At 67.5% G+C, this 57671-nt stretch carries 50 protein-coding genes and 1 pseudogene; 20 read left to right on the forward strand and 31 right to left on the reverse strand.

Features of this window, described 5'->3' with window-relative positions; all coding sequences use genetic code 11:
• Positions 1-272: hypothetical protein (locus tag OG584_RS00005; RefSeq protein ID WP_405773617.1), on the forward strand; the 272-nt coding region annotated here is incomplete at its 5' end.
• Positions 273-677: 405 nt separating this feature from the next.
• Here OG584_RS00005 and OG584_RS00010 read toward each other — a convergent pair.
• A complete protein-coding gene (locus tag OG584_RS00010; protein WP_405773619.1) occupies positions 678-1796 on the reverse strand; it encodes a GNAT family N-acetyltransferase in 1119 nt (372 codons plus the stop codon).
• A complete protein-coding gene (locus OG584_RS00015; protein ID WP_405773621.1) occupies positions 1789-3090 on the reverse strand; it encodes an acetyl-CoA carboxylase biotin carboxylase subunit family protein in 1302 nt (433 codons plus the stop codon). Before OG584_RS00015 ends, OG584_RS00010 begins: the two co-directional genes overlap by 8 nt.
• 273 nt (positions 3091-3363) lie before the next feature.
• On the opposite strand from OG584_RS00015, the gene OG584_RS00020 reads away from it, so the two are divergent.
• The 9 genes from OG584_RS00020 (at position 3364) to OG584_RS00060 (ending at position 14446) form a co-directional block, all read left to right on the forward strand.
• Positions 3364-4620: an MFS transporter gene (locus OG584_RS00020; RefSeq protein ID WP_405773623.1), complete on the forward strand. Its 1257-nt coding sequence runs from the start codon at positions 3364-3366 to the stop codon at positions 4618-4620.
• The gene (locus tag OG584_RS00025) at positions 4621-5481 is read left to right on the forward strand and encodes an alpha/beta fold hydrolase (RefSeq protein WP_405773625.1); all 861 of its coding nucleotides are present in this window, start codon (positions 4621-4623) and stop codon (positions 5479-5481) included.
• Between the two features lie 259 nt (positions 5482-5740).
• Positions 5741-6469, forward strand: a complete 729-nt coding sequence (locus OG584_RS00030) for a class I SAM-dependent methyltransferase (RefSeq protein WP_405773627.1) — start codon at positions 5741-5743, stop codon at positions 6467-6469.
• Between the two features lie 11 nt (positions 6470-6480).
• Positions 6481-7767, forward strand: coding sequence for a peptide ligase PGM1-related protein (locus tag OG584_RS00035; RefSeq protein ID WP_405773628.1), 1287 nt, complete (start codon positions 6481-6483; stop codon positions 7765-7767).
• 4 nt (positions 7768-7771) lie between these two features.
• Positions 7772-8386, forward strand: coding sequence for an SET domain-containing protein (locus OG584_RS00040; protein WP_405773629.1), 615 nt, complete (start codon positions 7772-7774; stop codon positions 8384-8386).
• An 82-nt stretch (positions 8387-8468) separates the two neighbouring features.
• Positions 8469-9872 (forward strand): KamA family radical SAM protein, encoded by a 1404-nt coding sequence (locus OG584_RS00045; RefSeq protein WP_405773631.1) that lies wholly within the window; start codon positions 8469-8471, stop codon positions 9870-9872.
• A 157-nt stretch (positions 9873-10029) separates the two neighbouring features.
• Positions 10030-11352: a lysine N(6)-hydroxylase/L-ornithine N(5)-oxygenase family protein gene (locus tag OG584_RS00050; protein WP_405783802.1), complete on the forward strand. Its 1323-nt coding sequence runs from the start codon at positions 10030-10032 to the stop codon at positions 11350-11352.
• A gap of 5 nt (positions 11353-11357) precedes the next feature.
• Positions 11358-12437: an NAD(P)/FAD-dependent oxidoreductase gene (locus OG584_RS00055; RefSeq protein ID WP_405773632.1), complete on the forward strand. Its 1080-nt coding sequence runs from the start codon at positions 11358-11360 to the stop codon at positions 12435-12437.
• Positions 12434-14446, forward strand: a complete 2013-nt coding sequence (locus OG584_RS00060; RefSeq protein WP_405773634.1) for a class I tRNA ligase family protein — start codon at positions 12434-12436, stop codon at positions 14444-14446. The genes OG584_RS00055 and OG584_RS00060 overlap by 4 nt, the downstream gene beginning before the upstream one ends.
• 521 nt (positions 14447-14967) lie before the next feature.
• Here OG584_RS00060 and OG584_RS00065 read toward each other — a convergent pair.
• Together OG584_RS00065 and OG584_RS00070 are read right to left on the reverse strand one after the other, a co-directional pair.
• Positions 14968-15345 (reverse strand): hypothetical protein, encoded by a 378-nt coding sequence (locus OG584_RS00065; RefSeq protein WP_405773636.1) that lies wholly within the window; start codon positions 15343-15345, stop codon positions 14968-14970.
• A gap of 162 nt (positions 15346-15507) precedes the next feature.
• Positions 15508-15768 (reverse strand): hypothetical protein, encoded by a 261-nt coding sequence (locus tag OG584_RS00070; RefSeq protein WP_405773638.1) that lies wholly within the window; start codon positions 15766-15768, stop codon positions 15508-15510.
• A gap of 77 nt (positions 15769-15845) precedes the next feature.
• Here OG584_RS00070 and OG584_RS00075 point away from each other — a divergent pair, with 77 nt between their 5' ends.
• Positions 15846-15977, forward strand: a complete 132-nt coding sequence (locus OG584_RS00075) for a hypothetical protein (protein ID WP_405773640.1) — start codon at positions 15846-15848, stop codon at positions 15975-15977.
• A 317-nt stretch (positions 15978-16294) separates the two neighbouring features.
• Here the strand turns inward: OG584_RS00075 and OG584_RS00080 are convergent, their stop codons facing one another.
• The 11 genes from OG584_RS00080 to OG584_RS00130 form a co-directional block, all read right to left on the reverse strand.
• The gene (locus tag OG584_RS00080; protein ID WP_405773642.1) at positions 16295-16678 is read right to left on the reverse strand and encodes a hypothetical protein; all 384 of its coding nucleotides are present in this window, start codon (positions 16676-16678) and stop codon (positions 16295-16297) included.
• A 2-nt stretch (positions 16679-16680) separates the two neighbouring features.
• On the reverse strand, positions 16681-17238 hold the full coding sequence (locus tag OG584_RS00085) for a hypothetical protein (RefSeq protein ID WP_405773644.1): 558 nt from the start codon (positions 17236-17238) through the stop codon (positions 16681-16683).
• Positions 17238-18527, reverse strand: a complete 1290-nt coding sequence (locus tag OG584_RS00090; RefSeq protein ID WP_405773646.1) for a hypothetical protein — start codon at positions 18525-18527, stop codon at positions 17238-17240. Before OG584_RS00090 ends, OG584_RS00085 begins: the two co-directional genes overlap by 1 nt.
• Before the next feature lie 23 nt (positions 18528-18550).
• Positions 18551-19516 (reverse strand): type II toxin-antitoxin system prevent-host-death family antitoxin, encoded by a 966-nt coding sequence (locus OG584_RS00095; RefSeq protein ID WP_405773648.1) that lies wholly within the window; start codon positions 19514-19516, stop codon positions 18551-18553.
• A gap of 322 nt (positions 19517-19838) precedes the next feature.
• Positions 19839-20606, reverse strand: coding sequence for a hypothetical protein (locus tag OG584_RS00100; RefSeq protein ID WP_405773650.1), 768 nt, complete (start codon positions 20604-20606; stop codon positions 19839-19841).
• Positions 20590-22632 (reverse strand): hypothetical protein, encoded by a 2043-nt coding sequence (locus OG584_RS00105; RefSeq protein ID WP_405773652.1) that lies wholly within the window; start codon positions 22630-22632, stop codon positions 20590-20592. Before OG584_RS00105 ends, OG584_RS00100 begins: the two co-directional genes overlap by 17 nt.
• A gap of 213 nt (positions 22633-22845) precedes the next feature.
• A complete protein-coding gene (locus tag OG584_RS00110; RefSeq protein WP_405773654.1) occupies positions 22846-23388 on the reverse strand; it encodes a hypothetical protein in 543 nt (180 codons plus the stop codon).
• 163 nt (positions 23389-23551) lie between these two features.
• A complete protein-coding gene (locus tag OG584_RS00115) occupies positions 23552-23803 on the reverse strand; it encodes a hypothetical protein (protein WP_405773656.1) in 252 nt (83 codons plus the stop codon).
• A 402-nt stretch (positions 23804-24205) separates the two neighbouring features.
• The gene (locus tag OG584_RS00120; protein WP_405773658.1) at positions 24206-25702 is read right to left on the reverse strand and encodes a UvrD-helicase domain-containing protein; all 1497 of its coding nucleotides are present in this window, start codon (positions 25700-25702) and stop codon (positions 24206-24208) included.
• Between the two features lie 313 nt (positions 25703-26015).
• Positions 26016-26876, reverse strand: coding sequence for a DUF6083 domain-containing protein (locus OG584_RS00125; protein WP_405773660.1), 861 nt, complete (start codon positions 26874-26876; stop codon positions 26016-26018).
• Between the two features lie 156 nt (positions 26877-27032).
• On the reverse strand, positions 27033-27296 hold the full coding sequence (locus OG584_RS00130) for a helix-turn-helix transcriptional regulator (protein ID WP_405773662.1): 264 nt from the start codon (positions 27294-27296) through the stop codon (positions 27033-27035).
• Between the two features lie 170 nt (positions 27297-27466).
• On the opposite strand from OG584_RS00130, the gene OG584_RS00135 reads away from it, so the two are divergent.
• The gene (locus OG584_RS00135; protein ID WP_405773664.1) at positions 27467-28501 is read left to right on the forward strand and encodes a hypothetical protein; all 1035 of its coding nucleotides are present in this window, start codon (positions 27467-27469) and stop codon (positions 28499-28501) included.
• 636 nt (positions 28502-29137) lie between these two features.
• On the opposite strand, the gene OG584_RS00140 is transcribed toward OG584_RS00135, so the two are convergent.
• Positions 29138-29521, reverse strand: coding sequence for a hypothetical protein (locus OG584_RS00140; protein ID WP_405773666.1), 384 nt, complete (start codon positions 29519-29521; stop codon positions 29138-29140).
• A 66-nt stretch (positions 29522-29587) separates the two neighbouring features.
• Here OG584_RS00140 and OG584_RS00145 point away from each other — a divergent pair, with 66 nt between their 5' ends.
• The 8 genes from OG584_RS00145 to OG584_RS00180 all read left to right on the forward strand — a co-directional run bounded on the left by OG584_RS00145 (position 29588) and on the right by OG584_RS00180 (position 39004).
• A complete protein-coding gene (locus OG584_RS00145) occupies positions 29588-29797 on the forward strand; it encodes a hypothetical protein (RefSeq protein ID WP_405773668.1) in 210 nt (69 codons plus the stop codon).
• Positions 29798-30048: 251 nt separating this feature from the next.
• Positions 30049-30726, forward strand: coding sequence for a hypothetical protein (locus OG584_RS00150; protein WP_405773670.1), 678 nt, complete (start codon positions 30049-30051; stop codon positions 30724-30726).
• Between the two features lie 507 nt (positions 30727-31233).
• Complete coding sequence (locus tag OG584_RS00155; protein ID WP_405773672.1) at positions 31234-31938, forward strand: TnsA-like heteromeric transposase endonuclease subunit; 705 nt, start codon at positions 31234-31236, stop codon at positions 31936-31938.
• Positions 31935-34073: a transposase gene (locus OG584_RS00160; RefSeq protein WP_405773674.1), complete on the forward strand. Its 2139-nt coding sequence runs from the start codon at positions 31935-31937 to the stop codon at positions 34071-34073. The genes OG584_RS00155 and OG584_RS00160 overlap by 4 nt, the downstream gene beginning before the upstream one ends.
• Entirely contained in the window at positions 34061-35092 is a 1032-nt protein-coding gene (locus OG584_RS00165; RefSeq protein WP_405773676.1) for an AAA family ATPase, read from the forward strand. Before OG584_RS00160 ends, OG584_RS00165 begins: the two co-directional genes overlap by 13 nt.
• Before the next feature lie 159 nt (positions 35093-35251).
• Entirely contained in the window at positions 35252-36400 is a 1149-nt protein-coding gene (locus OG584_RS00170) for a TniQ family protein (RefSeq protein ID WP_405773678.1), read from the forward strand.
• A gap of 218 nt (positions 36401-36618) precedes the next feature.
• A complete protein-coding gene (locus tag OG584_RS00175; RefSeq protein WP_405773680.1) occupies positions 36619-37791 on the forward strand; it encodes an endonuclease domain-containing protein in 1173 nt (390 codons plus the stop codon).
• A 220-nt stretch (positions 37792-38011) separates the two neighbouring features.
• Positions 38012-39004: a hypothetical protein gene (locus tag OG584_RS00180; protein ID WP_405773682.1), complete on the forward strand. Its 993-nt coding sequence runs from the start codon at positions 38012-38014 to the stop codon at positions 39002-39004.
• A 345-nt stretch (positions 39005-39349) separates the two neighbouring features.
• On the opposite strand, the gene OG584_RS00185 is transcribed toward OG584_RS00180, so the two are convergent.
• From OG584_RS00185 to OG584_RS00255, 15 genes and pseudogenes are all read right to left on the reverse strand, one after another.
• Positions 39350-41179, reverse strand: coding sequence for a hypothetical protein (locus OG584_RS00185; RefSeq protein ID WP_405773684.1), 1830 nt, complete (start codon positions 41177-41179; stop codon positions 39350-39352).
• A gap of 1617 nt (positions 41180-42796) precedes the next feature.
• Complete coding sequence (locus OG584_RS00190) at positions 42797-44719, reverse strand: hypothetical protein (protein ID WP_405773686.1); 1923 nt, start codon at positions 44717-44719, stop codon at positions 42797-42799.
• A gap of 400 nt (positions 44720-45119) precedes the next feature.
• Positions 45120-46190, reverse strand: coding sequence for a YaaC family protein (locus tag OG584_RS00195; protein ID WP_405773688.1), 1071 nt, complete (start codon positions 46188-46190; stop codon positions 45120-45122).
• A 427-nt stretch (positions 46191-46617) separates the two neighbouring features.
• Positions 46618-47385 (reverse strand): hypothetical protein, encoded by a 768-nt coding sequence (locus tag OG584_RS00200; protein ID WP_405773690.1) that lies wholly within the window; start codon positions 47383-47385, stop codon positions 46618-46620.
• Positions 47386-47781: 396 nt separating this feature from the next.
• Positions 47782-47988 (reverse strand): hypothetical protein, encoded by a 207-nt coding sequence (locus tag OG584_RS00205; RefSeq protein WP_405773692.1) that lies wholly within the window; start codon positions 47986-47988, stop codon positions 47782-47784.
• Between the two features lie 127 nt (positions 47989-48115).
• Positions 48116-48883 (reverse strand): transposase, encoded by a 768-nt coding sequence (locus tag OG584_RS00210; RefSeq protein WP_405773694.1) that lies wholly within the window; start codon positions 48881-48883, stop codon positions 48116-48118.
• Between the two features lie 29 nt (positions 48884-48912).
• Positions 48913-49383: a hypothetical protein gene (locus OG584_RS00215; RefSeq protein ID WP_405773696.1), complete on the reverse strand. Its 471-nt coding sequence runs from the start codon at positions 49381-49383 to the stop codon at positions 48913-48915.
• A gap of 87 nt (positions 49384-49470) precedes the next feature.
• A complete protein-coding gene (locus OG584_RS00220; RefSeq protein ID WP_405773698.1) occupies positions 49471-50316 on the reverse strand; it encodes a hypothetical protein in 846 nt (281 codons plus the stop codon).
• 1156 nt (positions 50317-51472) lie between these two features.
• Positions 51473-52264 (reverse strand): annotated as a pseudogene (locus OG584_RS00225) (IS5 family transposase).
• A 92-nt stretch (positions 52265-52356) separates the two neighbouring features.
• On the reverse strand, positions 52357-53541 hold the full coding sequence (locus OG584_RS00230) for an alpha/beta hydrolase (RefSeq protein WP_405773700.1): 1185 nt from the start codon (positions 53539-53541) through the stop codon (positions 52357-52359).
• A 226-nt stretch (positions 53542-53767) separates the two neighbouring features.
• The gene (locus OG584_RS00235; protein WP_405773701.1) at positions 53768-53965 is read right to left on the reverse strand and encodes a hypothetical protein; all 198 of its coding nucleotides are present in this window, start codon (positions 53963-53965) and stop codon (positions 53768-53770) included.
• Between the two features lie 60 nt (positions 53966-54025).
• Positions 54026-54634, reverse strand: coding sequence for a hypothetical protein (locus OG584_RS00240; RefSeq protein WP_405773703.1), 609 nt, complete (start codon positions 54632-54634; stop codon positions 54026-54028).
• A gap of 365 nt (positions 54635-54999) precedes the next feature.
• The gene (locus OG584_RS00245) at positions 55000-55455 is read right to left on the reverse strand and encodes a VOC family protein (protein ID WP_405773705.1); all 456 of its coding nucleotides are present in this window, start codon (positions 55453-55455) and stop codon (positions 55000-55002) included.
• A 101-nt stretch (positions 55456-55556) separates the two neighbouring features.
• On the reverse strand, positions 55557-56147 hold the full coding sequence (locus OG584_RS00250) for a hypothetical protein (protein ID WP_405773707.1): 591 nt from the start codon (positions 56145-56147) through the stop codon (positions 55557-55559).
• 3 nt (positions 56148-56150) lie between these two features.
• The gene (locus OG584_RS00255; RefSeq protein WP_405773709.1) at positions 56151-57470 is read right to left on the reverse strand and encodes a helix-turn-helix domain-containing protein; all 1320 of its coding nucleotides are present in this window, start codon (positions 57468-57470) and stop codon (positions 56151-56153) included.
• Positions 57471-57671 lie beyond the last annotated feature (201 nt).

Below are 57671 nucleotides of genomic sequence, written 5' to 3' on the forward strand. Positions count from 1 at the left end.
AGCCGAATGCGCGCAGCGCGCCTCGGGCTTCCCAGCCCGAAAAGCAAAATGCATTGCGACGCCTCCGGCGTCGTAATCGGGAAGGGGCCTCCGGCCCTTTTCTGGTGGAGAATTGCCGACCTCCGGTCGGCGAAAGAGAAATGACGGGCAATCAAATTCCGGAATGGGGTGGATGGTTGAATTCCGCCCTCGAATTCTCCGAATTCAAGGGCGGAATAGAATACGGAAAGAAGCACGGAAAGGAATCTACATTACTTCCATTCACTTCCTAGCTCCCTTGTGGGTCAAGCCTGTTGACCCACAAGAAAAACACCCTCCGGGCCAACACCTACCCCCACGACCCACCAGGTTTCCACAAATCGTGAATTTTAGAATATGCGCCACCCAGATGCCCCGGCAGAGTGTTTCTATACTTCAACCCGATCGACAGCGAAGCTCACGGCAGGTACTTGTTGCCGTGGCCCTTCTTGTCCTGGCTCCGCTCTCTGCGGCTGCACGGAAGGGCCACCCGGAGCCACGCGGCAGACTGCGAGGCCGGCCGCCAACACGCGGACCTGGCGGAACGGAACCCACTCGGCCATGGCAAAAGACTGTTGCGGCAGCCACTTCGTACGCGGAGGGTACGGTCTCCGGCCGCGGTACGCAGTGCCCGCCCGGTGACGGACTCCTTCCCGGGATCATGTCGGAAGAGACTGGATCGCCAGGCCTTCGACAACGGTTTTCGACTGTTCGGAGAGCGGCTTGAGGCAGAGGACCTGCGGCATGGCCTCAGTGCCTCGAAGGAGCTTGGCCTCGTCTGCGCTGATGCCGTACTCGAGCACTGTGGTGTCCGATGCCGAGCAGCCGTACGCGATGGGCAAGTGGTACCCGACCACGGAGTACATCGGCAGGCCGCGGCCGATGTCGTAGTCGAAGCCAGCGTGAAACCCGTACATGCGGTTCTCGTGGTGCAGCCACAGGCTCATCGCGAACTCCTGCCCACCGAGGGCTGCTGTGAACACGCGGGTTCGTGTGTTCTTCGCGATTGCCGAGAACCATCCCGTCAACTCCTCAAGCGTGGAAGCTTGGCCATATTTGCGTTCGAGAGTGTGGGCCAGTGTGGCGATCTGCTCCACATTGGAGTCGTCTAGCAAAGCTTGGCCAGTGACAGCTCCGGCATCGTCGAACTGTCGCAGTTCCTTCCGTATCCGCACCCTTCGGCGTGAGGGCAGGGCTGCGAGGTAGGCCTCGTGGCTCGGATAATCGCAGTCGAAGACATGCCGTGCCGGTGCTGAGAGTTCAAGGAAACCGGCCGCCCGGAGATCGGTGCGCAGTGCGGCGTCTGCCGCGTCAACGTACGGGAAGAAGACAGAGGCGCTGCCCCAATCCCGACCGGTGGCGACGGCGCGCGCGATGAGTTCACGGCGTGCCTCAGTGACAGCCGCTTCGGAGGCGCGGGGGGAGGAGAGGACCGTCGAGTTGAACCAACCGCCGCACATCAGGGAGGGCAGGAGCGCGCCGGCCAGCACGGCATCGGACATGCCATCCGCGCACGGCAGGGCGCGCAGCATCTTGTCGACGCGGCAGGTGTCGTCGTCGACCGTGCGGTCGAACTGCTGGAGAGTGACCCCCGCCAAGAGCTGAAGGTGGTCCTCCGCGACAAGACATGCGCTGGCCGCAGGGACCCAGGGTCCAGATCCGCTCTGTTCGACGGCGAGCCATGGAGGGGTGCAGAACAGGTCGGCCGAGCTGCACATCTCGGCCCAGGGAGCCAGTTCCCCGGCCTCCGTGAGCGACAGTATCCGGAGGCTACTCATGGTCGTCCCCGAGCCTGTCCACCCGCGCAGAATCCGTGAACCAGGCGCTGACTGCCCTCAGTTGGGACCGGGCGGTCGCCTCGCTCGGCGCGCGCACCAAGGCCTTGGCCACAAGGAGGTGCGAGGCTTGACGCATATCGCCGACGACCTCGTCCGCCTTGGCCCACAACTGGCCCTCGACCACGCCAGGTCTGGCCTTGATGAGCTCACGGGTCGGCAGGCTCCGGATGCGTCCGGGAGGCGTGGTGAGGTTCGCCCATCCGAAGGAGTCCTTGAGGGGTTCGCGAACGCTGAGCGAGGCGGGCGACGGGACACCGAGAACTGCCGCGGCCCACTCGTGGTACAGATCGACACCGTATTTGCCGCGCACGGCCTCCAGGATCATCCCTCCGCCTATGCGCCCCGCGCACTCGCTGAAGATCAGGTCACCAGCGTCGTGAAACGCCTCCAGGTGGAAGACACCGTCGGTGTGTCCCAGGGCGGCGAGTGCGCGCTCGGTCAGCCGAATGACGCCGTCGAATAGTTCGCGCTCTGCGTCCTCGTCCAGCGTGGCCGAAGCAATGAGGCGGCCGTGATGCACCTCGATGACATTGTGCAGGTACCGGCTTGCCGAGGCCACCAGGACGGTGCCGTCGCGGACCGCGCCGTCGACATGCAGCTCTTCGCCCGAGATGAACTTTTCGATCAGCCAAGGCCCCGCTGTGGCACCGGCCTCACGCCCGAAAGCCGCCAGTGCGTCAACGTCACCCTTCTCACCCTCCTCGTCCCTGATCACGCGTGTGTGTTGGGAGCCAGCCCCAGCAGGCGGCTTGATCACAAACGGGGTGGCGACCTCGCCGGAGCGCACGGCCATTCTGACGGCGTCGAGGTCGGCGAAGTGAGCGTAGTCGGCCGTCGGGATCCCGGCGGCACGTATCAGCCGTTTCTGGAACGCCTTGTCACGCAGAGCCAGCGCATCGTGCGCCGAGCCGGCCTGCTCGGAGACGAGGTGACTGAGAACCGCGGCCGTGACGATCGCGAACTCGTCCTCGGAGCAAACCGCCCGGAACCGATCCGGGGCAGAGGCTAATCCGGCCAGCGCCCCCAGGATGTCCTCCACGCATGTGTGGTCGCGGGCCACAGCCACCGCCCCCTCGAAACCCTCCTCGGCTGGCTTAAAGCGATCGGACGACGAGACCACGCAGGTGACCCTGCCACCAAATCCCTGCAGCGCCTCGATGGCCTCCCGCTGCCAGCCGAGGTAAAGAACATCGAGGTCAACAGTGTCTGGTTGGTGCGAGAACTTGTCAGTCACAGCACTCCTCTCCCTGTAGGAAATCGCTGGGGCGACCGCATCCGCGTTGTCCGAAAGCGCATGGATCAAATGTTTTGGACGAAGAAGAACCTGACGATCATTTCAGGCCAATGATCAAGGTTTCGGTGAGTCAGGAGCATCTAGGTATCGGCGCGTTGGCACGAGCGAGAAGAGGCTTGCATAGATCGCCTTGGTATGGCAATCTCGAGATCGTTTGGGGAATGTGAATCCGTTCGGCTTCAGGAGCTGCGACCTTCAGATGAGAACCACATCATGAAACCGATACCTCAGCTATTACATGATCAAGAAATCCCGGTCGTCACATATAGAAAAATCCTCACCAGCCGTAACGTTCCACAACTCCTGCTGGCTGCCTCCCTGTCCAGGTTGGCGCACGGCATGCTCCTGCTCGTCGTCGTTCTCTATTCAATAGCCGAGTTTGATTCCGCCGCCGTCGCGGGAATGAGTGGATTCTTCCTCACCCTTCCGGGATTTCTGATAAGCCCTATCGCGGGTGCTGTTCTGGACAGGTTCGGAGCGCTCCGTGCGGTTGCCATGGATACGGCGGCAAGCGCGGTATTGATCGGCGGAATCGGCGTCTTTTCTCTGGTCGGGAACCTGACTCCTGGGGTTCTCTACGTCTTGCTCGCACTGTTCTCGCTGACCAGCCCGCTGACCGACGGCGGAATCCGAACGCTGTTCCCGCAGTTCGTTCCCGACATCGCCTACGACAAGGCGAACGCCCTGGACCTGAGTACCTACTCGGCGATCGAGGTAGGCGGCCCCCTGGTCGCCGGCTCGCTCTTCGCGTGGGCAGGAGCCAACCCTGCCCTTTTCACTGTGGTCGGCCTGTACGCGCTGGCGACGCTGAGCCTCGCCCTGCTGCGCGGCGACCCCAAGCCTGCTCCCAAGGGCGAGCGGCAGCAACACCTGCTGCGCGCGGCGTGGGAAGGGATCACGTATCTGCTGCGCAATTCCACGCTGCGCGGACTCGCAGCCTCCTACTCCTTGTTCCAGGTGTCGTACGGGATGCTGATCCTCATCGTCCCGGTCGCGGTCACCGAGTGGGTGACGCCCGGAAGTTCGTCGGGCCGCTATGTCGGGCTGATCTGGGCCGTCGTGGGCCTTTGCGGAGGACTGGGAGCCCTGGCAGCTGGGAAGCTCGTGCGCTCAGGGGTGGAGCGCCGCTACATGGTGGGCGCGACCGCAGTGGCATCCGCCGCGATCTTCCCGATCAGCGCGCTGGGCTCGCTCGTGGCCCTCGGGGCCGGCCTCGCACTATTCGGCCTCATGGAAGGTACCGTCAATGTGAGTCTGCTCTCCTTGCGGCAGCGGCGTACGGACCCGGGGTGGATCGGCCGCATCATGACGGTGTCCATCAGCGTCAATCTGATCGGATTCCCTGTCGGAACCGCCCTGGGGGGATTCCTGGTCGGCGCCACCACGCCGGCCAAGGCTCTCGCGGTCGCGGCAGCTCTCACCTTGGCCTCTGCGGTGTGCGCGCGCCTTCTTGTCCCCAAGGAGGCATGAATGGTGATGCAGTTGACTGACACCAGGCACGGCAATGGCCCCTTGTTGGTGTGCCAACCGGGGGGGCCAGGGATGCACCCCGGCTATTTGGAGCCGTTGGCCGATCTGGCGGCCCACCACACGGTGGCGCTGGTCCACCCGCGCGGAACGGGTGACAGTCCACGGCCCAGCGATCGAGGAGCCTATTCCCTGGAAGAGTACGCGGACGACCTGAGCGCCTGGATCGAGCGAGAGGCGAACGGAGAACCCGTCGATCTCCTGGGGCACTCGCACGGTGGGGCGGTCGCCTCGCTGGTTGCCGCCCGTGATCCGCGCCTGGTGAGGAGCCTCGTACTTTTAGGGACACCGGCCTACGGCGGCGACGAGGCTGAGGACATGGCAGAGGCCTTCCAACGTGCGCGACTGTCCGAGCCCGAGGTGGCGGAAGCCTTGGCGGTTCTGGGGGCTCAGGGGGAAGAGTATCCCCCGGACGATGCCGCCCTCGGTCGGCTCATCGCTGCAGTCATCCCCCTCTGGGTGGGTCCGATGTCGGCACGAACCAGGTCCTGGCAGTCACATCTCGCCCGGCGGCCTGCGAATATCGACGCGCTTCGCTATTTTAATGAATCGGTATTCCCATCACTGGAGGAGGAGATGAGCCATTTAGGAAAAGTGGCCTGCCCTACTCTAGCCATAGGCGGAGAACTCGACGGCTGGGCGGGTCCGGACCATCTCGGCCGACTCACGCAAGCCATCCAAGACTGCCGAACCGAAGTCATACCCGGGTCGGGGCACATGTGCCACGTCGATGCGACTCAAACTGTGGTGACGTTAGTCGATAAATTCTTGCAGGAAAGCAGAGCACATGAAAATCTCATGTGAGCTGGGTGGGGCAGCACGTGTACGTTATTCAAAACTCACTCCACGCCCATCAGCTGAGGCATGCCTTCTTTTTCTTCGCGTCTGTATCGACGCCCAGGCCGGCCGTTCGATCGCGCCATGGTGCCGCACCCGATGACACATCTCTCGCCCTCCCATTCACAACGGCTGTTCTCGCTTCGAGGACCATGCCGCAGTTCGTCGCCCACTCGAACAATGGACACAATGCCACGTTCACGAAAACAAGACGGAAGGAAGTAAATTGAGCTTGCAACAGGATTGGGAAGAACAGGATTCTAGCGAATTCATCGAATTTGGTGAATATTTCGTTCCTGAGCGACAGACGCAAATCGATGTGGTGACCTCCCTGATCCCCGAGCAGCAGGCACCGTTCGAGATACTCGATCTGTGTTGCGGCCAGGGCCGACTGAGCGAGGGGCTGATCAAGGCCTTCCCTCAGGCCACCGTGGTCGGGATGGACCTCAGCCCCACTATGCTGGGCGTCGCACGACGGGAGCTGTCGGCCTACGAAAAGCAATTCCGCACCGAACAGTTCGACCTCGCGGAAAAGGCCTGGCGAACACGCGACGAGGCACCGGCCGCCGTGGTCTCGTCGCTGGCAGTCCACCACCTGGACGGGGAAGGAAAGCAGGAGCTCTTCGGCGACGTGTTCGAAATGCTCCGCCCGGGTGGAGTTCTGGTGATCGCTGACTTGATCCAGCCAGTAGGCGAACGCGGCGTCGCGCTCACGCGTCGGATGTGGAACGAAGCCGTCAAGGAACAGGGCCTCGCCGGAACCGGGAGCCTGGAGCCGTACGAGAAGTTCCACACCCTTGAGTGGAGCTGCTACGAGTACCCGGACGATCTCGACAAGCCATCCCCGATCTTCGATCAGCTCAGTTGGCTGCGTGACGCGGGATTCAGCGAAGTCGATGTCCACTGGCTGAAAGCGGGCCACGCCATTTACGGCGGCCTGAAGCCCGGAAAGTGAGGACAACCATCGTGCAGCGACCCTACCCCTTGCTGGTCTTCGGTAACTTCGTCAACGAACTGATGGTCACCGTGCCGGTGCACCGGCACGCCGACGCCTTGGTCGCCGTCTCCCCGCGCAAGGTCTGGCTGACCCAGCCGGGCGATGTCCTGGTGACGCCCAGGGCCATGTCGGAGCCCCTGCGTGACTATGCCTGCGACCTGCTCGGATTCTCGGCGACCGACGTAACGTTTCTGCACGCGCCTACCGACGGCCTGGCGACGCTGACCGAAGCGGTCCGCCGCAACGGCCTCGTGGACAGGCTGCGTTCGGAAGCGCAGCAACGGCCAGGCATACGCTTCCAGGCCTTCGCCCAGGACCGCCCCGCCATCGAACTCGCCGCCGAGATCGGCGTTCCTGTGGAGGGCTACCCCGTCGAGGGAGTTCCCGCCACCGCGGTGGCAGCTGCCTACCGGATCAACACCAAGCCCGGCTTCCGGGAGCTCGCGGGCAAACTGGGCATCAGGGTCCCCCACGGGTTCAGCTGTGGCACTCCGGCCGAGCTGGCTGCCGCCCTGCGGGATGTACTGACCGACAAGGGCGCCGCGGTCACGAAGCTGGCCCGGGGGTCCAACGGGTACGGGGTGGCCTTCTGGGAGGCCGGCGACCTGCCCGACCTCGACGCCAAACTCGCCGCGTACCTGTTGTCGGTAGCCGACCAGCCTCCGGGCTGGGTCGTCGAGGAGCGACTCGACTTCGTCCGTATCGTCACCGTGGAGATGGAGGTGGACGAGAACGGGCCGCGCGTGATGCACGTTGGAGAGATGAGAACCCCAAACGGCAGCTTCAGTGGTCAGATCACACCCCTGGTCGCGAGCACTTCGGCGGTGAAGGAACTGGTCGAAGGCGGGCTCGCGCTGGGCCGCCACCTGCATCAGGTCGGCTACTGGGGACCATTCGACGTCGATGGTGGGATCACTGCCGACGATGTCCTCTACTCCACCGAGAGTAACCTCCGCAAGACCGGCTGCACCTACCTGGACCTCCTAGTCAAGCGGCTCCTCGGAGAGGAGCGGGCCGCGGACGCCGTGTGGATCGCCGACTCCAGGGTCGGCGGCGTGGAACGGGAGTTCGCCGCCGGAGTCGCGCGAGTGCGGCAGGCAGGTCTGAGCTTCGAGACAGGTTCGGACGAGGGAGTCGTCATCACCTCGGACACCCTCGCCTTCGACGGCAAGTGGCGCTATCTGATCCTCGGAAAGAGCCACCGCAGGGTGGAAGAGCTGGAATCCGGTCTGGTCGATGCGCTGAAACTCTCGTGACCCCGTGCTGACCAAAGGAATCGACGTACGCGCGAGTCGTACGCACAACGTGGGGTTGTTCGCCACCGAGCCCATTCCAATCGGGACGGCTATCTGGAACCCGTGCGTCAAGTGCTCACGATGGTCCAAAGAGGAGGTCGCGGCGCTGCCCGAGGCGCGCTTCGCGGCACTCGACATCTACGGGCATCTCCTGTCGGACGGCAGCCTGTTACTGCCGTGCCTGGGCGCCTACCTGATGAACCACTCTTGCGAGGCCAACGTCCTTGACACGGGCCTCGACTTCGGTGTGGCTGTCCGGGACATCGCAGCCGGTGAGGAGGTTACGTGTGACTACGCGACCTTCACCGAGGACGGCGGCTGGAGCATGGAATGCCGATGCCACAGCCCGCGCTGCCGACACCTGATCACCACGGAGCAGGGCGGTGACCTGATGATCAGAAGCCGCTGGCGCGGGCAGGTGGAGAGCGCGCTGCGGCATGCCGCCGAAGTAGATCAGCCGCTGCACGACGTGCTCGTCGAACTGAGCGAGCCCTACCGCCGCGTACTGAAAGGGATGACCTCGTTGGAGCAGGTGTCCACCGGTGCCAGTGTCTGTGCGCCGGCCTTCGCATCGCCGTGAACTCGGTCCGGGCCTGCGGCGGCGGTTCTCCGCCGCGGGCCCGCCGATTGTCACCGATATGAAGCCCACTGAGAGGATTCGCATGTCTGACGGCCCTCAGCAGCCCTATTCCTACCGCCAGCACGAAGCCAACGAACCCGACCAGCGTCGCTTCCCCGGGTGGCGTGGCGTGACCGATGACGAATGGAACTCCCCCCAGTGGCAGCGCGCCCACTGCGTCAAGAACCTCCGCCAGCTGCGCGACGTCACCGGTGACCTGCTGGGTGACACCTTCTTCGCCGACTTGGAGCGCGACCAGAGCGAGCGCGCGACGATGTCCCTGCTCATCACCCCGCACATGATCAACACCATGGCGCATGACACGAAAGCGGACGGGGCCGGAAGCCTGACCGACGCTTTCTACACCGATCCGGTCCGCCGCTATATGCTGCCGGTCTTCTCCGACCGCCGGACGGACTTCCCTTCCCACCCGTATGCCGAGCGGGATTCGCTGCACGAGCGCGACATGTGGGCCACCGAGGGCCTGACCCATCGCTATCCCACCAAGGTTCTAGTGGAGCTGGTATCCACCTGCCCCCAGTATTGCGGGCATTGCACCCGAATGGATCTTGTAGGTAACTCCACTCCACAGGTCAGCAAGACCACGTTCGCGCTGAAGCCCGAAGCCCGACTCCAGGCCATGATCGATTATCTGCAGACGACTCCAGTCGTCCGAGACGTCGTCGTCTCCGGCGGCGACGTCGCCAACGTTCCCTGGCCCCGTCTCGAATCATTCGTCAACGCGCTGATGGAGATCGACTCCATTCGCGACATACGGCTGGCGAGCAAGGCATTGATCGGATTACCGCAGTACTGGATGGACGCCAAGGTGCTGGCCGGTGTCGCAAGACTGACCGCCACAGCCCGCTCGCGTGGAGTACAGATCTCGCTGCACACCCATGCCAATGCCTCGCAGCAGGTCACGAAGAGCGTTTCCCAGGCCTCGAATTTGCTGCTGGACGCCGGTCTGCGCGACATCCGTAATCAGGCGGTGCTGCTGCGCACGGTGAACGACAGCCCCACGGCGCTCCTCGACCTGTGCTTCGCCCTGCTCGACAGTGCAGCGATCATGCCCTACTACTTCTATACCTGCGACATGATCCCGTACAGCGAGCACTGGCGGACCTCGGTCGCGGAAGCTCAGGACCTGCAGCACGCGATCATGGGGTATCTACCCGGTTTCGCGACCCCGCGCATTGTCTGCGACGTTCCGTTCGTCGGAAAGCGCTGGGTCCACCAGCTCGCCGACTACGACCGGGTGCACGGGATCTCGTACTGGTCGAAGAACTACCGCACCACACTCGACCAAGGCGACGCCGACGGTCTGACCCGGCTTCACGAGTACTACGACCCCATCTACACCCTTCCGCCCGAAGGCCAGGAGTGGTGGCAATCGCACGTCCACAGTGTCCCTTCTCCCCGACCCCGCTTCTCCGCAGCACATTGACGTTGCCGCGTGCCACGTCGCGGTGGCTGGACGACCGGCCGGCCCTTCCGGGCGATCACTGAAGTCTGCCCATGTACCGAGATAGTCACCTCCTACCCCGGCCCGCCGGCAGGAGCCAATGATCGGTTCATCGTCACTCGAAAGAAGAGGTTCGGATATGGGGCATGAAAATCCAAACCACCCTTTGGCGCACTACCGGTGTGTCGGGGTTGGAGTGGGTCCGGCGAACCTGAGCCTGGCATCGCTCCTCCACGGACACGCCGAAGTGTCCAACCTTTTCCTCGATCGGAAAGCGGCCTTCGGCTGGCACGACGGACAACAGATGCCTGGCGCAACCCTCCAGGTGTCTCTGTTCAAAGACCTGGTCAGCCTTGCGGATCCGACGAATCCCTTCTCGTTTCTCGCGTATCTGCACGACCAGGGGCGCCTCTACCACTTTCTCAACGCGGACTTCTCCGCCGTGCCGCGGCAGGAGTTCCGCAACTACCTGGCCTGGGCCTGCGCGCGTAACTCCAACATCGTCTTCGGCGAGGAAGTGCATGAGGTCGGCTTCGAAGGCGTCTTCCGAATACGCACCGGCTGCCGCACTGTGACCGCCGACAACATAGTGCTTGGAGTCGGAAGCCGTCCGTTCGTGCCGCCTCATGCGCGGCCACAACTGGGGCCTACCCAGTACCACGTGAGCGAATTTATGGACTTAGCGCGTGATCTCGGCGGCAAGCGGGTCGTAGTGATCGGCGGAGGTCAGTCGGGCGCGGAAGCCTTCCTGGATCTCATTTCCCGCACCGCCGCCGAACTGCCCCGGCGGGTCGTGTGGGTCTCGCGTCGCCGGAACTACTTCCCGATCGACGACTCACCGTTCACCAACGACTTCTACATGCCGTCCCACTCCGACTACTTCTACAACCTACCCAGCGACGCCCGCAAAGTGTTCAACGAGCGTCAACTCCTGAGCAGCGACGGGATCTCCGAGGAGACCCTCCGGTCGATCTACCAGCGGCTGTACGTTCACCGGTTCATCAACGGGCTGCCGGATCTGGTCGGCCTCTACCCCAACCGCGAGGTGACCGAGGTGAGCCGGGGCATCGTCTGCGCATGGGACATCGCGACCCGGCACAACGACCAACCGGGCGAAGTGGAGCACCACGAGGCGGATGTCATCATCTGGGCGACGGGCTACAGTCCCGCAGCGACGGACTTCCTCGCCCCGATCGCCGACAGGCTGGAGCGCGAGGACGGCGAGCTCCGTGTCGACCAGGACTTCGCCGTGCGCTGGGACGGGCCGTCCCACCACAGCATCTTCGTCCAGAACGGCGCACGGCAACAGCGTGGCCTCGCCGATCCCAACCTCAGCCTGAACGCCTGGCGCAGTCAACGCATAGCCGACCGGGTGCGCGGAGTGCGCAGCGATGAGCAGCTCGCGTCCTTCATCGAGTGGTCGACGAAGGACACCGCCGATAACTCATGGGTGATGGGATGATGACCGTGGCGAGTAAGAACCTGGACGTGGACGTCGCGGTCGTCGGGGCCGGAGTTATCGGTTGCATGACCGCACGCGAGATCCTGGCTCGCAGCCCCGGTACTTCGGTCATGGTCTTGGACCGGGACATGACCGGCTCCGGTGCCACTCGGCGCTCGGCGGGGCTGCACTTCCCCCGCGGCGCTGTCGAGCGAGTACGTCGTATGTCCGCCTACAGCCAGGACTACTACGCGAAGCTGTTGGCGCTCCATCCTGACCTGCCCGTCCATCCGCTGCCCATGACCGTGATCGCAGCCGAAGCGAGCGGGGCAGCACTGCGCGGTGTGTATCTCGACAGCGCACAGCTAAGGCGCTCCACACCGGATCCGGACGGTCGGATCCGGATTCCTCCGGGCTCCGCGGCCTGGCAGGGCGAAGGCTGCCAGTACGCCGACGTGCACGCTCTCACGCAGTTCCTCAGCCGACGGCTGCGAGGGCCGGTCTCCGTACGGGAAAGCGTGCGAGTAGACGAGGTACGGCCCGAGCAGGACGCCGTCGTGCTGCGCCTGGGCACCGGCGAGACCGTGACCGCCGGCCGGGCCGTGCTCGCACCGGGGCCATGGCTCGCTGCTCCCGCCTGGAAGGACCTCGTCGCGCCGTTGAACGCCCGGGTGAAGAAGGTCGTGGCGATGCACATCGGCGTCCGGCCCGGGAAGGACGACCACGCGATCGTCCTCCACGACGAGGACGCCTTCCTGCTGCCCCGTTACAACGAGGGCCGCTGGCTGTTCAGCTACACCTGCCAGGAGTGGGACGTCGACCCGGAGAGCGTCGCGGACGGGCTGTCCCGGGAGAACCTGAGCGAGGCGCGGGCCGTCCTGGGCCGTTACGCGCCCGGCCTCGTCGAGCACTGTGTGTCCGGGCGGGTCTTCTGCGACGCCTTCAGCCCCGGCGGCGCGCCCTTGGTGACTTCCCTCGACGGCCACGGGCGTCTGGTGTTCGCGGGTGCGGCCAACGGCTCGGGCTACCGGCTCGCCCCTGCCATCGCGGCGGAGGCGGTAGGCCTCCTCAATCTTCCCCACCACGGAGAGAAGGACCAGTCGTGATCATCAACACGTACGACCCTGAAGCGCTGCACTCGGCCTTCGGTATCGAGATGAGCAGCATCGAGGGGCTCGGGGTGGGCGCCGGCTGGGGCAGGGTCGCCCCGGGCCGCAGCTCAGACAGCCATCACCATGACGAGACCGAGTTCTTCGCCATCATCGCGGGACGCGGCGAGTTCGTCGTCGACGGGGAGCGGTCTCCCGCGGAACCCGGCACGGTCGCGTTGTTCGAACCCTTCGAATCCCATGTGCTGCATAACACCGGTGCTACGGACCTCATCTTCCTAACGCAGTACTGGCGGGACGCGGGCCGAGCGCTCAGGTCGGCGGGTTCGGCCGAGCGTAAGGGCTTCGGGGACCGGCCGATCTTCGTCTTTTCCACGCCGCCAACACCCAACGGGGACCTGCACCTCGGGCACCTCTCCGGGCCATACCTCGGCGCCGACGCCTATGTGCGCTTCCAGCGCCTGAACGGTTTCCAGGCGTGGCACCTCACCGGCAGTGACGACTTCCAGAGCTATGTGCTCGGTGCCGCGCGCGCGGAGAGCCGAAATGCGGCGGAGACGGCAGCACAATATAGCGCCGAAATAGCCGAGACGTTGCTACTCATGGACATCCCGTTGGACCAGTACACCGTGACAAGCACGGACGAGGCGTATCCCGCGAGACTGCGGCAGTTCTTCTCCAGCCTGGTCGCCTCGGGCTCGGTGACCGTCGCGAAAGGCGAGGCGCTCTTCGACTCCGAGACGGGCCAGTACCTCTACGAGGCCGATGTCAGCGGCGGCTGCCCGTATTGCCCCTCCAGCACGAGTGGGAACATCTGTGAGGAGTGCGGCGAACCGAATCTCGTCGTGGATCTGAAGAATCCGACGTCGGGAGGGTCGACGGCTGCACCCGACCGTGCCGCCATCGACCGGTTCACCCTGCCCTTGCACGAGTTCCGTGAGGTTGTCCGCGAGCATCACCGTCTAGGCCGTGTCCCGGCCCGGCTCGGCGAATTCGCGAACCGGGTCTTCGACCGGCCACGCTTCGACCTCCCCGTTACCCACCCGTCCTCCTGGGGAGTAGCACCCGCTGAAAGTTCCATCGGGGGGCAGGTGATTTGGGTATGGCCGGAAATGTCGTACGGATTCCTGCACGGCATCGAGGCTCTGGGCGGGCGGCTCGGCCGGGACTGGAACGCTCTGGCTCCGCGCGAGAGCTGGAAGATCGTGCACTTCTTCGGCTACGACAACAGCTTCTACCATTCGGTGCTCTATCCCGTGCTTTACAAACTGGCCTTCCCGGACTGGGTACCGGACATCGACTACCACGTCAATGAGTTCTACCTGCTGGAAGGCCGCAAGTTCTCCACCAGCCGTAGGCACGCCATCTGGGGCAAGGACATCCTCGGCCCGGACAGCGTCGACGCCGTCCGCTACTTCCTCTCCAGTACCCGACCCGAGGGGCAGCGGACCAACTTCGAGCTCGCCGCTTACGAATCGGTGCTCCGGAACACTCTCATAGGAACCTGGCAGAAGTGGCTGAACGACCTGGGGCACCGCATCGACCAGCGCCATGGCGGCATCGCACCGGACGCGGGCAACTGGACACCGGAGCATTCGGCCTTCCTGGGCCGCCTGGGCACCCGGTTGGCCGCGCTCACCGGAAGCCTCAGCCCCGATGGGTTCTCCCTTCGGGAGGCAGCCGCAGAACTCAACGCCCTCGTCGAAGACGTGGTGCGCTTCGGCCAGGCGGCCAACCTGCTGGCCCGCAGTGCGGCCTGGGAGGACGAGAGCCGTACAGCCATCGCTCTCGAACTCGCCGCGGCCCGTCTGCTCGCGGTCACGGCAGCCCCGGTCATGCCTCGCTTCGCGTCCCGTCTCGCTGACGCGCTCGGCCTTCCCGAGCCCGCCGAATGGCCCAGGACGGTCGAACTTCTCACCCCGGGAAGCAAGGTCCGGCTGTCGTCGACGGTCTTCTTCCGAACGACGGTCATCGCCGCTGATCACGCGGAAGCGAACGGGCTTTGACCTCGGGACCAAGGTATGGCGGACGAACGATCGCAGCAACTGCCCGGCCGGGGCCGTCGGCTCGACCCGCCCAGGCTCACCGCCACCCGGCGCGGTGGGCCGCCCCGCTCAGCGGGTGGCCGCCGAGTAAACGGGTGGCCGGGGCCGGACTCACACGCGAAGGTGAACAGTACGGGTCGAGATCCAGCCCAACCCGATCCCCGGCGACGACGAAGAAGGCGACCTCTACGCCGACGAACACCCCACCTTTCAGGTGTTGTTGCTGACGACCACTTCAGCCACCAGCCCCGCCCTGCGAGGTCAGCTGGAGTCCATCGAAGGGCTCGTCCACCTGAAGCACGAGTCATGGTGAACGGCTACTGATCCACAGATTTTGACAATTGCTCAGACCACGCTCACCTTGGCGCAGCATGCGATCGTCGCCGACTGGACCACCGCCCTGGACAGCCTCGGCCTCACGTAGAGCGTCGCCGGCCCGCATCGTGAGCAGCTATACCGATGCCGTCTTCAACGTCATCTTCTTAGTCGCTGCTGTCTTCTTGTTCCAGGGCGTCAGCCTTGGCACGGAGCTTAGCGGCCTTGCGGCCCTTGCCCTTGCTCTCGTACATGTCAGCGTTGCGTCGCAGGTTGCGCGCCATCCCAGTGGGGTCAAGGGCGGTCAGGTTCTTGCCCGAGCCACCCTTGGGAGCCTTGGCCGTCCCCACCGCATTCAGGTTGGTAACAACCTTGTTAGCGGCCGCTACAGCCTGCTTGTGAGTGAACGCATGACCGGACTTGATGATCCGGCCAGTCTCTGAGTCGGTCACCGTAAAAGTGAAGCCGTTCGGGGTCTGTGTCTTACCGACCAGGAAGCCGGTAGACCGGAAGCTCTGGACAACGTCAATGCTGTAGCGGCTCACTTACTTACTCCCAGTCGGTGGCAGTCAGACGGCTTCTGCCTGAGCGGTGATGAGGGCGGCACGCTTGCTTGCCGCCTTGGCGTCCCTGAATGAGTTCCATGACCTTTCCCCCGTCGGCGCGCACTCCGATGCCGGCGCGGTGGCAGTTCCAGACCTTCGCGGTCACCCTCTCCCCCACGGCCGCACCGTTGTCGTCTTGCAGTGGCTCCCGGCCACTCCGCCGAGGGTGGTCATCAGAGCGCCGGCCAGGTGGAGTTCGACGTCGCGGATCATCACCTCGGCATCGGAGGCGCGGATTTCGTCGGGCCAGAAGCAATCCGGGCATGGCGATGACCTCGTCGACGCCGCGGAGCATGACCAGGCCCCGCCGTGGCGCAGTATGCCCACCCTCCGGCTGCGCTTGAGGACCTCGCGCAGCAGCACGTACGGCTGGTAGCGGATGCTCCGTTGGCGACCCGGCAGTAGGCGGTGTCCATCTGGAGGGGGTCGACCCAGGCAACGTGGCCGAACGCGACGATCTCGCCGATCTCGATGGTCTTCGTGGTCGGGAGCGGCAGAGCGGCAAGGTCCTGGTCGGTGATGGGGATGAGGGTGCCATCGGCGTCCTCATAGTCCTTGCCGATCTCGGCTGACAGGATCTCCAGCTCGTCCAGTTCGCGGACCTTCTTGTAATGGAACCCACGGTGACTCCCCTGCGAGTGAGTCCGCTTTGTCATTAATAGTACGACTCTCGTCGCATGTCGACTGCTGGTGAGGCAGAGGTTGAGTTCGACGGCCATCGACTGGTGATCTTCCGGGATGAGGGCCACACCCTGTCCTCCCCGATGCCATAGCCGAATCCCCGTTGCCACTGACGACGCAGGCATCCAGGTGCTCCAGCTCGTTGCGCACACCGGTCACTGGGAGCCGGCTGCCGCCCGCCCCGTCCCGAAATGGGCGCGGCCAACGTTCACCTGGCGTCCGGGCCAGGAGCTCGCGGCGAACGCTCGCTCTGCGGCAGACCGTCGATGACCAGGGCGTCGAGCCCGCCCGAGCGGGGCCGGTCGTCGCTCCCGGACCTCGGATCTCGAATCTCGACCAGCTTGTCGCGGCGTACAGCGGGGATGCCGCATTTCGGGATCAACTCGACCTCGAAGCCAACGGCCAGTGAAAGAAGAAGAGGATCGGCCGGTTCAACCGTCTGGATCCCGAAGGACCTTCTCCCGGAACTCGCGCAGCCTGGGCACGCGACAGCAGGATGGGCGTTCAGCTCGCCAAGAAACACCGTACCCGACAGCACTGACAGTGTGACGAGCTTGGGATCCTTCCTGGCACCGACGCCCTGAAGCACCACCGTCAGGTGATGTTGTACGAAGACCCCGAGAACTCCCACCCATCGGTGCCCTCACCGATGTCTTCGACGACCACGTCGTTGATGAAGCAGTCTTCGAATTCCTCGTCCGTGAGGACTCCTGCAAGCCACTTGGTCTCGATGGCATCCCAGTTGCCGTTGCGGCCGTCGATCCGCAGCGGTGCGGTGCCATCCGCTCCGCGGTCGCGTTCGTCGGCTCCGGTCTTCACCACTCCCCTGATCTCGAACTGGTTGTCCTTGAAACTCTGCGGGACAGGGGTGGGAGGGATCGTCGCTACGGCCTCGTACGCCCTGGCGATGATCGTCCGGTAGGAGGACCGCACCTGATACTCCTCATCAGCCAGCCAACTCGCCAAGGTGCGGGGCTTCACCGTAAGGCCGGCCGCTTCAAGCGCCGCATACCCGCGGGCAGTGGACGTGAGCTGAACCAGCTGGGCATGCCAGGACTTCGCCCGGTAGGACTTCAACCGGTCCCCGGGGTGAGCGCCGTGCGCCCGCAGGAGAGCGTTCAGAGCGGCGCCGAGATTGTCTCCCCATGCCATCAGACGTCATCCCCCTCGGTCTTGATCTTGACCTCGCCGAAGCCGGTGCCGACCTTGTACGGGGCGGGGGCGGTCACGTCGGAGGTGAAGAAGACCGCTTCGTCGACGTTGCGCAGGGCAACGAGGGTCGCGCCCGCCTGGACGGCCCGCCAGGCGGTGGCCCAGTGGCGTACGGAGGCCTCCGCAACCAGGCTCATGCGCCAATCCGGGCGCCAGAACGGGGAGATGACCTTCTCACCCTTGGGCCAGATCAGACGCAGCCCGATCGACAGACGCCGCTTGTACTCCACGTACGGCTCCCCACCCCCGGCGGCGAGCAGTTCGGTGCGGGCGTCCTTCGCTGCTTGGTAGAAGGGCTTGAAGAGCGACTCGTTCAGCCGGCCGGTCCACGAGTCGTGGATGGTCAGGGGCTCGGTGATAAGTCCTTGGCGGATCAGCTTCTCCAAGTGCTTCAGGTGCGGGGTCGTGACCCAGGCGCGCCCGTCTTCGTCCATGCGGTCGGCGATGCGGCCCAGCGGGTGCGGCATCTCGGCATGGTTCCATGCGGGCACGGTGATCTGGAACGCTCCCGCCTGGTCATTGGCACGCGCCTCGAGCGGCCCGGTGTGATGAAGAATATTCGGCGCCAGCGGGACGGCCGAACAGGCGGACGGATAGGAGCCGTTGCGGTCGATCGTCAGGAGCTGCCCGGCGCCGAAGCTGTCGGGCACGATCAGCTCATCGCGCTTCCCGCCCCGTGTACGCACACGTTCCACCTCGGGGTGCACCCAGCGCGGCTCCCCGTCCATGACCTCACTGAACAGCGTCCACGGCGCACCCTCGCGCAGATCCTTACGGATCACCCTCACCGGGTGCATCTTCGAGTGCTCGTCCGCGCACGCCCGCAGAATGGCCAGAGCCGGGAAGACCGTCCCCTTCTCCGCCACCTCCGGCTCCACCCCCATCTCCGCATCGGAAACCTCCCCCGACGCGAGCACCTGCTCAGCGACGACCGCATCATTCTCCGCGGGCGGCGCCCCGGGACGTCCGGTGGGCTGGACCGCGGCGGGACGGGAAGCGGAAGGCGCCGGGGCGGGAGCCGTACCGAGGTCGGCGAAACGGGTGTAAGGCAGCTCCGCGCGCAGCTCAACCGTCGCCAGGGGCCCGAAGTCGCGTTCGCTGACGACCACTTGAGCGCGCTCGCCACGGCGGGTCAGGGTGAGGGTGACGTCGGGGTCCAGCGCGGCGACAGCCGCCGGATCGTCGGTGTCGAACGCGGCGAGGACCGGCACCTGCAGGCTGCGGGCCAAATGCGCCAGAGCCCGGGCCGCATCTACGACGGCGGGGCCCGAGAGGGGGTGTGGGGGTCAGCGGCATACTGCAGACGGTCCACGACCACCAGGGCCAGGTCCTCGATATAGGGGGCGCTCTCCGCGATCGTCTGGGCGGTGAGGTCCTCGCCGTGGTCGAAGAACAGACGGGCCTGGGTCAGCCGCTGGGAGACCTCCCCGACCGCCACCCGCTCGGGGCCGGTCAACTCCCCGGCGCGCAACCGCTGGTAGTCGACCCCCGCCTCGGCGGCGATCATCCGCCGTGCCGCATCCTCATGCTTGAGACCCGACGCCGCGTACAGCACCGGGCGCCCCAGGGTCAGAGCGGTATGCCGTGCGGCCCCGGTGGCCAGCAGCGAGCCGCCCGCGCCGGGCGCTGCCGCGATCACCACGAGATGACCCGGCTGCAGACCACCGGTCGCCGCATCCAAGGCCGTGAGACCGTACATGACGGGCGGTGCCGCAGTGGCGGCGAGCACACCGTCTACGACATCGCCGAGCGAGGCGAGCCTGCGCGGGCGCACCGGCCCAGCCGAGGCGCTGCGGGCGCTGGGCAAGGGGACCTCTTCCTGGGGACCGGCGGGCACGGGTTCAGTTGTCTCGGGGGCAGGCGCGGTGCTGGTGGCGGCGAGTTGCCCGTCGGTCACGGGGAGGAGGACTGCGACGGGGGTGCTGCGGCGCAGCAGCACCTGGGGGTTGCCTGCAGCTGCGTCCGCCACCAGGTCGCCGAGTTTCTTCTGGGCGGCGGTCAGGGTGTGGGAGGCCAGGCCCGACTCCTTGTACTGGGCGGCGGGAAGGCGCTGCAGCGGTGCCAGTTCGGCGAGTTGGCGGCGGCGGCGGATCACGGTGGTCCGGCCTTCTTCCGCGTCCTTCACGAGCTGGTACAGCGCGGTACGGGCATCGTCCACACTGAGCGGAACGTTCCGCGCCACCGTCACACCGCCGTCGGCTACCTGGTCCTCCGCCATCCCAACCCCCTACCCAACCCACAACACCAAGACATAAGAAACCTAGCTCATACTCACCAGAAAAGAGCTTTCATTCCATAAGGTTGACCGGATTGGGTGAATATAGCCACATGGTTCAAGCGTCAAGCGGGCACTCGCTGGGCGCGCCTACGGGTGACATCGTGAACACGGCCGTCGCCACCTTGCGAGGTGCGCTTAGTGGGACCCGGCGCCCCGGGGCCGCCGGCGAGAGCTGCTCCGGGGCTGGCGGGCTTCCCCCGGTTCAGTGCCCGTTTCCTGCTCTGGTCTGAGGGCGGGGAAGCAACGGTGTGAGGTACGTCGGCTAGCCCGGTGGCGGGTCAGGACGGGCGTGGTTGTCCTCGGAGGACATGCTCAGGGTGATGGCCCTCAGCTGTTCAGCCAGATGCGGTTGGTCGTAGCGGATGACGATGTGCGTCAGGCTCTCCGCAAGGTTCAGACGCTGCTTTGTGGTGAGCTCTGCGACGAAGGTCTGGAGCAGCCGGGCGATCTGTACCCAGGCGTTCTGGGGGGCGTGTGCGGTGATCTCGCGGCTCAGCCGGTCGACCGCCTTGAGGGTGTCGTCGCTCGTATCGGGGTGGTGGGTGAGCCAGTAGGTCAGTGCCAGGGTGGGCGTGGTGGCCAGTGCCTGGTGCAGTTCCTCCGCCCTTTGCTGTCGCTGCCTGTGGACCTGTTCGTTGAGGGCTTCGTCCTGCATGCGGCGGTGCAGAGCGGTGACGGCTGCGAGGTCATGATCGGTGGCGGTCAGGTGCACGGTGGCCCACAGCAGCCGAACGGGAGCGTCGGCGAGGTCGCTCTCGGCTCCCAGGCGGCTGTTGAGGTGGACCTGCGCAGCGTGCAGTTCAGTCAGCGGGTATTGGCTGGCCACGGCGCGGGCTGTGGCAACGGCGTGGTGGGCGGCGGCCGCGCGCGGATCGTGGTGGGGGCGGGGGGCGGGGATTTCTTCCCAGCGCCCGGCCAGGTCCGCCTGGAAGCTGTGTGCGGGAACGTTGCTGGGCAGCGCTAGTCCGGTGATGGTGAGCTGGCCGGTACGCGGCGCGGGCCAGCCGGCCCGGTCACGGTTGCGGTGCATCGGGGTTCGGGGCTGCGGCGGGATCTTCGGCTATCAGGCCGGTGAGCAGGTGGTCCCGTAGATGCACGGCGTCGCCGGGTTGCTGTGAGGGCGGGGTGGGGGCCCAGCTGAAGAGCAGGCTCTGCATGGCCACCAGCCGGTTGGCGCTGTAGTGCGGGTCGGTCGGGCGGTGTACGGCGTCGCGGAAGATCTGTTGGATGCGGGTGCTCAGGTCGGGTCTGTTCAGCGCGGTCTGCATCCAGTACGCGAAGGCGTCGGCGACGGTCGGGGACCAGCGGGTCGTGGGCAGGGCGTTGCGCCACATGTCGGTCAGCCATTGGGTGCCGATCGTGGAGTCGGTCACGAGAGCGGGGCCGTTGGGGGTGCGGCGGGCGGCGAGGTGGGCGAACGTGCTCTGCGCTGCCGCTTGGTGCGGGAGGTCATGGTCTTGAGCCCACAAGGTGAGCTGCCGGTGGATGGCGAGCCGTTGATCGCTCTGGTCCCACAGGGAGTTCAAGGCTTGGCTGACGGCTTTGGTGACCGTGTCGTCCACGGGTGCGTCGCGGGCGTCGTCGTGGTTCGTGGAGGTGGCGAGTTCGGCGAGGCGGGCGAGCATGCTGGTGGGATAGACCTCGGCCAGGCGCTGGCAGGCATGGATGAGGACGACTCTGAAGTCGGCGGTGAGGGTGGCGGCCTCTTTGGTCCATCGCCGGTAGGCGGCGCGGGCCAGGTCCCCGGCGTGGTCGTCGATGGCGGCCAGGACAAGGAGGTCGCGCGCGGCATCGTGGTAGGGAGCAGACCATTGCTCGGCCAGTGACCGCAGCAGACGGGTTCTGCGGTGGCGTGCCGTGTAGCGCACGACCCACTGGCTGACGCGGTGGGCCAGCGGGGCGGCCATGTGCGGTTCGAGGCCGATGACTTGGGCGGCGGTCCAGCCGGTGAACTCCTTGAGGAGGTGCGGGCGGTCATCGAGGAAGTAGTCGACGACGGCTTCGGCGTAGTTGTGGTAGCGGAAACGAATGGTGCCGTCCGCCTGGAGGTCGGCTTTGGCTCGCTGGGTGAGCGCGACAACGCCGAGTCCTTGTTGTCCGGGCTGGTCGGGTGGGGTCTCCTTGAGGGCCTTGGCCAGGGTGACGGACGCTTCGTAGACCTTCTCCGAGGTGGCACCCTCCAGCACCGCAGCGGCCAGGAGGTAGTTGCGGTAGGCGCTGTCCTCGTGCGCGGTGTGCCATTCGAGGAGGTCGCTGCGCCAGTCCGTGGCGGCCTTGACGACGTTCTGGACCAAGACGTGGAAATACTCGTCGTCGAGCTTTGTGCTGGGCGTGAGGCGGCCCGTGTCGCGTTCGACCTCTTCGGTGGTGATGATGGCATCGGCCCACGCGGCGACGTGTGCCGGCACCAGGTGGGCGATGGCGTCCCGGATGGGGACGGCGGCGGCCCACTTGCCGCTGTCGATGAGGAGCGGTGCCTGGTCGAGTTGTCTCTGGAGGATGTCCGCCCGGGGCGGGCCTGTCAGTGAGTGGCTGAGGTCTGCTGCTCCCCCGCTGCACGTCTCCCACGCCGTGGCGCTCATGAGGACCGCGAGGAGAGAACCCTCCGGCAACTCGGTTGCGTCCTCGGCCAGTTCGCGTCCGAAGCCGGGTGGGGGTGTTTCGGTGCGCAGGTCCAGGATCCAGCCGGTGTGGGGTTCGCGCAGGCCGGCTATGTCGAACGGAGTGTCGGGTTCTCTGCGGACCTGACGGATGGTGTCGCCGGCCCGTCGTTGCAGCACGTGCAGAGCGGTGCTGAAGCGGCCGCTGCCGTTCGCGCCGGTCAGGACGACAACGGGGCTGTGGTCGAGGATCTTGGCGATCGCCAGGTCGTCGTCCTCGTGCCGGACATAGGTCTGCAGGTACTCGGTGACCTCGCTGTGGGACAGGGTGGTACCGCGCAGCCGCCGGAAGCTCTGCTCGATGAGCGTGCCGATGACGACACCCCGGTTGGTGTTGATGCGCTGGTTGACGCTCCCGGTCCAGTACGGCTCGGCGCTCGCGTCGGATCCGTCCACGGCCCCGGCACCCGCGGCGGTATCGACGGGGCCTGGGTCTGGAGGAGGCGGGGTGCCAGGATCGGTCTGCCGCGCGGCTGAGGTGTCAGCGGGGGGTGTATCGAGGCTGACGGCGGGAGACACGGGCGGCGGCGGAGCATCGGGGGCGTGCGGGGGCGGAACGGAGGTCACAGGAAGCCCTTCTCGAGGCCGGCCGGGTGGATGGGCCGTGCGTTACCGGGATGACGACGGAGGACCTTTCAGATCGCGGACGCGGATGCCTATCGCCCTGCCGCCCTCCTCGATGGTGGTGATGTCCTGGTCCGCATCCACCCGTCCACTCACGGTGTCGGCGTCGATCGCAACGGCTTCGCCGTGGACCGTGCCGATTCTCTGTCGCGCGTAGGGACCTGAGGGTTCACGGCCCTTCTCCCCCGCGAACGTCAGACGCTGTCCGTAGACCTCTTCGAGCGTGCCGCGCAGCCGTCCCAGCAGGCGCAGCAGCGCCGGGTCCGCGGCGTCGATCCGCGCGGGGTCTCGCCGGTAGGAGTCCAGGACGTCGCGCAGCGTTTCCAGGTTCTCCTGGCGGGTGGCGAGCTCGTTTTGGTCTGCGGTGAGCGGCAGGCTGAGTTCGCCGCTCAGGGGCACCGGTGCGGCCAGGGCGGTTTCGGGTGCGCCGTGTCGGTCCAGGAGGTGTTCCAGGCGTTGATACAGGAATGTGAAGGTGGCGGGCAGCCCGGCGCCGAGCACGGCGGACAGGGCACTGAAGTCAGGCATGAAATCCCCCCGATCTGGTACGCGTTGATACGACGCGAGGAATTTTCACTCGTTCACCGTGCGAAAATCGCGCGTTACAGAAGATGGCCGAAACCGGTTTTCCTCTTAGGTAACACGGGTTTCTTCTGCCTCTTTCGTCACGCCTTGCGGGATCGGTGATTCTTCAGGTCTCCTGGGCAGGGCCTGGTTTGGGGACCTGTTCTCCAGCGGCCGTGCCGGTGTCCCGCTCACCGCCGGGGAGGGTGGGCGGCTGGTGCCCGTATTGCTGGTAGATCACCTCGTCCGGGTGCCTGGCCACGCGTTCACGCCGCCACGCGGTGTCGAAGGACAGGTCGCCCGAACTGCGGGCTGCCGCCCGTGCGGCCCGCCAGCTGGCGACAGGGGACAGAAGGAATCGGGTGAGTGCCAGACGCATACCGTCCAGCGTGATTGCTTCTGTCCGGGCGAGGACGGCACTTTTTCGACCCCTGCAGGCGCCATGGGCTGCCGGCGCCGCGAACAAGACATTCGCTTTTGGATGCACGCCGGGTGACGCGCCGTTCCACTGCCTCTTGTTCCGCCCGGCCAAAGTGCATGGTCGGGCCAGAAACGCGCACCAACAGGTTTCCCTGATGTCCCGGCACCACCAATAAATACTCTGTGCCTCAGGAGTCCCAGGAATTGACGTCAGCGGGTCGCATGAATGACGAGGACGACCGGGAGAGGTGACGCAGCCGGCGGTGCAGGCAATCCAGCCCGACCGCGTGGGCCGTGCGGCCGCGGACCGTAAGCAAGGCACTGTGCGTGCCCATTTTTCCGACGCGCATCAGCGGTGCTGTCACGGTGTGAGGAGGTGGCGGGGTGTGCTCGGGGGCGGGTTGCCGTCCGGATGGTGGTGGATCCAGGACAGTCCTCCGAGGTCGAGGCGGTGGCGGGCGCGGGTGACGGCGACGTAGGCGAGGCGGGCCTCGGTCTCGTCGATAGGTCCGGGCACGGGCAGGCCTTGGGAGTCTTTCTCCTCGGTGTCCTTGGGCGGGAGGAAGTCGTCTGCGATCTTCACCTGGGGCCATTCGCGTCCCTTGGCCTTGTGCGCAGTCGAGACGGTCACCTCCGCGCGGGACTCGTCGACGAGCTGGTCGACCGCGGTGAGGATGGCGTCGACGCCATGTTCCTGGACGAGGTCGACCAGCGGGAGCAGGTCGCTTCCGGCGGGATCCTGCTGGGCATAGTCCTGGAGCTCGCCCCAGCTGGAGAAGAGGATGAGTTCCGGGTGGGCGGTGCGGCGCCCTTCCTTGAGGTCACGGGCCGCCTGGGCGAGGGCCTTGAGTGCTGACCCCCCGCCGGCCAGGGCGACGCGGCGACCGACGGCCAGGAGCTTCATCACCTCGGTCATGGCGCCGACGTTGGTCCGGCACAGCACCGCCTGCGGGTGATCGGTGGCGCCGAGTTCGGTGCGGATGGATTCGGTGCCCTCCAGGCGGATGGGCGCGCCGGCGATCGCCAGCCACCGGTTGGCCTCCTGGGCCAGATGAGGGCCGAAGCGGAAGGACTGGGAGAGGGTGAGGGCGGTGCCGTCGAAGCCGGTCATCACATCGCGGGCACCGCGCCAGCCGTAGATGGCCTGGGCGGAGTCACCGACCATCACCAGCTGGGCGTGGTCACGCTGGGCGGTGAAGATCTGCTCGACGACGGGGTTGGTGTCCTGCGCCTCGTCCAGGAGCAGGAAGCTGGCGTCGATCTTCGGCTGGGACAGAGCCCACATCTTCAGGTAGTGGTCGTGGTCGAAGCGCACCACGCCGTTGTCGGGGTGCTGGAGATCGGCCCAGGCCTTCTGTGCGAAGGGCAGGACGACGGCCACGAGTTCGGCGTGCAGGCCGCGGTCCTCGATGCCGCGCAGCGGCGGTACGTGATGGCGGGTCAAGGTGCGGTCGGCGGAGTGGCAGTAGCGGGTCACGGCCTGGAGCGCGGTGTGCGACAGGGCCCGGGGCGAGACGTCCCGGTCACCGATCCGCACCGGCCTGGTGATGCCCAGGGCCGCGCCGGTGCGCCAGCCAGCCTGGCGGGGGCCGTTCAGGCGGGTGCGGTAGCGGTGGCCGAGGGCGGCGTAGGCCAGGGCGTGGGCGGTCTTGCAGATCACGGTGGTGGGGAAGCGGGCGGCCGCGTCCAGGGCGATAGCCCGGTTGTAGGCGATGTAGCGGCCTGGGCGCGGGGTTCGGGAGGCGAGCAGCGCCAGGGTGGTGGTCTTGCCGGTGCCCGCACCGGCCTGGAGGGCCAGGTGCTCCCCGGCCTGGAATCGTTCTGCGGCCGCGGTCTGTTCGGCAGTCGGGTTCAGCATGTCGGTGCTCCGGGGGTGAGTGTGGGGTCTGCTGCGGGTCTGCAGCGCGCTGCAGCGCTGGTCGGCCCGGCGGTGGATGCGGTCGGCGAGTGCGCGCCTGGCCGCCGGCGTCCGGGGAGCAGGTGGCCAGGTCGGCAGCAGTTCAGCGAGCCGGCTGTGGGTGGGGGGCATCTGCCCGGCAGGTGGTCTTGGCCAGGACCACGGCGGTGAGGCGAGCGTGGTCGTGGCGCGCGGCCAGCCCCGCCGTGGGGGGCGGCACGAGTGAGTTCGGTCCTCGTGGCGGGCGGGTTGCGAGGGAAGCCGAGGGCGTGGTTCATCTCCGTGCTCCGTTGCGGTGAGGGCCTGTGCGGGGCAGGCGAGAGTGGATGTGCTGGTGGTGAACGAGCGGGTCGAAGAGGTCGAAGTCGCTCAGTGCGAGATCGGCTGGGGTGGGGGCGGCGGCGTGGGCCGGGCACCGCTGAGTGCGCCAGCGCTGCTGCTCCGTGGCGGGCAGGCGGGTGAGGTCGTAGACGGCCATGACGGCGCGGGGCGCGGCGAGTTGCCCGGCACCGAAGGTGGCGGGCAGGAGGATCCACTGGCCGGCGGGGTGGTGCGGGTCGCGAACGGGGTGCGGACAGCGGTGGCGGGCGCGGGTCTGGGCGACGCATTGCAATTCTTCGACGGGACGGCGGGCGAGGTAGAGCAGGTGGAGGAGCTGGATGACCGGCCGAGCCGGCCTGCATGCCGGCGGTGGGGTGCCGCGGGGCTCAGGCGCGGTCAGCTGGCTGGCGTCGAGGAGGCGGCGGGTGTGCAGGGCCAGTCGGCGGCGCAGTCCGCCGAGCTGGGGGGTGGTCTCCTGCTGGTGGGGCTGGGTGGGGCACAGGAGCAGGTGGGAGATCCGGCACCAGGGGGTGCCGTCGTGGGCGGGGTGCGCGTAACCGGAACTGACGTGCCAGCGCTGGTGGTCGGGCACAGTGCTGGCGGGCAGTTCGCGGGGATGGAGAGCGACGGCCGGCTGAGTGGGGCGGGCGTACCACTCCACCAGGTTGCCGCCGGTGGGGCAGCGGGCGGCCTGGGCGGTGCGCAGCAGGCGGCTGGAGGTGTGGGTGGTGACGCGCAAGCGCCGGGCGTGGGGGCGGCGGATGGTGCCGTCGCCGTCCCGGCGGTGGGTTGTTGAGGAGGTGGTGGGGCGCATGGCCGTGAAGGTGACAGGCGACACGCGCCCCGGGCGGTATCCAGGCGGTGAATGTCCCTCGCATGGCCCAAGGTTCGGGAACGGGTGTGCGGTTGTTCGGGCACCCGTGCGGTCAGGTGGCTGGGTCGGGTGAATTACGCCCAGGGCGGGAGGGCGTCAGCCGGTCGGCTCTGCGGGCGGTTCGTGGCCCTCACAGAGAGAGCCCAGGAGCTGGTCGACGGGGACGCCGAGGGCGTGGGCGAGGGCGTGCCAGGTGGGGAGGGATCCGGTGGTGCGGCCCTGCTCGATTTCGATGAGGGTGCGCCGGGAGAGGCCGCTGCGGCTGGCCAGTTCGTCGTAGGTCCATCCGCGCGCACCCCGCAGTCGTGCCAGCTGCAGGCGCAGGGCGGCGAGGTTGGGGTCGGGCGGGAAGATCGTCACTCCACCATCCGACGGTGCAGACCCCTGCCCTGTCAGTGCAGACCTCTGCCCTATCTGTGCAGGTGGCAGGCGAGGTGCACAGGGCAGAGGTCTGCACTATGGTGCGGGCCCACCCCCTGTCCGTCGCACGACGGAAGCACACGCGTAGCACAGAGAAAGGCCCCCGCCCGATGAGGCCCCGCGCCCCCGAACCCCTGCGGTGCCGTACCTGGACCGTGGAACTGCGCCCCCACCAGGGCGACTGCCTCCTGGTCTGCCCCCACTGCACCCCGGACGGCGGGGGCTTCACCCTCCCCTCGGCACGCTCCGCCGTCCTGGACCATCTCGCCCGCCACGCTCGGCGCGACGCCTTGGCCCCGCACTTGCGAACCTGCCAGTGCCACGAGCGCGGCTGCCGCTGGCACCCCCGACACCGCGGCTGCGCCGGCCCCGTCCTGCTGGTCCTCGCCCGCGAACGCGGCGGGCGCACCTGGCGCCTGGCCGACACATGCACCGCCTGCGCCGCCGCCACCCAGTACGCCGCCGTCGTCCCCGAGGCGGTTCCCGATGCGCAGAACGCACGGTCCGTGCCGCGGCACCCCTGCTCCCCCGACGGCACGCCGGTGCCCGGCTCCAGCGAACGGGTCCGCGACATGCTCTCCTACCTCGCCGCCGCCCTCCCCGTCTGCAGCGCGGCCGGCCGGCTGCTCGCCCTGCAGTGCGCGCTGCGCACGGACCGCCGCGGACAGGTGCTCCTGCCCGCCGGGCTCCTGCGCGGTATGCGCCACGGCAGCGCGAACCTGTGGCGGGAATTGGAACAGGCCCACTGGCTGCACCACACACCACCGTCCAGCGGCGACCACCGGGTACAGCTCCTCGACCCGACCGTGCTCACCCAGACACCCGGCCGCGCCGGCCGGGCCCAAGCGGCCGATTGGGCGCTGCGCACCACGCTCTCCCCCGCTCTGCGCCGACACAGCCCGCAGGTACGCCTGACGGCGCTCGCCCTGCGCACACACCTGCCCCCCGGGGCTGCGCGGGGCAGCACGGACAGCGCCGCGATGGCCCGCATCTGCACACTGCCCGAGGAACAGCTGGAGACAGTGCTGGCCCGACTCGCCCAGGCCGGGGTCTTGAACGTCTGGGAGTACAACCGGGGAGAGTCCGAGGTGCACTGGCTGATCGACACGGTGCGCACAGCCGCCACCGTGACGGCGGACCGCTGACCTCAGGTTTCAGCAAAGGCCAGGGACGGCACCGGGGCCGTGCCGTCCGGCCGTGGGGCGGCCAAGTCCCTCCGCGTCCCTCTTCGCCATCGGGAAACGGAGCATCTACCCACGGCCCGGCGAGCTGCAGCGGGCCCGGTGCGAGACACACCGCAGGAGGCAGTGTCGCCCTGCTGGGAGCGGGAGACCACAGTTTCTTCCACGCGCAGGTTCGCGCACCGCCTTGACCTCACCTGCAGGTACCAGACAGCCACGTGCGGCAGACGATCCCTCAGCCTGCCGAGCAGGCCAGTCACTGCGGTCGCACCCCCGCACACCACCCAGAACTTCGCTTAAGCAAGTTCTCGGAGGCGATCGAAAGGGGTGAGGAGCCGGGCCCCGGCACCCTGGGAACTGCGCTGTCCGCGGGGCGCACGGCGGCGGCGCGATGGGGAACACGACTGCGCCGGAGATAAGAACGCCGACGGACGACCGGGGGACGCTTTCGGCGCGCGAATGCGCCTCCTCACAGCCCGCACCGCCCGCCCGAAAGCTCCAATTCGCCGTCCTCCACGCCTTGTTGATCATTCAGACGTCGCACCTGCCCGGCCCGGGTCAGCGCAGCGACCTGCGTCACCCAGATGGGTACAGACGTCTTCACCGCAGGAGGGCAGCCCGGCGCCGCACGGCTTTCGGGCCGGTCATCGGCGCGCTGCGCGGCCCGCACGGCCGCAGATGGACCGGATGAACCTTGAGCCCGGCGCTAGGGTCGGCAGCAGACATCGAGACACCGGTGGAGGGGAGGGAACCGATGGATTCCGTCCGACTGAAGGCATGGCAGGCGCAGTTGGAAGTGCTTGTCCTGAGGACGAGGGAAATCTGCGTGAGGCGGAATTGCGCCGTCAGGCTCTGACGCTCGAGCTGGAGGCAGTCCACCGGCACGCCGAACTCTCCGCCGGAATGGCCCGGAGTTCGCACCATATGCTGGAAAAGGTCCGGATGCGGATCCGTCAGCTCGCCGAAGAGTCCGGTGAACCTCACGGACACTCCAGTTCCCCTCCCCCGCGGCCGGACCCCAACGGCCGAGCGCAACGCACCCCACTCAGTGTGAGCAGCCTTATTCTCGCGTTCCTCGGCGAGCGGGACGAAGCGACGTACGGCGAGATCACCGAACAGGTACGGCGGATGCGCCCGGATGTGCGAGCGGAGAACTGCGCCCGAGACCTGGGCCGACTGGTCCAGCGGGGGACGTTGATGCGTCCCCGGACCGGTGTATACCGGCGCGTGCCCACAGAGAGCGAGCCGATGAAGGACTGAACCAGCAGCGCGTCAAGGACCGCACATGGCCTGGACATGCGCAAACTCCGCCGGCGGTACCCGGCGGAGTTCGCAACTGCGCATGCTTTAGGCCTCACGCGCACGGTCACTATAGCCAGTTCAACTGGTGAGGTGCTCCGCGCGTCAGTGTCATCCCCCTGCACGACCGAAAGAGGCCTCACGATGAACGTCCCCCCTACGCATGCCGTCCCGCGCCCTCATACGCCCTTCACCGGTGAGGAGGGCGGACAGTGACGTTTCCCATTGACCAGGGCGCGCGGCCGACGCCCAGTGACAGGACCGCCCCCGCCCAGCAGTGGCGCATCTTCCTGGATCTCGCGGACCTCAGCGGGCCCGGCGAGCAGGTCATCACCTGCCACGCCCTTGCCGAGCGGACCGAGGTCGGCACCGAGACGCTCGGCAGCGTGGTGAGTTTCCTCCAGACAGTCGGCCTCGTGCGCGGAGCCCGCGGGAAGTACGCGGTGACCGCCGCCGGTTGGGCGATTGCCGAGATGCAGCGCCGGGACGAGACGCAGGCGCGTCTCCTGCTGCAGGCTCAGTTCCTTCAGCACTGGTCGGCCCGGGCCGCACGCGCTGCCCTGCAGGACGCGCCGGTGGATCAGGCGACTCTGGGGCAGCGCCTGTGTCCGAGTGTGCCCGGCAAGGCACGGCGCGGGACCTATCTCGTCGAGTGGCTGGTGCTGGCGCTTGTGGTGCACCGCGACGCCTCCATGAAGATCTGCCCGTCGGCGGCGCTCACAGCCGCCGCGGGCGCCGTCCCGCCGCAACAGCCACCGGGCGCGCAAAGCGCTCCGGAGCCCGCTCTGCTCATGGGTATGACGCACAGCGACTTGCGAGCACTCCCGCCGCAGCACTACATGGCGCTGCTCGACCATGCGGCGACGCTCGTGGATCTCGTCTCGGCCTGAGCACGACCGCCACACCGTCCCTGCCCTCGCGGGACGGCCCTCACGGCACCGCTCCCGGGGAAGGACCGTGCTGCGGGCTGCCCTGTGACGCGTGCGGTACGCCGCATCCGGCCGCACCGCTCGGCGATCAACCACCCTCATACTCCCTCGTATCGAGGGGCGTTGCAGGCCCGGCCGCAGTACCCCTGTCCTCCGAGCCCAGGCTCACGCTGCCCGAGCCGTCTCGTCCCTGTGCCCTGACAGCGCGGTGCGCTGCCCGGTACCCGGAGCGCGCGGGGCGCCGGCTGGCCGCCTCGGCCTGCACTGCGGCATGCCCTCGCGAGCCGCACTCCGAAACCACCGGGCACCGCCCCGTGTTCCCTCGTCTTCTTCCTTAAGCGAAAGGTGCCATCACCCATGCTTGAAACACCGTCAGTCCCGCGGGAGTCTCCGCCACGTGTGAACGCTGCCGCCCGCCCGCACGCATCCCGCCGACGGGTGCCCGCGTCGGCGGTGGAGGCCCGATTCGTGGACGCCGGCGGGCAGCACCATCAGATGCCCTGGCTGCAGGCGGCCGGGGAGGTCGCGCTGGAGGACTGCGTTCCCGTCCAGAAATTTCCGGTGCAGCGCGGCCGACGGACCGCGCCGGGCTGGTGGTGGTCGGCGACGACCGGCCGGCTGGTGCATTACGGGTTCGGCGCGATGCGCACCCAGGTGATGATGCTCGATCGCGACCCGTCGGTGGCGGCCATCGCGTGCCGCCCGGTGGAGCTGCTGTGGCGGGGCCGGGGCGGGGTGGTGGTGTCGCACGCGCCGCACCTGATGACGCGGTTGATCGACGGCAGCGGTGTGCTGGTGGATTGCGCCGGGGTACGGGGGGCCGGGCGGCGCCTGGTCCAGCGGGCGGTGCACGTGGAGGCGGTGGCCGAGGCGGCAGGCTGGAACTACCGGTTGGTGGGGCCGCCCACGGCGGTGGCCGAGGCCAATGTGCGCTGGCTGGCGGGATTCCGGCATCCGCGGTGCGGGGCGGGCGGGCTGGAGCAGGTCGCCCAGTGCTTTCGCGCGCCGCGGCCTCTGGTGGATGGGGTACGGGCACTGGGCGACCCTCTCGCGGTGTGGCCGGCGGTCTTTCACGCGCTGTGGCGCGGTGTGCTGGAGGCTCCGCTCGAGGTGGCGTTGCACGGGGAGGCCCTCGCGGTGGCCGCCCGGCGCGGCCCGGGGAGTCAGCGGTGACGCGCCCGGTGGTGGAGGTCGACAGCCTGGTGGTCTTTGAGGGCCGCCGGTGGCGTGTGCGCGGGATCGGGCCGGGACAGATTTGGCTGAGCCAGGACGACGCGGGCGGGACGACGGCGGTGGTCGCACTGCCGACCCTGCTCAGTGATCCCGGCTTCGAGGTGGTCGGCGGGCCACCCCCGCTGAAGGTGCCCCAGTCGGGCCTGCTGGAGACCGTGCCCGCGCAGGTGCGCGAGCGGGCGCTGGCGATCGCGCGGCACGTGCGGGAGGTGGAGACCGGTCACCCGGTGGTGGGCGGTGAGGGGCCGGTGCGCGACGCGTTCGACCCCGCGCGCACCACCCTGGCGCAGCGGGAGCAGGCCAAGGCGGAGGAGCTGACCGCGGCGGGGCACCCGGTCAGCCGGGCGACGGTGCGCCGGTGGCGGGAGCGGTATGGGCGAGGCGGGGTGTGGGCGCTGGTGCGCAAGCGTCGCGGGACGACAGTGCTGGGGCAGGCCGATGCCCGGGTCCTCGCCGCGCTGGAGAAGGAGTTGCGGCAGGAGGAGGAGCGCTCACGGTCGCGGGGGTTCGTGAAGCGGATGTACCGCCAGACGCGGTGGCGCCTGGAGGAGCAGCACGGGGTGGGTGTGGTGGAGATGCCCGCGCCGTCCACGTTCACCAAGCTGTTGCGCCGGATGGAGGAGCACCACCGGCTGGAGGGGACGGTGGCGCAGCGGCGTTCGCGGTCCAGTCGGCCGGCTCCCCCGTTCACTGCGACGGTGGCGCTGCGTCCGGGTGAGCTGGTGATGATGGACAGTACGCCGCTGGACGTGCTGGGCGTCTTGGACAACGGGGTGAGGGGACGGCCTGAGCTGACGACCGCGCTGGATGTGGCGACCGGTTCGCTGTGGGGGATCCTGCGTCCGCCAGGCAGCAAACTGACCGATGTGGCGGTGTTGTTGGCGCAGCTGATGACGCCGCTGGTGATGCGGCCCGGCTGGGGCGAGTGTCTGTCGATGGCCGCGTCGGTGATCCCGCACGCGCGGCTGGCCGCTCTGGACGAGCGGCTGGCTGAGGCCGCGGCCCGGCCGGTGATCGTGCCTGAGACGGTGGTGGTCGATCAGGGCAAGGTGTTCGTCTCGCCCGCCACCGTGGCGGCATGCGAGAGCCTGGGCATTTCGTTGCAGCCGGTGCCGCCGGCCAACGGGCCGGCCAAGGGGCACGTGGAGCGGACGTTCGGGTCCGTCAACACATTGTTCTGCCAGTGGCTGCCCGGATATCTGGGGTCGAACGTCTCCGAGCGCGGCTCGAAGGTGGAGAAGGAACCGCTGTGGACTCTGACGGAGTTGCAGGCGTTGTTCGATGAGTTCCTGGCGCATTGGCACCATCGCCCGCACCAGGGGCTGCGGCATCCGCTGATGCCGAAAAAGGCCCTCACTCCCAACCAGATGTGGGCGGCGCTGCTTCCGGTGGCGGGCTACGTGCCGGTGCCGCTGGGCGCGCAGGACTATGTGGAGCTGCTGCCGGTGCGCTGGCAGGCGATCACCGACAACGGCATCAGGTTCGACTACCGCACCTACGACGGCGCTTGTCTGAACGGGTACCGCGGTGAGGACTCGGGGGTGACGGCGCGCCAGGGCCGGTGGGAGGTCCACCACAACCCTTACGACCCCGCCCGCATCTGGGTCCGTTTGGCGGACGGTTTCGTCGAGGTGCCCTGGATTCATGCCACCCGGGTGAGCCTGCCGTTCACCCACCACGTCTGGGAGCACATCTGCGCGGTGGTCGAGCGCACCGCCTCGCGCGATGAGCACGAGGCGCAGCTCGCGCTGGCGCTGGATGACTTCCTTAAGCGGGCGTCGAAGAAGGAGACGAAGCTCTCCCGCCGGGAGCGGCGGGTGGTGGCCAAGTCGCATGCGGCCCAGACGCTGGCCGCACCGGCGGCCGAACTCGATCTGCTGAGCGCCCCGACCCTGTCGTTCGGGCTGGCGGGTGTGTACGAGGCGCCGGAGGTTGACGACGAGACGGTGCCCGACGAGGACGATGCCCTCCTCGCCGGGCTAGAGGGTTCTGCACCGGACGACGCCCCTGGCGAGAGCGCCGGGTCCGCGATTCGCACCGACACCCGGACGGAGGACGACCTGTGGCTGCTGTAAGTGGGCTGGCCAGCGGCTCGTTTGAGGACGAGGGGCCGACGTTCAGCCCGATCACGAACTACACGCTGTGGCGGTCCTCCCTGGCGCAGCCGCGTCAGATTGCCCCGCCGGTAGGTGATCCGCTCTGGACGCCACGGGCGCAACTGGACTATCACTCCGCGTTCGTGACCCTGCAGACCCCGGCCATGGAGCAGGCGGTCCGTCAGCTGCGGCTGCTGCTGGTGCTCAACCACCGCCAGGAGGGCACCGCCCGGCGGGGGCTGATCGTGTCCGGGCCACCGGGGGCGGGAAAGTCCACCACGCTCATGGAGCTGGGCCGCAGCTTCGAGCTCACCTACCGGCGCCAGCACGGCCCCACCGACACCCTGCCGGTCGCGTTCGCCGGCATCCCGCCCGCCTACTCGCCGAAGGCTCTAGTCAGGGGGCTCGCCCGGTTCCTGTGTCTGCCTGTGCACGACCGGATGACCGAGACCACCATCACCGACGCGGTGTGCGCCGTGCTGGGTGAGCGCGGGACCAGGATCGTGTTCATCGACGATGTGCATCTGCTCAACACCCGGACCAGGCCGGGAGCCGACACCTCCGACCAGCTCAAAGCGCTCGCCGAGCGTATCCCGGCCACCTTCGTGCTGGCCGGGGTCGATGTGGAGAGAGCCCCGGTGCTCACCGGCCCGCGCGGCGCGCAACTCGCGGCCCGGTTCAAGATGCTGCGCACCCCGCCCCTGCTCAATGGCACGGCGGTGCAACGCGCTGCCTGGCGCAAGCTCCTCACGGACATGGAGGCGGCCCTGCGGCTGCAGCACCACCGCACGGGAATGCTCGTGCGGCACGCCGATTACATCCATCTGCGGACCGGGGGTGTGATGGCGAGCCTGTCCCAGCTCGTCCGGGAGGCGGCTCTCGCCGCGGTGCTGGACGGCAGTCAGACGATCACGAAGAAGCTGCTGTCGGAGATCGTCCTCGACGTACAGGCCACGAACGCCTCACGGCCTCCCCACGGGCCCGCGAAAGCGAGCTGACCACCCCCGGGCACCCCGTCCTCCGCCCGTGCGCCCATGGGCGCACGGGGCCGGACGCCCCGGCTGCCAGGAACCTGCGTTCTGCCGCCGTGCCCCCCTGCAGATCCCCCGTCCCCGTACATGCGCCGGTCCCGGCGCGCCCCGGAAGGAAACACGCCCATGGACGTCACCGCTCACACACTGGTCCGCGTACCGCCGCTCAGCAAGGAACTGACCGGCTCCTGGGTGCGACGACTCGCCCACGGCTACCGTCTGCCCGCCCAGGACCTGCTGCGCAGCGTCATCACCGGCCCGGACGGCGCCCAGATCACCGGGACACCGCGCACCGGTCTCGAACTGTTCCTCAACGCTCCCGCCCGAGCCGCCTTCCTGCGATTCAGCGCCGCCCCGCGACAACTCACGGGCCGACTGCCCGAGTTCACCAGACCTCACGAACGGGTCGCCGAGGACTTGCTGCCCCGGGCCGCCTGGTACATGCCCCGCCAGGCGTGGGTGACGGCGTGCCCCCAGTGCTCCGGCCGTTTCGCCACACCGCTGCGGCCGGTCCTGGTGTATCCGCAGGCGGCCGGGCACATCTGCCCGCGGCATCAGCGTTGGCTGCTCGCAGACGCTGACCGGCCCAAAGCCCTCGGCCTGCACTCCCTGCCCGAAGTCCTGGGCGCGCACCGCCAGCACAGCGCCCTGGTCCGCACCCACCCCCAGGCCACCGCGGTGATGGCCCTGGCTGCCGCCGTGGTGTGGTCGTGGCAGATCCAGGGCTGGGCCCAGGAAGCCGTCTGGCAGCAGCGCACTATGCGCTTGGCCGCGCTCACCCGATGCACCCACCCGGCCGTTGCAGCGCACGCGCTGATCGCCTACCCCGAGACAGTCGCCGTCGCCCGCCTCTTGGCGGACCGGCGCTGGCAGCGTCGGCTGCGAGAAGTGGGCGGCGCCTACGGGTGTGCGGCAGCCACCGGGCTGCTCCTGACGGAGCTCGGGCACCGCACGGACCGCTCCTGGCTCGCGGACTGGCTGACGGCCCGCTCGCGCACCACCCGCACACCGGACCGTGGCACCGGCCCCGACGACCCGCTGCAGCGATGGCTGGCGCGCCTCATACACACCGGAGACACGGAGCCAGGCTGCGAGGGCGGGCTGTGGCAGGTGCCGCGGCCGGCGGTACGCCCCCTGGGGTACAACGACCGCACCAGCTTCCTCATCGAGACCAGTGCCCGCACGGCCGCCGAGGAGGCCCAGGCAGCGTCCCTGACCGGTGGTTGGGAGCCCGCCCCGGCCCGGGCTGGGCCGGAGGCCGGTAGGTGTCCGTGACACTGCCGCAACGCCCGGCGTACGCGCCGAACCGCCCGGTGCCGTAGCCCGGCCCGGCGCGGGCCTGTGGACCGCCTCGGCCCGGTCGTGCCGCCGTGTTCCCCCGCTGACTTTCCGTTGGATCGAAGGAGACTCCCCATGCCCTTGCGCTGTATCCCTACCCGGCCGCCCGGTGCGGTACCGGCCCCGTCCCGTGCCGTCGTCACCGGTCGTGCACAGTGCTGATCTCGCCGGACGAGGCGCGCCGGATCCTGGTGGAGCGGACCGAACAGAGCCTGGTGCAGGCATCTGCCAAAACTGACCTGTCCCGGTACGCGTTCCAAACCAACGGCCATGTGTTGATCGGTGACGTCGCCGTGCGCGGCTACAAACACAAGCAGCGCTGGCGGCTGGACTCTCGGGAGATCGAGCGGGCCGCCGGCCGGCTCGCCGACCTCGACATCGACCCGGGTCACCTGATCACCGCCCGACTCGAGTGGGACACAGCCGCAGCGTGGCAGTCCCAGATCGGCAACTGGATGTCCCAGGCCACCAACGATGAAATGACCGCGCACGGCTGCACGTGCGACGGACCCGACGAGCGCCACGTGCAGGAGAACGCCGAGGGACTGCCGTGCGGGCTGACCTGGAGGCAGTTTCAGGAACGCCAAGGCCAGCGGCCGCTCGCCGGCACCCGGCCCCTGCCACTGCTCACCTGGTCGGGAACGCACTGGATGGTTCCGGCGGCCTACGCGGCCCTGCTGGATCGTTCCGCAGCCCTGGCCGCAACGTTGACCGAGCAGGCCGCACGCTGCACCGGCTGCGGGAGCGGGGTGGACGTCTGGACGCGGCGTACCGCGAGCGCGGCCGGGTTCAGCTCGCTGTGCCCCGCCTGCGCCGCCTCCACGGCCCGTCCCTATCACGGTCATCTGGCCGGGACTGCCTACGCCTCACTGAGCAAGAACTCCCGGGCGGACACTTTCTTGTGCTGCCTGTGTCCAGAGCCGCAACGCGCCCTGTACTGGGACCACTGTCACGAGCACGGGTTCATCCGGGGGCCGGTCTGTCCGCGCTGCAACAACGCCGAGGGCTCGGTCGGCCGCTTCGCCCAGCGGGCGGGCGGGGTGGAGCACCTGCTGCGGTGCACCGGATGCCGTACCCGGCGCTCTCTGCCGCCCGCGCACCGTCCCTACGCCGTGCTGGAGTTCGTCGATTTCGCACCGCACGCACCTTGCGGGACCACACCGCGACAGGTGTGGGGGGAGACGGAGGAAGACGGGACCGTGCGCTTTCCCCTCGTTTGCTACTGCCGCGGCCAGGCGGAGCGGTGGGAGCAGACGCTGCCCGCCGCCCGCGTGAGGGAACTGCTGCGCATCGTCATCGACCGCACCCTGGGGCCCGAGACCGCCTAGGCACAGCACCCCGCCACCGCCTTGGCCTCTGAACTGCTGCATCCGCACCGGCGGCAGAGACACCCCGCCCCCGGTGTTCTCGCCCTACCCGCGGCCGGCACCCTCGCGGCGCCTACGCCACCGCAACGCCCGAGTGCACCGCGACATCCCCTATTAGGAGAAGAGCCGTCATGTCCCCTTTCCGTCCTGCGCTGCTCAATGCGCCCCCGGTGGTGCGCCGATGAGCCTCACCCGCTGCCTCAAGGACCCGCGCTCTCCCCTTTCCCGTTTCCTGGCCGCCGAGTTGCCGGCGGTGGCGACTTTGGCCCGGGTCTACCGCTCCCGACTGCCACTGGACCCGGAGACCGTCACCCCGCACGGCACGGCGCCCTTCAGCTACCGCAGTCTGGGCCAGGCCATCGATCTGCGGCTGCGCATCGCGTTCGGCACACCGGTCGGCGCACCGCTGCAGGCCGGTGTCGACCTGGCCGTCGGGGACACCGCCTACCTCGCCTCGATTCCGATCGCCGACGCCGTGCAGGAGGCGGGCGACAGTCTCCTCGCCGAGCTCCGGACACACCCCGCGGCCACGCCCGGGGCGATGCTGCTAGACCCGGTGGCCGAGGAACGGCTGGCCCGGCTGTGCTTTGTCGCCGCCTGGTTCGAGGAAGTGTTCCGCCAAGGCATGCGGGACGGCAACCCGCTGCTGCAGGCCCCGCCCGGGCAGGGGCTGGAGGGGCTGTTGGCCTTGGTGCCCGACTACGTGCCCGGCGACCTCGGTGGGCAGGCGGCACTCGCCGACCGGCCCGACACTCTGCAATGGATCCTCAATCTCCCCGTATCCGGCCGGGTGTGCGGGCCGGTCTTCGGCGGCAGCGGCCATGTCGGCGGCGCGGACGCCGACTTCATCGCCGCGGGACACCTCATCGACTGCAAATCCACAATCCGCCCGCGGCGCATGGGCCGGCCCGAGCTGTATCAGCTGGCGGGCTATCTGCTCCTCGACTACGACAACGCCTACGGGATCGAGCAGGTCAGTCTCTATCTCGCCCGGCAGGGCCGGCTGATCGGCTGGAGCCCGGAGAAGTTCCTCCAACTGCTGGGCGCCCGACGCTCGCTGTCCGAACTGCGCGAGGTCTGCCAACAGGCACTCGGTGCGCCCGCCGAAACAGCGTCCACGCTCCTGCCCCGCCAGGCCGTCTGCGAGCAGGAGGCACTGTTCGGCGAGGCATGAGGACAGCGCCGGACAGTGGCGTCCGCCCGTTCGGGGTGAGCGGGTGTCGGCCGGTGTTCGGCCGACACCCCTCGGGGGGCGAGTCGCGGTTTGCGATCTGGTAGCACCGCCCGCGAGCGGGCACGATGCCTCTCCGGTGCACCGGCCGCCGCGGCAATCTGGTACTGGCACCACTGACAAGGGGTGGCTGCTTGCCGTTCGGGCCCGTCAGGCGACCTTCTCCTCGCCCGCGGTACCGATCGGCTTTCCCAATCGACGGTGGGCTTGTCCTCGGGCGGCGCTTAGCGGAAGGAGGGGAGCTTATGAGGCTTCGCGGCTTGAGGAAGGAGCGCGAGCTCGGGCTGGTCAGAGGCTGTCGTCAGCTTCGGATCGGGCGTGGGGGATCACCAGACGGTGGCTGTCATGGACGGTACTCACAATGGAGGGAGACGGCGGCAGCTCCTGCGCGGTGGCCAGGACGATCTGGGCCTCATCCGCCGCTGTCGTGGTGATGACCTGCAAAGTCTGGGTGATCAGACGTTCGCCTTCCGCGCCGCCTCCCAGTCCGTCCAGGGGTGCATCGAGCCACTGGGCGGTGGGCAGCAGCACGCCGGGGAGGGTGCGGGATGCTTCGAAGAAGGTCAGGTGGAGGCCAGCATTCGCGATGTTGACCAGGCCGGCCGAGCGGGCCACCTGCTTGATGGTGCGGCCGTTCAGTTTCGGAGCGAAGGTCCGTGGGTCGATGCTGGCATGCCGGATCTTGTCCGGCGCCATTGGAATGACCTTCTCCGCGAAGATCACTGATAGTTCCTTCGCCATCTGTTCCCGAACGTGCTGCGCATCGCCTTCGGCCGCCGTCCACGCCTCGCGGGCGTCTTGCGCGTCGTGCTCAGCCCGTTGGAAAGCACGGTCGAGTTCGGTGATGCGGGTCAGTTCCTTGCGCCGTTCCCGCACGGCGGCGGTCGCGGCCCGGTACCCGGCCGCAGCGGCTTCTGCCCTGGACTTGCCCTGCTCGCGCGGGGTGATTTCCGCCGCTCGGTAGGTGTCGGACCGGGCCGCGGCCTGCTGGGCGTTGTCTCCCGCCGTGCGGCGGGCGTCGACGGTGTGCTGAGCGTTGGTCTGTGCAGCTGTCAGTGCCTGTTCGACGGCCGCCAGGGCCGATCGGGCGGCAGCCTCCTTCTGCATCCTGCGCGTCAGGCGCCCTGCCTGGCCGGGGTCGCTCTGTCGGCACAGCCCACACGTGGGGCCCGGTCCGTTGCGCTGCTGGAGTGGCTGTTCACAATCGGGGCAGTGAGTGCGCGGCTTGGCGTCCTGCTCGGCCTGGGCCAGGACCGCGCGGGCTTGGCCGCGGGCCTGGTAGTGCGGTGCGAGGGCCTGCTGTGCCCGGTCGGCGGCCAGGCCTGCATCGGTCGCCGACTGCAGGGCGCGTGCTGCTTCGCCGACCCGGGCGGCAAGGACGGCCAGGCGGGCCTCGAGTTCACCGTCCAGGCGCGCCGCCTCGGCGTTCGCCGCGTCAAGGGCCTTGGCCAGCCGGGCCTCCTCGGCGTCCAGGTCGACCGAGGTGGGCAGCCCGTCGGCCAGTCGCTGCTCGCGGGCGGTCTTCAATTTGGTGGCGGCCGTTGTGGCACGGCGTTTGGCGGCAGTGGATTGGGCCTTCAGCTTGGCCGCCTGTTCGTCCAGCAGGCCGAAGCACACCTCGATCGTCACGGCGAGGTCCTGCAGGTTCGCTCCGCCGTAGACCATCTGTCCGGCGTAGACCTGCTGCAGGTAGAGCAGGGTCATCACACTGTCGATGGTCACGCTGCCCCGGGCGGTCTCCACCTCGGGAATCCCCATGAGCTCCAGGGTGTAGGAGCCGGCGCTGCGCTCGCCTGCTTCGGGGACGACGGGGAAGGTGTCCACCTCGCCGGTGGCGGGGGCAAGGAAGGTCACTTCCCGGGACTGGAGATCGTGGGTGATGGTCCAGATCCCGGTGTCGAATTCGACGGTGGCGCGCATCGCCTGGGCCTGCCCGGTGACGATGGGGAGCAATTTGACGGAGCGGGCGCCCAGCGTGGCCCAGAATGCGTCGGCCAGGCAACTGCTCCCGGCACCGATGCCGGCCTGGATCTGGCGCAGCATGCCCTCGAGGTGGATGCCCTCCCACGCGCCGTCGATGAGGAATTCCTCTTTGATCCAGCTGAATTTGCCGGGCATGCACCGCTCCGTCACAGGCTGTCGCACGCGGCCGAGATGTGCAGCGTGTCAGGGCCCTAACAGGTCGTGGAACGGTGTGGGTGTCGGTGTCCGGTGCGAAGCGCTCCATCGGGGGAGCCGGTGGTTGTGGGTTGACCTCTGTACGTCGTGCCGTTCCGCGGTCAGGACCACTACGGCCGACGGGCGCGCGGCGGAACCGCCGGATCCGGGGAGGTGCGCATTTGCGCAGAGGCGGCGACCGTGTCCGGGGCGCCGCCACAGCCGTACGCGACGGCGGACTGCCGGCATGCAGGGGCAGGAGGTCGACGTCTCTCGTTCCTTCCCCACGTTCGGGGCGAACATCTCCGCATACAGCGGCGGTTGCTCGGGCGGTAACGGCACGCCCGCCCTCAATCTCTTGCGGTGGCCCGATCGATAATCCGGAGCCGGCCCGCAAGGTACGCATCAGGAGCTCTTTCGCGTGGTGCCAGGACGACGGGGCCGCCATCCGACAGGCGCTGGAAGGCAGCAAGCAGGACATCATCTGAGTCGAACGGACCGGGTCTGCCAGCCTGGACACGGTCCTCCCCACTGCAGCGCGGGCATGCTCTTCCCCGCCGCCAAGGCCCGGGTGCGGGGGCCGTCGACCATGACTTCCCAATAGTGAGTGTCAGCGAACATGTCGTTCAGCTTCTGCCGGCACTCCTCCACGGCCTGCGGCCACCCCTGAGCAGCGCACTGGGCATGCTCGGCCTGCGGCACGCGAAGCCACCACGTGTAGCAGGGATCGTTGTCGCTCCCGTAAGACCCGTCGTCCCTGCACCCTTCGTAGACGCACCCCAGCCGGGCAGCGAACTCCACCATCTCCGCGCGGCTTTCCTCAGCCAACAAAAACCCCATGCCCGCTGACTCATACGGTGCGCTGATCCTCTGTTCAGGATCATCCACGCGGATCCGCCAGACCACCCAGCCGTCCCCGGCCCGCTGCTCCAATGCGACAGCTCCGTTCCGCACGGAAGTCACCTCATCTCGTGTGCCGGCGCCCGCACGACCTGCGGGGCGCCCGGTACAACGACGAGTCGCGGGCCACGATGCGCGGTACGCGGCGCGGGAGCCTCTGTGGGAGCAGGGTGGCGTTCGCGCGCGCATCACGTCCATGCGGGCCAAGGGCTCGTAGCCCGCAGACGTGACCAACTGGACGACATCCCGCTCCATGCCCGACCGCGCCCGCTCCCTGCTCTTTAGAGAAAGCTGATCGCCACGTTCTTCACGGACACGGCTTCCGTCGACGAGGTCGACGCCCGCACCCGGGCCCAGGACTTCCTGGACTTCCGCGCGGACCGGGCCTGGCTGCTGTCCTACCAGGGCACGGACTCCGTCGATCACCGGCTGTTCGGCTTCACGCACCGCACCTTCATGGAGTACTTCGCCGCAGAGGCCCTCGTACGGCGGGCGCGGACACTCGACGAGGTCGTCGAGGAGATGGTTCTCGCCTACGACCGGGACACCAGCTCGGTCCTGGTGGATGTGATCTTCCAGTGCGCCGACGACAAGTACGACGGCGGGGCACGGCCTGGTGGAGGGCGCGCGGGCGTAACGCTCAGGTCCGCCGGCCAGATGACGCCGAGGTGCCGGCGTCTAGGACGGGCGCGTCGTCGGTGCAGTGGGGGTGGGGTAGCGCGCCTGCCAGTAGCCGGCGGCGTCCTGACCTGCCTGCATCGCGGTGAACTCGTCGGTGCGCTGCATGAGCGCGTCAGCGGGCACCGTGCCCTCGATGTAGGACGCGAGACCGAGGTTGAGTGCGCTGCGGCTCAGGAACTCGGCGTAGCTGCGCACGGACTCGACCATCGCGAAGCTGCTGGGATTGCCGTGCACCAGAGCATTGCGGGCCCGCCGGCGTCTGGCTTCCAGCACGGTGCCTTCGGCGGTGTAGTTCGCGATCAGGGCACGGTAGGTGGCGTGGTCGCTCACACTGGCGAGCATGCGTGTGATCCAGGTGCGCTCGGATTCGACGCGAAGGAGCGAGAGCAGTTCGCCCGAGCGGTCGGCGACGAACAGCATCCACGGGCGCGGTGGTTTTCTGGAGAGCCACTCACACCTCAGCTGATGGAGCAGGTTGGCCGGGTCTCCGCCGCCGAGCAGGCACATCCCCACGGCGCGCCGTACATCACTGAGCCACCGGGCATGTGGCCAGCGCCCGCCCAGGAGACCGAACAGGTCGTCGGGGTCGAGTGCTGCGTGTGCCGCGACATGTTGCACCACGCGGTCCGCGAGGGGGATCACACTGCTGATGTCGGCCTGGGAAGGCTCGCGCATCGCCATGTCGCGGCCGAAAGGATAATCCGCGGTGGTCTGTACTTCGAGGGCGGCTGCGAGGAACCGGGGAAGCTCTTCGCGGGCCAGCGCCGAGGCGATCCGCGGCCCGTGCTCCCCGATCGCTCTGCCGGTGATGCCCGCGCCGTAGTGGTCGTCGTGGAAGCCCGTCTCGCGCGGGGAGGCCAGGAAGTTGAAGGAACCGGTCCGGCCGGACCGCAGGAGCCCGTGCTGGGCCAGGTGCGGGCGGATCCCGCCCGAGTTGTGGATCGAGACGTTGAGGATGGTGTCCACCATCCGCACGGCACGGTCCAACGCGCCGGCTGCCGTGGTGATGCCGAGGTCCACGCGCACCAGGAAGTCCACATCGGACTCCTCATCGGCCAGCTTGGCGACCCTGAAGATGAGGTGGTCCTGCACGAGTTCCCAGAGCTCGGCCTTGTGCGCGAAGTCCTGGCCCTCGGGCTCGGCGTTGGGTACTGCCCAGTGGGCGTCCATGAAGGTAACTCGGCCAGCTGACAGGTGGGGAAAGGCCCGGCCCTGATATCCAAGCCATACCACGATCAGTTCGGCGTCAGCCGGCGTGCTGGCGTGGGATCGGGCCTTCGTGATCCGTTCCTCCAGCGGTACGTCCGTCTGCGCGGTGAAGACATGTTCGCGTTTACGGCCGAATGCGACGATCGAGGCGAGGTCGCGGAAGACCCACTCGGCGTTCAGGCCGCGCCTGCGGAGCTGGTCGAAGAGCAGTTCGGCGATCGGGCGGTACTCCCGGCCCTCCAGGGCGCGGTCTTGAGCTGTGGCGACGAGGTCATCCCAGCTGGCACGGACGGCTTCGTCCGCATCAAGCGCTGCGAGGAGCCTTTTCGCGGCCGCAGTCACGCCGGTCCAGATAGGGTCAGTGCGGATGCCCGGCGGCTGCGCCAAAACCGCTTTGGGGCTACTGCTGAGCTGTGCGAAAGCGGATTGGAACGATGCGAGGGCTGCGCCGATGTGTGCTTTCAGCGAGGAGCCGAGCGCGCCGATGGACTCCTCGAAATCGAGCCGCAGCGAGGTGCGGTTGGCGGCCTTCTTCCAGGCATCGACACCACTGGCGAACTCCAGCCACTCCAAGACCTCCTCCACGAGCACACTCAGCGGCAGCACGGTGCTCACGCCGTGGTGACGGTCGAGAGACGAGACGAGCGACTTCTGCCAGTCCGGATCGTCAGCGGACCAATGGTCGCTGACCATGTAATCGATCATCACCATCGGACCGCCTCCCGCACTGTCCCGGCAGCACGCTGGATGGGCTGTTGCGTCACACCCCTGAACCTAAAGACCGCCGCACCCAGGTCGGCGCAGGCGGCAGGTCGCCCGGATTCGGCACACACCCTCGCGTCCCGGCTGTCGCCACGCGCCGCCCCATTGATCACCCGCCCAGCGTATCGACGCCCAGCCCGACCAGCGCCGAAATACGCGCCGCGCTCCCCCAGGCCACCAGACAACGCCGCAGCCTCGACCTAGCCCGCGCCAGCGAACTCGCCGGCGCGGTGCGCTCGGTGCAGGGGTGAGCGCGGGGCCACCCGCCGAAGAGCGACGTGCTCGCGAACCTACGTCCAGGATCAAGACGACCAGGCCGTGGCGCAGTTCTGTGATGCCGCCAGCGGGGTCACAGCACCTCGTCGATGGCCGCAAGAATCAGTTCGGGTACGGCTTTGAGGGCTGCGTCGAGCAGGTACTCGACGGCCACGGCGTCCCTGCTCGTGTTCACGTTGATGTAGGCAGTCCATCGGTCCGGCTGATAGCGGGCAAGCATCGAGAGGGCGAAGAGCACAGCCCACCAGCTGAGCAGCGGGTGGAGTTGACGACCGTCGGACCCCAACTGGGCATGTAGCGTCCGCGCCTGGTCGGTGAGGTGTCGGCCGTTCCACGGCGCAAGGCGCCGGAACTGCTCCCGTGCGGCGCCGTCACGGTTCTCCACCGTCCAGGTGATGCGGCAGCCGATCGTTGCTTCTCGCTCGCTCCAGCTCTCCGGCCCGGCATCTGGAATGGCGCCGGGTCGCCGGAACGCGTAGTCCCCGAGGGCTGGATACTGCGCGAGCCATGCACGCACCTCGGCCTCCCGCTGCCCGGGGTCGGGAATGTTCGCGAGGCTTGCCGGCATGCCCGAAACGATCGCCTGCAGGAAATCGCCCGTCGGCTGGTCATGGGGCATGTCCCAGCTGAGATGGACGAGTGGCCGCGTCGACGACGTGAGAGGCCAGCGCTCTACCTCTTCGATCGTCGACCACAGGTCGGCGAGTCGTGCCGGCTCTGGAAGAGAACGGGAGCCGAGGGCAGCGGCGACCTGCACGAAGGACTCTCTGCCTCTGGCGGAGAGTTTGTCCTTCACCGTCACGAGGCCAAGGTCCGTGCGCGTCATCGAGTTATCGGCAATGACGATGCCGTGGCCGGTGAGTGGGAAGTCATCGTGTGCGACGCCGGCAGCACAGGCATTGACTGCCCGGCCGGCCTGGCTCAAGCCGTAGAACAGCAGCAGCGGACGGGAGGCGGGGCCCGTATCCGCGGCAGCGGTGAACAATTGCTCCGCCTGCTCAAGCGCTGCGCTGAACACTTCTTTACGGGCGCCCTTCGCCGCCCGACCGGGAGGAGCCGCCCGTAGTTCCCGCAGGGCACGCCAGACAGCTTCCGTCGGTGGATAGGTCTGGTCTCGGTAAGTGGGGTATGGCCTTCGTACCATCCGGGCATTGTGCCAGCGGTGATGCCCCGCCAGGAGGGCAGGAAGCCGGGCCGCCTCCACGCCGACAACCGCCGAGACCCTCCTGGTCGGTTCGGCTCTCCGTCCTCGTCACCCGAACGGTCTCCGCTCGGGCGTCGGCGCTGAAGGTGCATGTGACTTGCAGATCCGTGAACTCCGTATCGCCACACCACCTCTTCGGACACGTCGCCCTGACCGCTGTTCACACGACGGGCCACCGAAGAGGTAGTGCAGGAAACACACCGGCCACCAACCGGACGGCGAACAACTACACAACCGCAGTTCATCCTCGACCACGACCACTGGTGGCCCCGCAAAGGTGAGCGGTGAAGGCCGAGAACGTCCGTGGCGCAGAACTGGACAGTGCACCCTGAAATCGAGCTTTGGCGATTGCCAGTCCACCAGATGATTATCGCGTCGCCCCAGGCTGCTGCTGGACTGACTGCATCTGCCTCCATGCCTCTGGCGCAGCGGACATGGCAGCCTGGACTGCTTCCAGGAACGTCTGGGTCTGCCGCTCAACTGGACTGGACCCCAGCTCTCTCAGGCCTTCGCTGCTGTTTCTGCCCAAGAACGCCGAGGCACGTTCCGCCGCCTCCGCGCGTGCCCGCTGACGATGTTCCTCCAGGGCTGCCGCGAATTCAGCAGGCTCCTGCCTGGTGTCGTGGACGAGTACCAGCGCGACGTGTTTGCCCTGGTAGCCCAGCGTCTGAACCCGCCACCCCAGTTGCCGTGCCGCACGGCGCAGCGCGGCACGGATCAGTGGTACTCCGCCTAGGGCCAGGGCATCTGTGGGGTGGAGGTTGGCCTGCAAGGCACCGCCGTAGCCTCCGGCCCCGGCCGGGCTCGTAGCCCGCAGTACGGGGACCAGGGCCTCGGACAGGGCAATGCACCGCGGGTCCGCGGTCAGTGAGGGACGCTTGGCCACCGGAGAGAGCGATAGCGCAGCGGTCTTCGGCTCCGTCGGTGCGGCCTCGGGCTCCGTGGCCGTCGGCATGCCGAGGTGCTGGCGCAGAATGGTCAGAGCCTGCTCCATGCCCGCTTGGTCAAGCCGGGGCGGAAGCAGTCCGGCCTCGCTGCAGGCGATCACGTGAGCCAGGGCTTTTTGGTAGGGCACGGACTGCGCCTGGGCGAAAGCGCGGGCCAGGTGAGTGCGGTGCGTACGGCCAGCAGACATTGTGTTCCCATCGGGCCTGCACAATCGGACACATCCCACCGCAACAATGTCTCCGGCAGACCGCTGGAAGCACGAAGACCAGAGCGGAGCCGATGAAGATCACTGTGGTCCTGGCGGCGGCCGGGTTCACCCGAGGTGGTGGCCCTGCGGGGCGGTGTGCGTCCACAAGTGCAGCCTCCAATATGCCATCCGGAGCCGCCACAGCGCTGGGTTTCTGCCCTCTGCTTGCCAGGAGTGGGACTGAAGAAGACAGCGCAGGTGCCGCCCTTCGGTGTTCCTGCGCAGTCACGCGATGCAGCGGCTGCGAGGACGTCAGCCCCGGCCAGTACGGGTCGACGCCGGGGTGCCGTTCTCTGCAGTGATGCCGGTCGCCGGATTGCTCTCTGATGGGTCGGGTCACTGGAAAGATGCGCTGAGTGTGTGCAGTTCGGCACGGCGAGCTTGAAGGAGTTCCTCGGGTTGACGCAGGGCCGTGTCCAGGAGCCAGACGCCATGGCGGAACGGCTGGAAGCCAATGCTCTGCCACAGGGCAGCGATCTTTTTCTTCGCCTTGCGGCGGTAGGCGTCGGTGACCTGCTCACGGTCGTCGGGATACTCGCCCATGGCGGGGTACACCGCGACCGCGCAGCAGCCTCCGGACAGGCGGCGAATCGCTTCGGCAACTAAGACCTGTCCCGTAAATGATCTCTGCCTGGTGTGGACGTGGGCGGTGACCAGCCCGACCGCTCGTCTATCCGGCGAGGTTGAGGTTGTGCAGGCGGGCGATGCCGAGCATGGCGTGGTGGACGCCGTCGCCCTTGAGGCGGCAGTCGCGGAGGATTTTCCAGGTCTTCATGCGGGCGAAGACGTGCTCTACGCGGGCGCGGACCTGTTTGTGGGACTTGTTGTGGGCGTGTTTCCAGTCGGGCAGTTCCTCGCCGTTGCGGCGCCGGTGTGGCATCACCAGCCCGGTGCCCGGATAGCCGCCGTCGGCGATTGTCATCGTCTTGCCGACGGCGGCCTTCGCGCCGGACTCCTCCCACGCCTTGCAGTCGTTGCGGTTGCCGGGCAGAGGCCGGCCGACCACCACAACGAGCCGAGTGTCGGCGTCGATAACGACCTGGTGGTTCGTGGAGTACCGGTAGTTCTTGGACTGCTCGGCGATGGTGTGGTCGCGGGTGGGCACCAGGGTGCCGTCCACGATGAGCACGGTGTCCTTGCGGAACCGCTTGCGGGGCTGCAGCGCGAGGGACGGGCCGAGGTGGTCGATGATGCGGTCGGCCGCGGACTTCGAGATACCGAAGAGAGGGGCGATCTGGCGCAACGTCAAGTTCGTGCGCCAGTAAGCCGCTACCAGCAGCACCCGGTCCTCCAGCGGAAGAGACCACGGGCGGCCCTTGCGGACCGGATCTGCACCTTCGCGGCGCAGCGCGGTCACCAGCTTGCCGAAGATACGCGGGCTCAGCCCGGTGAACGGGGCTATCCAGGACGGCTCCGACGCCGTGATCACACCAGACACAGCAAGATCATCTCACCTGTGACCAGCAGTTACGGGACAGGTCTTAGGACCGGGCCCAGCCCGAAGCCCCTCCACGCCTTGTCGAGGCTCACCCGGTCAAGAAGCAGCAGGTCACCGACAGGGTGAGTGATCGCTTTCTCGAACGCAGCGCTGTAACCGTCGCGTCCGGATCGGCCGAGGACAGCCGAGGCGATGACTTCGAGATCGCCGGACTCGGCGTCGGCCACTTCCCATCGGTTGTCGCCGGTGTCGTCACGCAGCCTCCACAGGACGAGGCGCCCGACCGTGGTACCCGGGGCGGGAGCAAGGCTGTCCCCGTCGGCCTCGTCGTCCCATTCCTCGTCGCCCTCGAGCCTGTAGGTGACGGCGGCGTACCAGGATTCCAGCGTGTCCTCACTGTCGTAGGGCACCGCGGAATGTCCGTGACCGTAGTGCAGGTGCAGGCGGGCGGGATCGCCCGGAAGCTCAGTGACCGGCCGTTTGGGCCTCGCTACTGTCATGGCACAGAGACTAGAAGCGGTCACTGACACCCCACCGGGAAATGGAACGAACGGAACCTGGGCAACGGCCCCCATGCCCGGCGCGGGCTAGCGGGAGGAAACGGGAGTGATGTACAGGGCATGCATGGGCTTGCGGGCTGTGGCGGGCAGGACCTCGAACCAGGCCTGGCCGTCGTCTAGGTAGCGGTCCAAGCTTCGCCAATAGCGCCACCCCAGGTCCACGAAGACGTCGATGTCCTCGCCTGCTGTACCAGGGACGAGATGCTGGCCGTGCACTTCTACACGGTCCAGGTTCTGGCCAGCCTTTGCCAGATGAGCGAGTGCCGCGCTCGCGGCACGGCGCAGCGGACTGTGCTCTACCCAGCGCTCGTCCAGGAGGGTGCCGTCACGTGGCGCACGGGGCTGGGCGTCGGGGAGGGCGAGGACGGAGACGGCCGCTGTGCCGGCGGTGCACCGGCGGTGGAGGTCGATGCGGACTGGGCGTGGGAGCCGGTCGGCGAGCGCCTCGTACGAGGGCAGGACGTGGTCGCGCGGTGCGCGGCCGGCGGCCGGGTCCAGAGGGATCGCGGCCAGCCGCTGCCGGGCGACGACCGCCGGCTCGCCGCGCTGCCAGAGAAGGAGCAGTGCGATCCCTTCCTCGTTCAGGGCGTTGCGCTCCTGGAACTGAAAGCTGACGCCGCGTCGTCGGCCGCGAAGTGCCTGCCGCATGAGCGCGTAGCCGTCTCGGCCGCTGAAGAGCGCGTTGAGCGTGTGCTGCGTCCAGCGCTCGTCGGTGGTGTGCTGCACCACGACGTCGATGTCATTCACGTTCAGTGCGCCACGGATGTAGGACCCGAAGACATGGATTTCTTCGATTAGGCACACCGGCCAAATGCCCTGCTCCAGGTGGTCGAGCATCTCTTCCAGCACTGTCGTCGCATGTTCACGCTTCATACGTGGCGCCCCTTTACTCTCCGTCAGCACGGCACCGGCGACAGGACTCTAACGCCCGGCAGTGGCAACGCACTTGGTTTCCACGGCAGTGTGCATAGGGGGGTGCCGTGGTGCACGAGGAGTGTCGGACGCGCCGTCCGCTTGCCGGCTTCAGATGCGCTTCCTCACCGTTGCTCTCCTGCGCAGGTGCAGACGCCGATAGGGCCGCGGGGGCAACAGGTTCGAGGTTCCGAAAGATCTCAACTGGTGTTCATGCGGGGCACATCCTCAACCCCGAACGGCTCTTTTTCGACCCACCCCTACTGGCCGCTCCTCAGCCCTGCGCACTCACCGCTCCTAGTGAGTAGTCCCTCGCACACCTCGAAGGCGCAGGTCAGCCCCTCTACCGAACGTAGACATGATCACTTGTACACCAGCCGATTTCCCGTCACCAGGCAAGAATTGCTCACTCCAACTGAGCAATCCGCAGGCCACAGACACCTGGGCACTGCTCACCTTCGAGAGAGCCACGACACCTACGGGCCGTCAAGATGCAGGGTGCTCCGCACCCTTGGTCGCCTTCGGCGCCCTGATGCATCATCACCTTCGGTGACGATGCCGGGCCTCCGGCCCGTAGGTCCGGCCTCCGGCCTGACCTTGGCAGCTGCGAGCAAAAGAGCGGCAGGTACGTCTGTTTGTGCTGGTCAAATGATGTTTCTCGGCATGCTTTCCGTGGTCCTGGTCCTCGTTGCCAGTCCTGCGCCGCTCACATCCCGGGCTCTTCTATTACACTATGCACTCCGAATTGACGACCTGTCAGCCTCTCTCACACGTGGCCACTCTCCAACTCTGGAAGTGCCATAATCTTCCCTGACTGCCCGTCAATTGGTCTATGCCAATCTTAACCCAGAGAGGACACTGAAAACCTTGATGACACCCAGTCAATTCCACGGAGATGAATGCCGCTAAAAAACCTCTACGCAGGAGCCAACTGGGCCTGCGAAGATATCGCCATTCCCCGCTACCAATACGGCCAGAAGCCCATATACGGCGAGGGTCCGAGTCCTCACGGCGGATGCACCCACGGACCGCACTCGACTGGTAGGTCAACGCAAAAGGTGGTGCCTGGCAGGCACCACCTTTATTACGTCCGCTCCTCTATGAGCTCGTAACACGATCATGATCGGGCCTTCTTGAGTCGTCTCCAGCAAATGAGGCCGCAGGCGAGCGAGAGGAAGGCATCGTGGAGTTCGGTGCGACGTTCCCAGCGGACGGCGAGACGTTTGAAGTGGTGGAGCAGGGCGAAGGTCTGCTCGTCGACGTAGCGGAGCTTGCCGATGCCCTTGATGTTGGGTGAGCCCTTGCGGGAGATGACGGGCAGGATCCGTCGGTGACGGAGCTCGTCGCGGTTGGGGTTGGAGTCGTAGCCCTTGTCGCCGAGCAAGGCTTCTGGTCGTCGGCGGGGCCGGCCGGGGCGGCCCCGCGACGAGTGGGATGCCGTCGACCAGGGCGAGGGTCTGGGTGACGTCGTTGACGTTGGCCGCGGTAGTGATGACCTTGAGCGGGGTGCCGCGTCCGTCGCAGATCAGGTGGTGTTTGCTGCCCGTCTTCCGCCGGTCGACCGGCGACGGACCGGTGTCGGGTCCCCCTTTTTCACACGGATGTGAGAGCCGTCCACGCACGCCCGCGACCAGTCGAGCTCGCCGGCCGCGTTCAGCTCGGCGAGCAGGACCCGGTGCAGCCGGTCGAAAGCCCCTGCCTTTTGCCACCGGTCCAGCCGCCGCCAGCATGTCTGTCCCGAGCCGAACCCCAGCTCAACCGGGCGCAGTTGCCAGGCTATGTCGTTGTAGAGGACGAATAGGATGCCCTGCAGGCAGAGCCGGTCCGACACCGGCCGCGGTCCCGGCGACCGATCCGGCCACGGCGGCAGCAACGGTTCGATCAACGCCCACAACTCATCGTCCACGATCCACGGTCGAGTACCCACACCCTCACGAACGGCCGAATCATCACACCGGTTACGCCCAACCAGCCCACATCAACAAGTCCCTGTTACGAGCTCTAGGCCCGGTTTTTCCGGGCCGTCACCCACGCGGCGAAGTCCTCGACGCCGCCGATGAGTGCCTCAAACCGGAATGAGTGGAAGAGGTCGAAAGCGTGGTGGGCACCCGGTAGTTCGACGTACACGATCGGCGAGGTGGAGACCGACCCCAGAGCGGTGACAAGAGCCCTGGGGTTCTCCGTGTCCACCAGCTCGTCCAGGTCCCCGTGCGCGATGAGGAATGGTGGTGCATCCGTCCGGACGAGGTTCACCGGCGAGGTCGCCGGGTCGCCGTCGAAGTACTCCGCGAGAAAACCGTTGAGCACGACGGCGGCGGTCACGGAGGTGTCCGCCTCCTCGAACCCGGGCTGGTAGGCCGGCTCATTGGGGGTGAGTGCTGCCTGAGCCGCCATGTGCCCACCCGCGGAGCTCCCCGCCACGAACACGGCCGCCGCAGGCGCCGCGCCGTACTCCGCTGCGTGTTCGCGCGCCCAGGAGATGACCCTCTTCGCGTCGATCAGATGGGCGGGATGCGGGAAGTCGGGGCGCAGCCGGTAGTTGGCGCTGATGCAGACCCAGCCCTGGCTGGCGAGCCGGTAGAGGAGGGGCAGCGACTGAGTGTTCTTCCGACCCTGGTCGTAGTGGCCACCATGGAAGTGGATCATTACGGGGCCGCCCTCGGGGCGTGAGCGGTGGTGGTAGACGTCGAGGAGGTTGCGACGGCCTGCGTCCCCGTAGCTGAGGTTCCCCACCCGCTTGACGTCACGGCGGCGGCGAAGGACGGGCCTGAGCAGGATGCGTGCCAGCGGCGGCCGGCGATGTGTCCCTGTCCCGACGCCGAGCGCGTCGTCCAAGGCGACACGTACCACGGACGCCGCCCGCATTCCGCGCAGGGTGACCACCACAAGCCCGGCAGCCGCGGCCCCTGCCACCCCGACGTTCACCCGGTCGGAGGTAGTGGTGATGTCGCCCTCGGAGAAGGCCAGTGCCGTGGAGGCCACCAACGCGTAGAGAGCGAGGTGCGGGATCTCGTTGAAGACCAGGCCGAGCCGGTAGCTGAAGTAGAAGAGCGGTTTCGGCCCGCGTATGCGGGCCAGACAGAACACCACGATCAGTACGGCCAACACCACGGTCACCAGATAGCCCACAGCCACCACATCACCCCGTTCGACAGTCGACCTGACAAACCCCTTCTGTGGTACCACGGTTGGGATGATGCGGGAGGGTGAAGTGCTCGCTGCGAAGGTGTACTTGAGTAGCTTCCCGTCCAAGCCGCAGGCGGGGCGCAACGGTGGGGCAACGGTTCGATCAGCACCCAGAGCTCGTCGTCCAGGGTCGAGTACCCACACCCTCAGAACGGCCAAATCGTCTCACCGGCGACGCCCCACCCGCACACTTCAGCAAGATCGTGTTACGAGTTCTATGCGGATTTCACGCTTCGATTCCGATGGATCCGACGTATGCGTATGCCGCATAATCGGTGATGATGTCGTCCCAGATGTCATCCAGGGTGCCCATGTCGCCCTTTCCCCAAGCGTCGACCATGTCATCCCAGACGTACCGGGCCTGCACGGAGCGTTCACTGACGCTCGGCCGGCGATAGCGCTCGTCCACGTATGTCTGGTCCACCGGGTAGATCTCGATGCGCCGACCGCGACCCTCGTTGTCGAGCAGGCGCTTGAGCGCCCGTCAGACAGACCACTTCAAGGGCTCGTTGTCGAAACCCTGGGAGTACGTGACCGAGGTGATCTTCGCGTCGGCCGGCAGCACGTACGGCTCGCACACGGTGCGCTGCTCACCCGGCTTCCAGATGTCCTCGCCGGCGAGTTCGCGGCTACCGTCGTTGCCGAGACAGTCCTTCGGTCTGCTGCTCAGGTCTCCCATCATGATGATGAGCGGCTGTGCGGCGCTCCCGTTGGCCTCGGCACCGACGTTGCTCATCACCAGCGGTGAGTTGATCCCGTAGTGGCCGATGTTCTTCGCTTTCACGTAGACCCAGGCGACCTTCTGTCCCTCGTACTTGCTCTGGTCGTCGAGCTCTTTGAGGTCTGCGGCGTCGCCCTCGACCACCTTCGTCGGGGTGATCAGGAACTTCGACGTCTTCTTGTATTTGGTGATCTCCTGCGCGGGTCCGGGCCGGCCGAGGTTGAGGTGCTGGGGCTTGGGTGAGGTGCTGCCCAAGCCGGTGTCGTTGGTTGTCGCTCCGCATGCGGTCAGGGTGCATGCGGTAGCCACCAGGGCAACGGCCGGGGTGAAGCGTCGGCGGTGCCCGGCCTGTACGGATCGTGATGTGTTCATTGGGTTGTCCCCCGTGTAGTGCGTATCCCGGTCTGGCGGGACATCTGTTTCCCATGGATCGTGCAGAGGTGAGACAAGTCGTCGCGGTTGAGAGGTGTCAACTGACCGGCGCCTGCCGGGCAGAGGCAGTGCACCTCGTTCTTCCCGCTTCGAGCGGTTCGGCAAGGGTGCACCACGCATGAAGCGATTCGCCGATACCTTCGTATCCCGGCAAAGGCGGTGTGGACTCTGACGGGCTGCCGCGGTCTCGGCGCCCGCTGAGGAACGTCCTGCGCTGCGGCTGAGCGGTCAGGTGCCTGCTACGAGGCGACGGTGCTGGTCGCAGCCGTGAACGAGTGGCTGTAACCATCGCCGTCGAACCGGCGTCAGACGACGTCGAATTCGTTGCCCTCGGGGTCCTGCATCGCGGCGGCGTAGAGCCCCGTCTCCGGCTCATCCTTGATCCGCAGCACGGTGGCCCCCGCTTTGACCAGCCGTTCCACCGTGGCCTTGACCCGCTGCGTGCGGACGTCCAGCGGGACGTCACGGCCCCCACCGGCTTTTAGATCGAAGTGCCAACGGTTCTTGGCAACCTTCGGCTCCGGGACCTGCTGGAACCAGACCCTCGGGCCATGTCCCGCGGGATCGATGATCGACTCGGGGATGTCTCCTGCACCGGCCGGCAATTCAGCCTCGGGCACTCCCAGCGCAGCCCAGTAAGCACGCCACGTGGCGTGCCCGCCCGGCGGAGGCTCAACCACGTAGCCCAGGGCCTCGACCCAGAAGGTCACCATTCGCTGCGGATCGGAGCAGTCGATCGTCAGCTGCACTGTCATCTCCATGCTCGGAGCATCCCAGGCTGGTCTGGCAGGCGATCTGCTTTCGCAACTGGCCTTCGTGCGTATGACGGCTCTGCCGCTCCTACCGTCACGCGCGCACTGTTTCAGGCGCCGATGCCGATGGAGCCGACGTAGGCGTATGCGGCGTAGTCGGAGTCGAGGTCGGTGATGATGTCGTCCCAGATGTCATCCAGGGTGCCCATGTCGCCCTTTCCCCAAGCGTCGACCATGTCATCCCAGACGTACCGGGCCTGCACGGAGCGTTCACTGACGCTCGGCCGGCGATAGCGCTCGTCCACGTATGTCTGGTCCACCGGGTAGATCTCGATGCGCCGACCGCGGCCCTCGTTGTCGAGCAGGCGCTTGAGCGCGCCCGAGCGGACGAGGTTGTCCCGGCGACGTTCCTGGTAGGCCCTGTCGACGGCTTCCAGCTTGGCGCGGCTGGGGTGTGCGCCGCGCTCCCAGGAGCGCAGGAGGCGGGCGCTGACGCCGTGCTCGCGCAGGACTTCGCGGCCGGGCCGACTGTTGAGGTAGCGGAGTCGGGCGGAGAGTCCGCGGTTGGTTGTCACCGGTGAGGCGATGCCGCCTTCCCGGGCGATGCGGTCCAGTTCGGCCGCGAGGGCGCGTGCGCCGCTCATGCCCTGGGCGCCGTACTTCTGCCACTCGCCCCACAGGTCGGTAGCTCCGCCGGACATGGTCTACTCCCCCAGCGTGTAGATGGACTTCGCCTTGACCTGTGACAGGTCGCGGCCTTCTGGGAACACGGTTTTCCAGTCTCCGGCGATGTGTAGTTCGTCGGTGCCTGACATTTGAACGACCGTCAGTCCTGAGGTGTGTGCTTTATGCGCTTTCAGCCACAGGTTCGCGAATGCTTGCGAGCGAATGATGTGCATCCAGTCGGGGCGCCGGATTTCCCGGTTCGCGCTGCTCTCGCCGATCGTGGACACAAACTTAGAATACATGGATTTCACGTATTCCAGGGCCAGTTCGTCATTCTTCGAAATGGATTCCTTGCGCACTTCCGCGAGAGTGCGGCGCATCTTTTCCAACAGCCCTTCGGAGGCGCCGGATGTCCATGATTCGTGAATGACAGGAGCCTCGGAGTATCCCAACTTGGCGCACCGAAGCAGGAGCCTAAGCGTGGGTTCCGTGACCCACAGGTCCCCCGGCTCTTTCCGTGCGCCGAGCGGTGAGGGGAGGTCCGGCTGCTCCCAGACGGCCGGAGTGACCCGGTGGATACCGGAGCGCTTCGCGTCGTGGCGGTCGCCCTCGGAGTGCACCAACTTCCCGATCGGCAACCACGTCTTCAGCGCGCTGAGATAGGCCGCATTCATGTCCAGGGCCGTCACCTCCAGGCGGACGTGCCCGCCGCGCGCGGCACGGTGCAGCTCCTCCGAGCGCCATTTCGGCCGGGCCTCCCAGACCTGATCCGCACCCTTTTGTGAGGCCTTCTTGAGGATCCCGGCTGTGGGCGGGAACTCGGAGTGCTCGTAGCGGCCGCCGACCCGCGAGGCGGCGAACAAGGCCATCACGTCCGGGATCGCGGCCTTGATGAGTGCGGCTCGCGCGGCCTCCAGGTCCCCGCCGTGCGCGGCCAGCTCCTCCCGGACGCGCCCGTGGACGCGGTCCGCGAGCGGGCCGGCGGGCGGGGCCACCCGCTTCGGGGCCGGCAGGGCTGCGGGCTCCGGGGCCGGGGCCGGGGGCGCAGGCTCGGCTCCGGCGGGGGTCGGGGCGTCGGGTGGAGGCAGGGTCTGCTGTCCGCCGGTCGCGATGCGGTCGGCGGGCAGTTTCGTCAGGGCGTGGGTGGGACCGGCGAGGAGGTCCAGTACGGGCATTCCCCAGTGAGCGGCGAGGCGGTCGCAGTCCGTGAGAGTCCACGCGGCCTTGCCGCTCTGCCTGCGGCTGACCTGGCCCTGTGTCAGGCCCAGGGCGGTCGCCAGTGCGGACTGCTGCTCGCCGGTGCGGTGTGCGAGCGCGGTCACCGTCACCCGCAGGGTTTCCTCGGTACTCATCAGCATGACTACACCCTATCAATACTATGGCTATTCCGCATAGAACATGCGGAATAGCCATACCGGATGCTTGCCTCGGATGCCCTGTGGCCGGAGAGCTTCCGGGGCAGGTAGTCACCGCCGGGCCCTGGCCGCGATGAGAGCCCGAGGGTGAGCAGCGCCGCCGCGACTCCCACAGCGAACGTCAGCGGCTCTTGCAGTGCCGGG

It is taken from the genome of Streptomyces sp. NBC_00859 (assembly GCF_045161865.1).
Classification (GTDB): Bacteria; Actinomycetota; Actinomycetes; order Streptomycetales; family Streptomycetaceae; genus Streptomyces.

What these genes read in the sequence shown, in the direction of transcription:
- OG584_RS00205 (WP_405773692.1), bottom strand. Translation starts at nt 47,988, where the DNA reads ATGGGCGAGTATCCCGACGACCGTGAGCAGGTCACCGACGCCTACCGC.
- OG584_RS00185 (WP_405773684.1), bottom strand. Translation starts at nt 41,179, where the DNA reads ATGCCCGGCAAATTCAGCTGGATCAAAGAGGAATTCCTCATCGACGGC.
- OG584_RS00095 (WP_405773648.1), bottom strand. Translation starts at nt 19,516, where the DNA reads ATGGCGGAGGACCAGGTAGCCGACGGCGGTGTGACGGTGGCGCGGAAC.
- OG584_RS00190 (WP_405773686.1), bottom strand. Translation starts at nt 44,719, where the DNA reads ATGGTGATGATCGATTACATGGTCAGCGACCATTGGTCCGCTGACGAT.
- OG584_RS00120 (WP_405773658.1), bottom strand. Translation starts at nt 25,702, where the DNA reads ATGCTGAACCCGACTGCCGAACAGACCGCGGCCGCAGAACGATTCCAG.
- OG584_RS00135 (WP_405773664.1), top strand. Translation starts at nt 27,467, where the DNA reads ATGAGGCCCCGCGCCCCCGAACCCCTGCGGTGCCGTACCTGGACCGTG.
- OG584_RS00245 (WP_405773705.1), bottom strand. Translation starts at nt 55,455, where the DNA reads ATGGAGATGACAGTGCAGCTGACGATCGACTGCTCCGATCCGCAGCGA.
- OG584_RS00125 (WP_405773660.1), bottom strand. Translation starts at nt 26,876, where the DNA reads ATGCGCCCCACCACCTCCTCAACAACCCACCGCCGGGACGGCGACGGC.
- OG584_RS00100 (WP_405773650.1), bottom strand. Translation starts at nt 20,606, where the DNA reads ATGCACCGCAACCGTGACCGGGCCGGCTGGCCCGCGCCGCGTACCGGC.
- OG584_RS00010 (WP_405773619.1), bottom strand. Translation starts at nt 1,796, where the DNA reads ATGAGTAGCCTCCGGATACTGTCGCTCACGGAGGCCGGGGAACTGGCT.
- OG584_RS00050 (WP_405783802.1), top strand. Translation starts at nt 10,030, where the DNA reads ATGGGGCATGAAAATCCAAACCACCCTTTGGCGCACTACCGGTGTGTC.
- OG584_RS00170 (WP_405773678.1), top strand. Translation starts at nt 35,252, where the DNA reads ATGGACGTCACCGCTCACACACTGGTCCGCGTACCGCCGCTCAGCAAG.
- OG584_RS00110 (WP_405773654.1), bottom strand. Translation starts at nt 23,388, where the DNA reads ATGCCTGACTTCAGTGCCCTGTCCGCCGTGCTCGGCGCCGGGCTGCCC.
- OG584_RS00255 (WP_405773709.1), bottom strand. Translation starts at nt 57,470, where the DNA reads ATGCTGATGAGTACCGAGGAAACCCTGCGGGTGACGGTGACCGCGCTC.
- OG584_RS00220 (WP_405773698.1), bottom strand. Translation starts at nt 50,316, where the DNA reads ATGAAGCGTGAACATGCGACGACAGTGCTGGAAGAGATGCTCGACCAC.
- OG584_RS00025 (WP_405773625.1), top strand. Translation starts at nt 4,621, where the DNA reads ATGGTGATGCAGTTGACTGACACCAGGCACGGCAATGGCCCCTTGTTG.
- OG584_RS00045 (WP_405773631.1), top strand. Translation starts at nt 8,469, where the DNA reads ATGTCTGACGGCCCTCAGCAGCCCTATTCCTACCGCCAGCACGAAGCC.
- OG584_RS00195 (WP_405773688.1), bottom strand. Translation starts at nt 46,190, where the DNA reads ATGGTACGAAGGCCATACCCCACTTACCGAGACCAGACCTATCCACCG.
- OG584_RS00180 (WP_405773682.1), top strand. Translation starts at nt 38,012, where the DNA reads ATGAGCCTCACCCGCTGCCTCAAGGACCCGCGCTCTCCCCTTTCCCGT.
- OG584_RS00215 (WP_405773696.1), bottom strand. Translation starts at nt 49,383, where the DNA reads ATGACAGTAGCGAGGCCCAAACGGCCGGTCACTGAGCTTCCGGGCGAT.
- OG584_RS00085 (WP_405773644.1), bottom strand. Translation starts at nt 17,238, where the DNA reads ATGGCATGGGGAGACAATCTCGGCGCCGCTCTGAACGCTCTCCTGCGG.
- OG584_RS00240 (WP_405773703.1), bottom strand. Translation starts at nt 54,634, where the DNA reads ATGAACACATCACGATCCGTACAGGCCGGGCACCGCCGACGCTTCACC.
- OG584_RS00200 (WP_405773690.1), bottom strand. Translation starts at nt 47,385, where the DNA reads ATGTCTGCTGGCCGTACGCACCGCACTCACCTGGCCCGCGCTTTCGCC.
- OG584_RS00250 (WP_405773707.1), bottom strand. Translation starts at nt 56,147, where the DNA reads ATGTCCGGCGGAGCTACCGACCTGTGGGGCGAGTGGCAGAAGTACGGC.
- OG584_RS00115 (WP_405773656.1), bottom strand. Translation starts at nt 23,803, where the DNA reads ATGCGTCTGGCACTCACCCGATTCCTTCTGTCCCCTGTCGCCAGCTGG.
- OG584_RS00020 (WP_405773623.1), top strand. Translation starts at nt 3,364, where the DNA reads ATGAAACCGATACCTCAGCTATTACATGATCAAGAAATCCCGGTCGTC.